We start from the raw sequence: 57,671 nt of genomic DNA, 5'->3' as shown, positions 1-57,671 counted from the left end.
AGAATCGGCGAGTTCTCGCTGGCCGCGGGTTCTCACCCCTCGGGGGTCCCTCAACGGCCTGACTTACCTGTACGCTGGAGTGCTGGCACGTCGTCCAGACTATTACATGTCCCTTCGGGTCAACCAATACATGCGGCGGGCAATTCCTGAGCAGAAAGAGCTTCCCACGCTGGGCTTCAACAGCCGGCTACAGTTTGACGAGCATGGCAACCTTGCGAAGCAGGGGCAGCGGTATTTGCTGTCAATGGTGCTGGCAGTGGCAGCAGACGAGGACACCCGTGGGAACACACTCGAAGAGATTTTCGAATATCTGCGTCGCAGTGCGGCTGCTGACGGAAGTTTTCCGCAAGGAACAATCTATTTTGTGCAAAACGACGATATTCGCTCCCGCACCCGCGACCCTGCCTATCCGGAGGTTGTGGAGGCTCTTCAGAAGCTCGACGTCCGGGCAGAAATCGTTCATGGAATCATGCCCGAAAATAAACCCGACTGCCAGGGCGTCATGATGGGGACGGCTGAGTTCGATTGGGCACGTTCAGGCAGCATCATCCTTCCCGGTGCCATCTGCGACCATCTGACGAGTCTTGGTGGGGTCATGGCAAAATCCGCGGGACAAACCCCTTTGACCGAATTTCTGCGCTACGGTGCTGCAGCCGCCAGCGGAACGGTGATCGAACCATTTGCAATCGCCGAAAAGTTCCCTCTGCCGACGATCCATCTCCATTATGCACGTGGGTGCACCACGGCAGAAGCTTTTTATCAATCAGTCTATGGGCCATATCAGTTGCTGATCGTGGGCGATCCTCTTTGCCGACCGTGGGCGAACATCCCGGTGGTGGAACTTCAAGAGTTCCCAGAAGGAAAGATGGTTCAGGGTGTGCTCACGCTTCATCCTACGGCCGAGTTTCCCAGGCCAGGTTTGCCGCAACCGATCGGCGGTGGCCAGGTCGATCATTTCGAGTGGTTCGTGGATGGACGCCTCGTCGGGCGGAGTGGCGCAAATGAAGCGTTCGTCCTCGACACAAGACCATGGGACGACGGCTACCACGAGCTGCGGGTTGTCGCCGTGGAAACAGGCCTCATTGCCAGCCGGGGTGAGCTTGTTGTGGGTCTTACCAGCGACAATTTTGGTGGCCAGATCTCAGTGAAGCTCCACACGCCTCAAGTCAGATTGGGAGAGCCTGTCCGTCTGCACGTGGAGAGTCCCGGAGCCCTTGCTGTCGTGGTGCGGCAGAATGGCCGCGTCCTGGCCAGGAAGATCGGTGCACAAGCTGACTTTGAGATTGACAGTCGAAAGCTGGGGATGGGCCCGGTTCGCCTCCAGGCGGTTGGAATTGGAGGACCGGGCCGACCAAAAAACACAATCTCCCGCCCGATAAGCGTGATCATCGAGCGGGAGTGAAGTGGTTCGGGTCAGGGACGAAAAATTCGTTCAACTGAGAAACGTGGTGAAAGCCGTTGCCTGCGTCTTGCGGTCACACCCGCACTAGTTGTTGCCGGAATCGTACACACTATCGCGAAGCTGAGGCCAGTTGGCCGCCGTTCCTGCCTTGTAGTTGTCCGGCGTCATGAGTTGGGCGAGAACGAGCCAGTCAACGTTGTCACGCTGGGTGATGACGTGGCCGTCGCAGAAAGCGACGTTAACCACTCCGGGATGCCGGCTAGACGCGCGGGCAAGCTCGGGATTGGCGATTGGATCAGTGTTCCCACCGGAATCACCATTCAGGCAGGCGTTGATCCGCCGGCAGGTTCCGGGGCTGTCGAACCAGTTGAAGCCCACGGCATATTCCCATCTAGGGTCGTACGCGCTGTTGCTGGGAAAGCTACCTGGCGGGACTGGAATGGAATATGCCCAAATGCCGCGAGCATTGATATTTTCTGAGATGGCAAGTGTGTTGGACGCACCGTCGTGCGAGCTCAGGTAATCCAGATTGATCTGCTTGAGCTGTCCCCCGTTAGCCAGCAAGACCTGACCGCGTTCAAGGAACACCGCATCGGCTGGGCCTTCCTGGGTATTGTTGTTGAGCATCGATCCCGGCCACCCTGCGTTAGCCACGTAGACCATAGCGGCTTCCAGAGGTGCCTGGCCCGGGGTACCGTTCACGATGGGCGAAGACTCCAGGGGGTTACTGGGGCAGACTGCAAAGGGCAGCGCGGTCACATTGAGAGTGCCTTGCATCCACTGCTGATAGAGCGGCCCCTGCTCGATGTAAGGGAATAGCGTGACAAACCACGCGACATCGAGTTTTGCTCCATTTGCCAAAGTGAGAGTTTCCACCCAGCCCGGAAATTGCCGCCGTGCCGATTCGTAATTGAGGAGAGCCGTGGCAAGCTGCTTCTGATTGTTCATGCACTGCGAACGTCGCCCCGCTTCTCGGGCCATTTGAACGGCCGGCATGAGCATGGCCACAAGCATCCCAATGATGGTTATGACCACCAGAAGCTCAACAAGCGTAAAACCCTTTCGCGCCCGACTGCGAACCATCAACATGACCAATCTCCTCGTGACCAACAGACAAGCCCTTGCCCAATGTCATTGTCGCATGGGACCGTGCGATTTTCAAGCGCGAAGCTTCTTTTTTTCGACACTGGGGAGATGAGGCGTCTTGAAGAGGCCGTGGGTCGGCCCGACGCCCATCCCTCGGCGGGTCGCTTAGGAACCCCGCCGCCGCTGGCGGTAAAGCTGACTGGCCCGTTCAAGGGTTCGTCGCTCCGCGCGTGTCAGGCTATCGGTACCCGATTTATTGATCTTGTCCAGAATGCGTTCCACTTCCGCTTCAAGCTTCTCCCATTCCTCTTTTTCGGCATCGGTAGGATCTCTCACGTCATCCATGTCGCGTAAGTACTCGTACTCGCCGCGATGGACCCGAAGGCGTGGTCGCCGCTGAAAGAGGTACTTGATTCTGATCCAGATTCTTTCTCCGCCCAGTCTCTCCCAGAGAAGCCCAAGGTTCCAATTTTGATAGTAATAAAGGGCAGCGAGGGCCGCGCCGGTAAGATGCACAGAATAGGCGATTTCGCTTTCTTTACTTTGGATAGCCGACATGATATCCGGGGCCAAGAGCAACACTCCTGCCACCCAGGCCGGCACCGGCAGAAAGAAGAATAGCAGAATCGTCCTTCTCGGATAATGGAGGCAAAACAACAAGAAAATTCCCACCACCGCCCCGGAAGCCCCGATCAACGAACTCCCTGCGGGAGCACCCTGAAGCTGATTCACCGCTGCCCACACCACGCCTCCGGCGATCACCAGAAAAAGATACAGTCTGAGGAATTCTTTTCGGCCGAGAAGATATTCAATATCCCGCCCGAAAAACCACAGCGTCAGCATGTTGAAAAAGATGTGCTGCGGGCTGGAGGCGTGGGCGAAACCGTAAGTCAGAAACTGCCACCACAACCAGGGACGTGTGAGAGAGCCGACTCGCGCGGCAGTCAATTCACTCAGCCGGTAGTTACTGAAAGCATCCAGCACATACACCACCACGTTGACCACAATAAGAATGGTCACCATGCTGTACTGGCTGGTGGACCAGGCGCCCCCGGAGAGCGTCCTTCTCGTGATGTAGTCGCGGTCGTATAACCCCATGTTTGGATCTCGTGCGTGGTAGTGGTATTGGTGCTGGCAACCCGTACGTATTGTACCGTCCGCGAATCGCGAGTATCCAGCCCATTCCTCCCTAAAATTCGCGGTGTCAACGGATATGCTTTAGCCGCGGATCAAGAGCGTCCCGCAGGCTATCCCCCAGAAAATTGAGTGCAAACAGCGTCAATGCCAATGCCACACCGGGGAATACCACCAGCCACCAGTAAATCTTGATCGGCGTGATGGCCTGCAATCCTTCGTTGGCCAGCAGCCCCCAGGACACATCGGGCGGTTCCACGCCGAGCCCGAGGAACGACAGGAACGCCTCAAACAACATCACCCGTGGGATCGTCAATGTCAAATAAACCACGACCACGCTGATGAGATTGGGAAGAATATGCCGAAAGAGGATTCGCCACCAACTCGCCCCCAGCGCGCGAGCCGCTTCCACATAAAGTTCGTGCCTGAGGGAAATGACCTGGCCGCGGACAACCCGGGCCATCGTCAGCCAGTAGATAGCCCCCACCACGAGGAAGAAGATCATGATCCGGCTGAGCCCCCAGCGGTTCTCCAGAACATTCCGTACGGGCTCTGCACTGACGATTGTAATGATAAAGATGACCACAAAAATGAAGGGCACTGAATAAAGGATGTCCACCAACCGCATCATCAGCCGATCAACACGACCCCCCGCAAATCCCGCAATGGCTCCATACGTGACTCCGATCACCAGGGAAACAAGTGTCGCCACGATTCCCACAGCCAGGGACACGCGGGCTCCCCAGAGGATTCTGGAAAAAAGATCACGGCCCAGCTTATCCGTCCCACAAACCGGTGCCAGACACCACTCGCCAAAGATGGACCACCGTATTCGCAGGAGGAATCCACTTAATGGACCGAGCCGTCCAAATCCTTCTTCGAGGAGTACTTCTCGGGATGGTCGTTGACTTGAGCTGGAAGACGACGTTTCCGTGCCGGTAGCGGATCGAAAGCCATATTCAAAGAGCGGCCAGAAGCGCGGGGGCTGAAATTGACGCTCCGTGCGCACCAGACGCGGCGGTGAAAGCGGTAACGCGGGGGCAGCCACAGCTAAAAATGACATCCCGCCAAGAATCCAGAGGGACACCACCGCCCAGCGATCGCTGCACAGCCGCTTCCAGGCCTCGGCAGTGAGAGAACGAGGCGACCGGGCACGAGACTGGGGAATCGTCGCCTCCCGCGGTTTTCCCGTCGCACTTGCAGACATGCCTCAGAACTCATCAATTATTGAGGGGAGGCAAATCGATGCCGGCGGCCTTTTTGGGGGCTTCCTGCTCAGATGGTGGATTCTCGGCACCGCCGGGCGAGCCCGGTTTCTCCTGGGCTCCGGTCCGTGCATGAGGCTTCTCGGTCCCGACGCCACCGGGAAGCGATCCCGGCAAACGCTCAGGAGTTCGTTCCGTTGCACGATGAGTTCCGTTACGCGGTTCGCGCTTGGGGGCCGCCAGGGTTAACGGCTCGACGAGTTCCACAGTTATTTCCGACATCCTACCCGCTGTGGGACCGATTTGAACGCCTTTACCCGATACTTTGGCGCCCTTTGGAATGAAGGCGAGTGCCTCCCGGCCGGAAAGCTCCAATGAAATATCAGGATTTTCGGCGAGCTCAAACTGGATGGGAGCACGGAAATGGTTGTTTGGGGCCGCCACGGTGATTTTGCCTGTTTTTGTGATGCCTGTGATGCGGCCGCATACCTCAAACCTCTCTACGGGCGGGCCCGCCTCGACCTGACGACGCGAATGCAATCGACCTGGCTGTTGGGGCGGGACTCCGGCTTCGGGAGCTAGGCCGGAGCCGAATCCCTGGCCCGGGAATCCCCCCACTCCTGCTGCACCCGCGTTCGGTTCGGCACCTTCCCCCATCGCTGCCATCGTTCCCTCCGGAAATACACCGGGCATATGTTGCTGATCGGGAGTGCAAATTGTCAGAGCACTCACTTTTTCCGTTGCCTGACCCGTCTTCTTATCTATCTCGGCGGTGAAAGAAATAACGGTTCCTGATCGAAGTACATCCGGCAAGGCCTTTCCGGTGAGCTGGAGTTTACACTCCCGATCGAACAAAAGTTGCCATTTTTGGCCGGTCGGCGAGACGATAACCATCCCCATGGGGGTGACTTCCTCAACGGTACCGGAGGCCTCCAACCGCGGTAGCTGAGGTTGGCTCCCGGGTCGCTGCCCGACGAGAGGATTGCCCGGCATCGGTCCGGGATGCTGAGGCACCATTCCCGGCCGCTGGAAGCCCCCGCCTTCACGAGGAGGAACGACGCCCGGCGGAAAAACTTGGCCCCAACTGGATTGAGATCCTCCCCAAAAGCCAAAAATCAACACAAGGATGAGTGTTCCCCACCGGGACAATCTCGCAGCCGAAAGGAGCCGCACGATATTCCCCCGCACTGCCCGCAACACAATCTGGCGAGCCATGATAACGTCCTCGCACCAATAGAGTTTTTATGAAAGGTCTGCTTGGCACCTCGGGCCCATTGGATTATCCACCAGACACTTTATCCCGTCAATTTCCAGCATACCGCAGCCGGGGGAACGGTGCCACTACACGACTAAATTTTGGTGGCCATGTCAGCCAGATGGGGGGCTAACCCTCTTGGAGCATTTTGAGAGCCTGCTGTCTGGCGAGGTCGAGGGCTTCGGGCAGTTTTTCAGGGGCCTTGCCACCGGCCTGGGCGAGGTCTGGCCGCCCGCCGCCACCGCCGCCCACCACCGCCGCCACACTCCGCACCCATTTGACGGCGTCCAGGCCACGGTTGGTCAATTCGCGGGAAAGTCCCGCCACCATGACCACCTTCTTTTCTTCTGGATGTTTTGCGGCCAGCAGAACTGCGGTGGGCACATCCCGCCGGCGGAGCTGGTCGATAAGCTGACGCATCAGATCGGGGTCGGCCGCGGGAATCTCTCCCACAATGACGCGGACGCCATCCACGTCGATTCCCTGACTCCAGAGCTGCTCGGCCGTTACCCCGGGAGACCGCCCGCCCAACGCTACCTGTTTGCGGAGTTGCCGAATTTCTTGGAGCATGTTCTGAATTCGGGTGGGGATTTCCTGGGGTGGCACATTGAGGGCGACTGAGGCCTCCGCGATCACCCGCGACGCATCCCGCACATACTCGTACGCCTTCCATCCCGTGAGGGCTGTGATGCGGCGGGTTCCCGCAGCCACACTTTCTTCGCTGATGATTTTGAACAGGCCGATCTGGCCCGCATGATCCAGGTGGGTTCCTCCACACAATTCCTTACTGTATTCCCCCACTGAAACCACCCGCACAACATCGGGATACTTTTCGCCGAAGAGCATCATCGCTCCGGTTTTGCGAGCCTCCGCGAGGGGCATATACGCGATCTGGACGGGTGCCCCTTCCAGGACACGGCGATTAACCTCGGCTTCGATTTCTTCCAGTTCGTCGGCCTTGACGGCAGTCGGATTGGCGAAGTCGAAGCGAAGAACATCATCGTCCACCTTGGAGCCCTGCTGCTGGGCGTGTTTCCCCAGCACTTTTTGAAGCGCGTAATGAAGCAGGTGCGTGGCCGTATGGGCACGCCGGATGCCCTGGCGACGGGCGGCGTCCACCCGAGCCGTAACCACGTGGCCGAGCGCCAGCCGGCCCTCTCGCAAGTGGCCGTAGTGCACGGGAAAGCCGCTTTCCATCTTGGTATCGATGACCTCGAACCACAGCCCTTCGGCAACGAGTTCTCCGCGGTCCCCGACCTGGCCACCCATCTCGCCGTAAAATGGCGTCTTATCGAGGATAACAGCAATGGGCTGGCCATGGTCCTTTTCTTCCACTGCATCGCAGAGTCGCCCGGCGGCAATCAGACCGATGATCTTGGCATCGGGGACCTCGGTGGTTTCGTAACCCACAAAACGGCTTTCCAGACCGGCTTTTTTGAGGGAATCGAGAGGCCCCGTGTAAAACACCTCCTTTTTTTGCCCGGCTCCGGATTCGATGCCATGACGTTCCATTTCCCGACGGTAACCTTCCCAGTCGAAGGCATAATTGTGCTCCGCAGCCAGGGCTTCCAGCAATTCCGGCGGAAAACCATAGGTCTGGTAAAGCTCGGCTGCTTCGGCGCCAGATACCACACCGCGGTTGTTCCGCCGCATTTCCTCAAAGAGTCGGTCGATGCGTTCCAGGCCGGTTTCCAGGACCGCGAGAAAATTCTCCTCTTCCCCTTTGATCACAGCCTGCACCCGGGGGATTGTTTCCTGGAGTTCCGGGTAGGGATTTTTCATCATTTCCGCCACCACTGGCACGAGCTTGTAAAAGAAGGGCTCGCGAACACCCATGCGGTGGCCATCCAAGACAGCTCGCCGGATCAGCCGTCGGATGACATATCCCTGTTTGTTCGGAGAGGGGATGACGTTCTCGTGGATGGCGAAGGTGCATGCCCGGATGTGGTCTGCGATCCGCCGCAGACGCCGGCCAAAATCGGAAGAGGGATCGTACTTCACATGGCAGGCGTCGGCAGCCGCCTCCACGATGGGGCGAATAATATCAATGTGGAAGTTAGACTCCACCCCCTGAAGGACCGCTGCTGCTCGTTCCAAACCCATTCCCGTGTCGATGTTCTTGCTGGGAAGAGGCCGAAGATTGTTGGGCGGGGGGCCTACCCGATTGTACTGTGTAAACACGAGATTCCAGATTTCGACCTTACCCCAGGGGGTCTCGTAATAGATTTCGCTGCACGGCCCACAAACACCATCGGGACCCTGACTGGGAGCATTGGCAGGCCAGAAATTCTCGTCTTCCCCCATGCGGGTGACTTTATCAGGCGAAAGACCCACTTCTTTGATCCAGATTTCGGCGGCCTCGTCGTCATCCAGGTACACGGTGGCCGATATTTTTTCCGGATCGAGCCCCAGCCATTTTTTGTCGGTGAGGAACTCCCACGCCCACAGGATGGCCTCCCGTTTGAAGTAATCGCCAAACGAAAAATTCCCCAGCATTTCGAAGAAGGTGTGATGGTACGGCGTTCGGCCGACGTTCTCGATGTCGCCCGTCCGCAAGCATTTCTGGCACGTGGTGGCCCGTGTGAATTCCAGCTTGCATCGCCCAAGGAAGTGGTCCTTGAACTGATTCATCCCGGCCGGTGTGAAAAGGACGGACGGGTCCCAGCGGGGCACGAGGACGTCGCTCGGACGGCGGACACACCCCTTCGTTTCAAAGAACGTCAAGAATTTTTCGCGAAGTTCGTCGGCCTTCATGGGTAGAACGGTATCCTTCAACGGATGCGCAAAGTATGGTTGTTACGTTAACCCAGGTAGCATCGGCATTCCGCGCCAGACGGAGCCCGGTTTCCTTGAACACAATTGCATTGGAGCGGCTCGTGGTGCCTCAAACTGGTATGATACCGCCGGTTGAGAAAAGTTCGTAGGCCAACCAGGCGATCACCGCCTGTTGCCTGCCTCCTTCCCTGCTCTGCCCGCACCCGCGCTTGCCGATTTCGACCGGTAGCTGGGAAAAAACAGGAGACCTGATTCGGACGAAAAATTCGTGAAAAGTGTTCCTTCTTGGCAAACCCGTTGCCAATCGTTGCGTGCTACATTGTGATAGCGGGAGTGGCTCCGCGGAACAGGCAAAGCATAGTCCTGAGTTTATCTGGAGCTTTCCTGACATGATATTTTGGGCTGCCAATTCGAAACGGTGAATCTCTCGCCAATTCACGACTTTACCGAGTTTTGGGTTAATCTGGGAAAGGGAAACAATGCCGACGACACTCGTCACCGGAGGAGCGGGTTTTATCGGATCACACCTGGTGGAAGCGCTTGTTCAACGGGGGCACAGGGTGCGGGTCCTGGACAATCTGAGCACAGGCAATCTTGCCAATCTTGCCAATGTTAAGGACAGTATCGATTTTGTAGAGGGAGATATTTGCGACACCGCCCTGGTGGCAAGAGTCATGGAGGGAGTAGAGTACGTCTTCCATCAGGCGGCCTTGGCCAGCGTTCCACGGAGTGTGGAATATCCCCTCGACACTCATGCGGCGTGTGTCACGGGAACGGTGACGCTCCTGGATGCCGCCCGGAAATCCGGTCGCATCCGTCGCTTTGTCTACGCCGGCTCAAGCAGTGCCTACGGCGACCAGCCATTCAGTGCCAAACGGGAGACGGATCTTCCCGATCCCATCTCTCCCTACGGTGCCGCTAAGCTGGCCGGTGAGTACTACTGTCGGGCATTTTACGCCACATATGGATTACCCACCGTGGTTATTCGGTATTTCAACGTGTTTGGCCCACGGCAGGATCCGAACAGCCCCTATTCCGCGGTTATTCCGCTGTTCATCACGGCGATTCTTCGGGGACGTCGCCCGGTCATTTTTGGCGATGGGCATCAGTCGCGCGATTTTACGTACGTGGAGAACGTGGTGGATGCCAACCTTTTGGCGGCCGAAAAGCCGGGAGTGGAGGGACGTGTCTTTAATGCCGCCAACGGCAAGAGCATCACGCTTCTGGAGTTGATAGCTGCTCTCAATGAAGTCTTGGGAACCCAGGTGGAGCCGGAGTTCGCCCCGCCCAGACCGGGAGATATTCGCGAGAGCATGGCCGATATCACCCTGGCCCGCCGTCTGCTGGGATACGAGCCACGAGTAGACTTTCGGGAGGGCCTCCGCCGCTCGGTGGAATACTATCGGCAAATCTGCCAATAGTGGGATCGCAGGCGAATACCACTGCCGGGGGCAACGGCCCGGAGCGGTCCGTGGGTTCAAGAGCGTTGGTCAGAACGCCGTGCCCGCCTTGGCCCGGGGCGGTTGTCGCGGCTGGAAGATTTCGCTGACGGCTCCGGTGGACTGCCGAATGACTTCACCCTCCTTGGGCTTGGCTCGAAAATCAGCCGGATTGGCTCCCGGTCCGAATCGCACCACGTGCGTCTCCCGCTTGTAGCCGATACGTCGGAGCAATTCCCGGACCGAGATCCGTTGAACCGCCATTTCATCAGCCCGTTTGAGCATATCGGACCGGGCCTGGATCACAGCGACATTGGTTCCCTCCGGTGGCTCGGTCCCCACCACAATATAGTCGGTGTCGGCCGTGATCTGACCGTGAAGATTTCCTTCGTCGTCGAGCCAGGCATCCACCACCCCGTTGCTCTGCCGAATGATGCTGATGAGCAGCTCCTGATCGCTCCGCCCGTCATCGTCGATATCGACGAAGTTGGTGATGGCGAAGCGCCGGCGATCTCCTGGAGACCAGATGAGCGTGCTGATCACGTCTCCCGGCATGATGGGATCGCTTACTTTGTCGTCGATGATGCGGGCTTCGGCGAGGTGCGGCCCCCGAATCGCCGTCACTTCGATGCCGCCTTTGCGTTCTGCGTCAGCAATATTCAGTGTATTTCCGGGAAAGACCGCAAACGTCGTTCCTACCGACAACCCATCGGCTTCTCCCAGATTGATCCACACGGTGCCCAGTTGCTGATTCACCCATTGAATGCGCCCATCAGGTGTTTCCAAACGTGGATTCTTGGTGGCCTCCAGCTCCTTGGTACGCACTTGCAAGAGCGCAGAAACCGTGCGGATGCGGCGATCAAAATCTTTCTTGGCGGCATCCAGTTGGGCCAAAGCGTCCTGGGCTTGCTGCTGGGCCTGGGTGACCCGCTTTTGGAGGTCGTCGCGAGCCTGGAACGACGCCTGGAGGTCGGCCGTGAATTTCTGACGCTCCTGAGTGAGAGTGGCTTCCGCTTGATCGGCCCGATCTTTCTGCTGCGCAATCAACGGAGCCTTGCTCGCCTCAAGTTGAGCGATCTTAGCCTCGGCATCCCGAAGTTTCTGCTCGGTTGCCACAAGTGTAGCACTTTTGGCCTGGAGAGTTTTGAACAGGTGATCCAGCACGGTGCGATAGTTTTGCTGGGAAGGATCGAGATCCGCACCGTAGGTTTCCAGTTCCTGCTTGGCCGTCTGGGTGATTTTGTCCATCGGGTCGGTGGTGCTGAAACCAAGGATGGTCTTCAGCGTATTGAGGTCGGTTTGAGCCGAACGCGCTGCATCATTAGCTTTGGCGGCCTCCTCCAAAGCTGCCTGGGCCTTCCGGTATTGTTCGTCATACTGGCGGAAAAACAGATAGGTGAAAACGGCCAGCAAGAGCGTCAAAATGACGAACGTGATCAAGGCGATTTGCAGCCCTTGGTTCTCACGTGCCATGACAAGCTTACTCCTCGACGTCCTGGATGTTAGGGAGTGCCTCGCTCAGGATTTCGCGCCCGGCCGATGCCCACCGGCGTTCCAACCGCGACCCCGAAAAAGTGGGCCTGGAAACCTTGGCAATTTGGGTAATGCAAGCCTACGTCGATTCTAAACAGCCCGGTATAATGTGTCAATCAAAAGCCGCGCCGGAAGAGTTCGGCTTGTGCGACGAGTCGCTTTTTCATCTCTTTTGACGAGGCTTTCCCTGTTATTGATTATCGCTCCTCTCTCAATTATAACCCCTGGTGGCGTGGCTGTCAGCTATGGCGCCGCTGGGGACCGGGCTTCGGTCGGCCTGGGAAGGACTACCATAGCTCGCATTGGCCGCGGGGCTTCGGTTTCCATCGGACCTGGCGGCGGGAGAAAAACGAACACTGACATTTCGCGTGACGTGCTCCGGCGGACAGGCTGCCGTTCCTGAATTGACCCCCTGGACACCGCAAAGCCTGCTGCGTGCTGCCCGGGAAGTCCGGCCAGGTTGGGCGCAGCGGTAGGTGTCCCTGTAGTACCGAATCAAGCCTCATGATGACCTGCCTGGTGCCGAGGAACGGAGGCTGGCTGCCCTGTGCCCGATTGTCGTACAGGAACAAGAAACTGTCATGGTTCTCTGGAGGTGTCGCATGGCTCACCGTTATCGTCGCTACATGCAACGCGCTTGGTTGTGTATGATGTGGGGCCTGCTCTTAGCAGTCGCCTGGGGCCGCGCACTGTCCGCAGTCGGAGTCGAAAACGGAGAAACTGGTCGGCAGGGGCCAGCTACCCACGTGGGTCAGGACGGAAACGCCTGGGTGCTGGAAAACGCGTTTCTGAAGGTGGTTCTCGAACCGCAATCGGGCGCGTGGGAAGTTCTCGACAAACGGGTCGGCCACAAATGGAGCTCAGTGGTCGAAGAGCCCAAGCGGCGCGAGGTGCTGAGAAATGTTCAAAAGGTGGAAAACGATGCGATTTCCTGCGAAACGACCCTCTTCTGGAGAGACAACAAGCCCTATTCGGGAACGGTAACCCTTCGGCTGCCAGCGGATTCCGCCGATCTTTTCATGACGGTGGATATGCCCGACCGCGAAGTTGCATTTTCCAACCAGCGATTCTGGACACCTCTTTTCTACAGAAGTGAGCATGGGGTCATCGCCATCGCGGATTACTGCAATGGACACCTTTATCCCGTGACGGAAGAGCAACTGCCCCGGCGGTGGTTCAACACGTCGCGGTTGGATATGCCCTGGGTGGGCGTTTGTGATCTTCCAACGGGCGTCGGTTACATGATCCTGGTGGAAACCAGTGATGATGGATACGTCGAACTTCGCAAAGTTCAAAAAGGCGATCAGTTTGCGTGGGTGCCGAGCATCGGCTGGTCGCCCAGTATGGGCAAGTTCAGTTATCCCCGGAAGCTGATCTGGCATTTCGTGGACAAAGGTGGGTACGTGGCCCTGGCCAAGCGCTATCGCGCGTACGCGCAGGAATTGGGTTTGATCGTCCCATTCTCTGAAAAAGTGAAAGCAAACCCGGAACTAAAGCGGCTGTTCGGCGCTCCCGACGTGTGGGGCAACGCCAATTTGCAGTTTGCCCAAGAGGCCAGGCAAGCGGGAATCAGGCGGCTTCTCGTGCAGGGTCGCATGCCGCCCGACCAAATGCGGCAGGTGAATGAACTGGGTTACATCACCAGCGAATACGACAATTACACGGACGTCCTTCCCGTGGACAGCGAAGACAAGATCGACCGTTCCCACGATTTCGTCCCTCAAAATGTGGTTCTTCAGGCCAATGGCGAGAGAATGAAGGCCTGGCTGACATTCGATAAGAAAACCCAGTTCATGAAGCGATGCCCCGCCCTTTGGGTGCGCACAGCGCAGCGGGATATCCCCAAGATCCTTGCGGAGTATCCTTTTCTGGGGCGATTCATTGATGTGACCACCGCTGAGGACCTCTATGAGTGCTACGACCCCGCTCACCTTCTCACACGAGCACAGAAGCGGCAATGCGGTGTGGATCTGCTCCATTATGTCCGCTCGCTCAAACTCGTGGTGGGTGGCGAACACGGCATCTGGTGGGCGGTACCCTATGTGGACTACTTCGAGGGGATGATGAGCTGCAATGCTTACTTCTCCTGGCCGGCCGGGCATTTGATTCCCCCGAAGAGCAAGGACGAAGCGTTTACCAGCCCCTGGGGCGATAAGCTTCCACCGTGGAGTGAATACGAACGCTGGGGCATCGGACACCGCGAACGCGCACCACTTTGGGAACTCGTGTTTCACGATTGCGTCGTGACGACATGGTATTGGGGCGATTCGAGCGATTTTCTCCTCCAGGCGGCTCCAGAAATTACGCCCAAAAAAGATGCCTTTAACGTTTTGTATGGGACCATTCCGCTTCTGTGGGCGGATCGGCGTCGCGGTTCATGGCTGAATCACCGGGATGTCTTCCTGCGGACCTACCGCAATACGTGTATTCTCCATGAGGTCATCGCGGGCACCGAAATGCTTAATCACGAATTCGTTACCGAAAACCGCGATGTTCAGCGAACAACCTTCTCCGATGGCACGGTTGTGATAGTCAATTTCGGCAGCGAGCCTTATGAGCTTGCGGTGGATGGCGGCAACAAGTACCTTCTTCCGCAGAACGGGTTCTATGTGAAAGGCCCCCGAATCGAACAGATCCGGGGGCTGGAGAATGGTCGGATCGTCACCACTATTCGCACCGCGGATTACGAACACCGCGAGGAAGAATGATTTCCCCTTGTTAACCCGAGATGCCAATTTCCCCGACTTCCCCTTGGGCTGGCAAAACCGGTAGCGACGGGTTTTGTCGCGAGGATGATTCCGAAGGACTCGGTGCCGGCGGCAGATTGGCGGGAGCCTGAGGCAACTCCTGGGCAGGCGGCGCCATCGGCGATTCGGGCATGGGGGCCGGAGGTGTCTGTTGCTCCTGCCCATCCAGCGCCGGTTGGGGCGGTGCGGCTGGCGGGAGTGACTGCGATTTTTCCGGCTCTCGTTTGAATGGAGAAGCCGGCGGAGCAGGCTGCGGGGCCTCAGCCGGGGTCGGCGCCGGGGATTGCGCCTGGCCACCTTGAGATTTCTGAACCGTTTGCAGCTGCGTCAGAATAACCCCGGCCGTCGGGTTCCGACGCATCTCCCAACCGCCGCCCAGCGCTTTGTACACAGCAATGAGGTTGAGAGCCACTTTTCCTCGGGACTCCGCCAGGGCGTCCTGCTGCTGCACCAGTGCTCGCTGCGAGTCGATTACCCGCTGAAAGTCGATGAGCCCCTGTTGATACTGCGCGACGGCCAGTTGGGAGGCCTGGGCGGTGGCCTCGGTGGCCTGCTCCAATGCCCGCAGCCGGCGCTGCTCCATGAGGAATGCTGTGATCATATCTTCCGCTTCCTCGGCCGCACGCAGCACCGTTTCCTGGTAACCCAGAATTGCCTGCCGGAATCGGGCGTCTTCCATGAGCACGTTGTTACGAATGCGGCCATAGTTGAGAATGTTCCACCGAAAGCCCGGACCAATCATGCCCGTGAAGGCACTTGAACCGAACAGATCACTGAAGTTCTCTGCCTGCCAGGCCAGTTGGCCGGTGATGGCAATGTGGGGATAGAATTCGGCCTCAGCCACGCCAATTTTTGCGCACTGGGCGGCCGCGAGCCGTTCAGCGCGTCGCACATCCGGACGGCGGCGGAGCAGATCAGCAGGAATGCCGACGACCACATCAGGCGGAACTGTGGGAATTTTTCCTTGGGCGCCCAGAATTGGGTCCAGGTCCTGCGGGGGCTGTCCGAGCAGAGTGCACAGTCGGTTCTCTGCCACCCGCCGCATCGACTCCAACATGGGAATCATGGACTCAGTGTTTGAGAGGATTGCCTGGGCCTGATGCACGTCAAGCTGGCTCACGATTCCCTGCTCGAATCGCGCCCTGGCGATGGCCAACGTGTCCCGCTGAAGGGCTACGTTCTTTCGCGCAAGATCGAGACGCTCATCCAGTTCCCGGAGCTGAATATACGTGGAAGCTACCTCGGCCTGCAATAGAACGAGCGCTGCGTTGTAGTCTTCCTCCTGCGCCTGCACATTGGCCTCCGCAGCCTCGATCATCCGCCGATAGCGTCCCCAAAAGTCCAGTTCCCATGAAGCCGTCAAACCGCCCAGCCAATCGTCATAAGCCATCTTAAAACCAGGGATCTGGGAAAACTTTGACACAGGGAACGCTTCATGGCTCATCTGGGTCCGCATAAAGGAGCCGATCGCCTGCTGTTCTTGCGGCAGGAGATAGCCTCGTGCTACGCCCAGTTGGTATCGGGCCTCCATGATCCGCCACGCGGCAATTTTTAATGGCAAGTTTTCCTGATATGCGGTGTAAACGAGCTCGTTAAGAACGGGATCGTTAAATACCGTCCACCAATGGGCATAGTCGACGTCACCCGTTGCTTTCACCGACGGGTCGTTGCTGTCGATCCACGCTTCGCCAACCTCCGCCGAGGGAGGGCAATAGTCGGGCCCGACCTTGAAGCCTTTATGCCACCAATCCCTCAAACTGGTGGAACAGCCACCTCCCGCAATCAATAGCAAGGTAGCAATAGCGATGAAGACCGGAATCCCAGATCGTAGTCCTTTGCTCCTGGCTGAGTTGGCGGGTCTCCAGCTTCGGTATCCTGCTGATTTTAGTTTTCTGGGTTGCGTGTTCCCCATAGAAATCCCCCTGGCAAGCTAGCTAAAAAAGCCGCGTACTTAACATTTCCTGTGGAGTTTCCTCGGCACAGCCCGAATCGTTATCAAGGCCAAAAACTTCGTCAGCGGTGTTGCTTTAGTTAACTTCGGAAAAATCACGAAGCGCGGTTAGGAATAAACTGACAAGTTATGATGTTGACTGATCGGTCAATGGAATCTACGATTGGTTTAGATACATGAACTCTAGTTAAACTTCTGTCGTATCAGTCTAAGAACGATCATTTGCGGTGAACCACCGAAGAGACCTGTAGACGGATTGCGGGCTCGGCCGGTGATCCCGGCGCGCTAAAGACCGGCGACGCTAGTATCCGCGGGAATTTGGAGTGCCTTGGGAAATTTTCCTCGCGTCTTTGCGCTGTAGAAAAGATTCGCCACTGGAGAGGGATTCATGCCACCAAGCCTGTCTGAAAAGTGTCGTGAACTCGCCATCTCCGTCATGAAAGACGGGATCAGCCAGGCCGCGCTGGAGGTGCTCAAGCAGCACGGCTATGAAGGACTCACCATGGACCGCGTGGCCGAAGTCGCAGGTGTGGCCAAGGGGAGCATCTATCACTATTTCCGCAACAAACAAGAGCTTGTGACTCACGTTTTCGAGCAATTCATCGAGCCGGCCATTCAGGCGGGAGAAGAGATCGTTCAGAAAGCCTCTCCCGCTCTGGAAAAACTCGAGGCCATGGTCCGCATGTGGCTGGAGTATTTCTCGCAACATCGATCTTTGTTCGACTTTCTGTTCCGTGATCCAGCCGTCCGAGAACTTTGCTTTACGTCGCAAAGGGCCAAGCGAGGCCTGGCCATCGAGCGCTTTCGGACGATCGTTCAACAGGGCATGGAAGAGGGCGTTTTTCGATCGATCGACCCGGTGATTGTGGCGGAGATGATCATCGGGGCCCTGCAATTCGTGATTGAACGCCAGCTCGAAACAGGGGAAATTCGCCCCATTGATGAGAGCGTCCAGCGGCTCTTGGACGTTTTCGTGCACGGTATTGGCTCGAGGGGTGGTCAAATTGTTCCACCGGGCTGATGGAGTCTCGGCTGGGCGGGTGTCCACCGGGGAGAAGGTCAGTTGATCGCCGCGAGGTATCTGGGGGGCAATGATTTGACGCACGACGAGACGATTATGCGGAGGCGGAAGTGGCGGTATTTCTCGTGAAAGTTCATCCGGGAGGATGAGATATGACTCGCCAGAAAATGTGGCAAAACGTGATCAGCCTGGGAATAGCGGCCCTGGTTGTCGCCGCGGGGGTGGTGATCGCTGCCCTTTCCGGTTGGATGTTCGGCGAAGAAAAGGGGCCCCAAGGGCCGGGGGCCTTTGCAGGAAGTGAGAGTGCTGCGGAAGCTCGGAATGCTGTACCAGTGATTGTGCAGCCTGCTCGGACGATGGTCTTTGAACAGCGAGTCGAGGTGGCCGGGAACATTCTTTCGAAGCGTTATGCCCTCGTTTCCGCCCGGATACCCGGCACGCTGGACGCTATCTTTGTGGACGAGGGGGATTTCGTGGAGGCAGGGAAGACCAAACTCTTCCAGACCGACTCCGTGAAACTGACGCAGGCAGTGGCCATCGCCCAGGAACAGGTGACGGTGGCGGAATGCTCCGTGCGGGAAAAAGAGGCTCTTTTGGAAAAGACGCTGGTGGCGAAGGAAGTGGCCGAGGCCGATTTGGCCCGCTACAGAGACCTGTCGCAGCAAAGTGCGGTTTCCCGCCAGATGGTGGAGCACCAGGCAGCGCAGGTGCGACAGTTGGAGGCCGACATACGTCATGTGCGAACCCTCATTGAGTTGTCCAAAGCACAGCTTGAACAGGCCCGACTCAATCTCAAAATCGCCGAGAAAGATCTTGCCGATTCACTCGTGATTGCCCCAGTTTCAGGCCGCGTGTCCAGGCGAATGAAAGAGCCGGGTGAGATGGCAGGGGCCGGGGAGCCCGTCCTCCGCATTGACGATCTGTCGCTCGTGGAGGTGAGTATCTTTGTGCCGTACGAGTATTATGACGAGGTGGTGGTCGGACAAACGAAAATGCGCGTTCGGGCGGCAGGTCGTGATCTGGGCGAATTGCCCGTCAGTTTCAAAAGCCCTGTCATTGAACCGCGCCTGCGGACCTTCCAAATTAAGGCGCTCCTCCAATCGCCACCACCGGAAGTTGTACCCGGCTGCCTGGCAGAGGTCACGCTCGTGCTAGCTTCCCGGCAAGGTTTGGGTGTTCCCGCCTCGGCTGTTCAGCACCGCGGAGGCCGTAACGTCGTGTTCGTAGTGGCGGACGGAAAAGCCAAAGCAGTGCCCGTCGAATTGGGGTGGGAAACGGAAGGCTGGCGCGAGATCCGTGCGGGGCTGTCGGCGGTTGTCCCCGTGATCACCACCGGCCAGTCGCTCGTGGATGATGGGACACCGGTCCGGATTCTCAAGGAGGCAGGCCCATGAGGATTGCCGATTTTGCTGTTCGCCGACCCGTCGCCACAAGCTGTTTGATCATTGGGCTGACGCTCCTCGGGCTCAACGCCTTCCGCAAAATGGGCCTGGAGCTGATGCCCAAAATCGACATCCCGTACATCACAGTCGTCACAGTCTATCCTGGCGCGTCCCCTGAAGAGCTGGAAATCGACGTGGCCAAAAGGATCGAGGACGCTGTGTCCTCGATCGAGGGGCTGAAGCACGTTTCTTCCGTGTGCATGGAGAACGTGTGCCAAACGCTGCTGGAATTTGAGATGGGTGTGGATGTGGACATCGCGGCCACGGACGTCCGCGAAAAAATTGACCTCATCCGCTCCGAACTGCCCGAAGACGTCGAAGACCCGATCATCCAGAAGTTCGACATCAACGCCAAGCCCGTGGCCACAATGGCGCTTATCGGTGATGTGCCCATCGACGAACTTTACGACTACGCGGACAACGAACTTCGCGACCGGCTCACAGTGATTCAGGGTGTCGCCGATGTGCAACTGATCGGCGGTGCCAAGCGGGAAGTCCATCTCGAACTCGACCGTGACAAGCTCGCCGCCCGGGGGCTGACGACGATGGACGTCGTCAAAGCTGTGCAGGCAGGCGTGAAGACGATTCCGGCAGGTCGGATCCGCGAGGGGGACACCGAATACTCCGTGAAATTCGATGCAGATTATGAGACCATTGCCGGCCTCAATGATCTGGAAATCGCCAATCAGGAGGGCCGCCGCTGCTATTTGCGGGACGTCGGTCGGGCGATTCTGGCGACGGAAGAAGTGCGTCAACGGGCAACCTTGGACGATAAGCCCTGTATTGCCATCAAGGTTGTAAAAAAGGCCGATGCCAATGCGGTGGCTGTCGCCAACGCCGTGAAGAAGGCGATCGACCGGCTCAATCAGGAACTTCCTGCCGGGATGAAACTCGTCTGGGTGTCAGACGATGCAACATTCATCGAGGCCATGAACGCGGATGCCTGGAAAAACGTGGGCATCGGCATTGTCCTCACTGCCGCGATTCTCTTCTTCTTCCTTTATGAAGTTCGCTCGCTTCTGATCGTTTCCATCACGATGCCGCTGACCATCGTTATCGGCCTGTTTTTCATGCAGGCGGTTGGTTACACGCTGAACACTTCTACCCTGATCGCGATCGGACTTTCGGTGGGGATTCTCGTCACCAACTCGATTGTGGTTCTGGAAGCGATCATCAAAAGGCTGGATGAGTTGGGCGATCCCAAAGAGGCGGCACGTTTGGGCGCCAACGAGGTTTTCATCGCGGTCCTGGCCAGTGCCGTGACCAACGTGGTGGTGCTTTTCCCCTTGGCCGTGATGAAGACCCGCGTGGGACTTTTCATCGCTCCTTTGGCGATGACGATGTTCATACTTACTCTGGTGTCACTGTTCATTTCGTTCACGTTGACACCAATGCTGTGCTCGCTCATCCTCAAGCCGCGTACCGGCCAGCGGCGATCTGTACTGCGGCGCCTGGGGGAGGGCTTTGACCGCGTTCTGGCGGCCAATGTGGCCGTCTATCGTCGGTTTCTCAAGTTTACCGAGCATTATCCGGTCGTCGGTGCTCTCGTGCTTCTCGCCGTTGTAGGTATGCTGGTTCACTCTTTCTGGGTGGCGGGAAAGTTGGGAACGGGTTTCTTCACCGAAACCGACCGCGGGGAGGTCTATGTCCGCCTGGAGTTCCCCACTTATTACGATCTAGCAGCCACAACCGCGAAAATCCAACAAGCTGAAGCCCGCTTGAAAGATGTTCCCGAACTGAGACATATTCTCACCACGATTGGCAAGGCGGAAGCGGTGCTGGGGCAATCCAGCGAGGGTGTGTATCTCGGGCAGATGTTGCTAGTTTTCTCCCAGCGGACGGAGCGGAAACAAACGATTTATGATTTGATGGATATCGTCAACCGCCGACTGCAGAATTTCCCAGACGCTCGTGTCGTGGTCAGTCAAGCATCGCTGATCGGTGGTCAAAGCACCCCGGTGGAAATGGAGATATCCGGCCAGGATCTGCGGGAGCTGGACCAACTGGCGCTGGCCAGTCTTCGGGTGGCAAGGGAGATTTCCGGCGTGCTTTCACCCGATACGTCTGTGCGGGACCCCAAGCCGGAAATCCGCATCCGGCCGCGACGTCCCATCTTGGCTGACATTCAGTCGCCCGCGGTGGGATTGGGATTAACTCTCCGCGGCAATCTGGAAGGCATTAAAGCGGGAACCTTCAAGTCACGGCAAACGGCCCGCAATTACGACATCGTCGTCAAATTCAAAGAGGAACAGGGTAAGGAGCAGGTGGCCGGCTTTATGTTCCCCGGTGCAGAAGGCCATGCGGTCATTCTGGCCACCCTGGGAACCGTGGAAGAACGTCGGGTTCCCATTCAGATCGTCCGCAAAGATAAGCAGCGAATCGCAAAGGTGACGGCTCAACTGGCTCCCGATCTCCCGCTGGGCAAGGCTGCCCAGCTTATCAGTCAAGCCGTGGACCGGAACGTGCAAATGCCGCCGGGTTATCGGTATAGCTTTGGTGGAATCTACGAAACCATGCAGGAGGGATTAGGCGGGCTGTTTGAAGCCTTCATCATTTCGGTCGTGCTGGTGTTCCTCGCACTGGCGGCGATCATCGAATCATATGAACGCACCTTCCTCGTGTTGGTCACCGTGCCCCTGGCGCTGATTGGAACGTTCTGGGCGTTGGGATTGACAGGGCAAAGCCTCGATATTTTCGCAGTGATGGGCATCGTCATGATGACCGGAATTGTGGTCAACAATGCCATCCTGATCATCGACCAATTCAACGTCCTCCTGGCCCAGGGGGTTCCCCGTCATGAGGCCATGATTCAGGCAGCCTGCGATCGTTTTCGGCCGATCGTGATGATCACGCTGGCCGCTGTCCTGGGCATGCTGCCGCTGGCGCTGGGACGAGGTATTGGAGCGGAACCGCGCGTCGGTGTGGGGGTGGCCACCGTGGGGGGAATTCTTGTCTCCGGGGTCCTCACACAAATTGTCATCCCGATCCTGTACGACGTGGCGACGCGAAGAGGAAGCGATTCGCGTCCGGCTAATGCGTGAGGTGCCTGACCTGGTAACACACTTGGGTTGATCGAATTACTCGAAAAGAAACCGGTAAGAGTCGTGTACGTGGGCCCGCCGGGACGGCCGCCGGAGATTGTGGGAGGGTCTCCCGCCTGACAAGGGCTCCGACGAACCTTCCAGGGCATCGCCTTCCTGAATCCTCGCCAGCCGTTCCCGAATCTTTTCGGTGTACTGGGGAGACAACTCGAATCCCAAAAACCGCCGCCCCAGCTTTTTCGCGACGGCCAGCGTGGTCCCGCTTCCCGCAAAGGGATCCACCACCAGTTCGCCTGGTCGGCTGCACGCCCGGATGATCCGACCCAGGAGTTGCTCCGGCATTTGGCAGCCGTGAAAGCCCTGCCGTTCCCGAAACGTCCCGCACACGCGGGGAAAGTACCAGGTGTCTTCGTCCGCCTGAAAGCCCTCTGGTAGATCCTGCGGTCGAAGAATCCACGTGTCGTCAGGGATCCGTCCCTTGGGATGAGCCCGCTTATCCGCGTACACCAATTGTCGGGCGGACGGCACCCGAATCTCCTCGGCATTGAACGTAAATCGCTTGGGGTCTTTCACCCAGTACAGAAGATGCGTGTGGGAGCGGGTGAATTTGTTCTGACAATGGACCCCGAACGTGTAATACCACACCACCCAGTTCCGCAACACGAGGCGGTGCGCCCGCTGGATCATCACTTTGAGCTCGGCCACATATTCATCGCCAATCGCCAGCCAGAATGTGCCATCGGGCTTGAGGATGCGGGCGACCTCGTGAGTCCAGCGCTCGCACCAGTTCAGGTATTCTTCGTCGTCCAGCTCGTCTCGGTAAATGTCGTACTGGTAACCGATGTTAAAAGGGGGATCTGCGAAGACGAGGTCCACCGTGCCGGAGGGAATGCGCTGCATGCCTTCGATGCAGTCCATGCAGTAGACCTCGTTTTCTACCAGATCTGTCATGGGAGCTCGTTGCGAATTGGCTTTCAGGGAGTCGCGGAGAGGATTCGATTCTGCTTGTCCACATGGACAATCCGCGGTGTGATCCCCTTTGAACTACCATCATCCACCACCCAATAAGAAAGGATGATGACCGGATCACCCTTGGCCCCCAATCGGGCAGCCGCTCCATTGAGCGCGACCACACCGGAATCCGGTGGACCTTCGATCACATAGGTGATGAGGCGCTCCCCGTTATTTATATTGAGCACGTGGACCTGCTCTCCGGGGAGGAGATCGGCGGCCTCCATGAGACGGCGGTCGATGGTGATACTCCCCTCATAGTCGAGGTTCACCTCGGTCAGCGTTGCCCGATGGATTTTCGATTTGAGCATCAACCTTTGCACGGGAGTCGTTCGCGGTCGTTACGAAAGTCAAAGGACGTACAAAGCACTTCCCTGCAACGTGGCAGAGCGAATGCCGGTCCCGTCCCGCCAAATAAGAGACATCCTCATGTATTGTAAACCACCCCTTGGGATCGGGGCAGCCCCAGGCGCGCAGTCAGGATGATGGCGCGCAAATGCTGATCAATCGGTGATCGTACGAAACTGTCCTGGTTTATCGGTTTGTCCATTTGTTTCAGAGGGCAGATGAGGCGAAGTTGTACTCTCAAAAGCCAGCTCCCTTCGGTGGTATTGGCAAGCCGGGAATGCAGAATAGAGTTCTGCAGCCTAAGAAACACTGTGGGTGGGAGGATAAAGTGGGTTCTCAACCGATTGGGGCACTTATGACTGACCTGCCTGTTTGGACGCCGAATGCATTTCTGGAAATGGAGCGCAGTCGTGGGCTGGGGACAGACTTTAGGAGCAGGGCTGTTGCCTGGGAGGAAGAGAAAAAGCCTGCATGGTGGCCGTATGTTCGGGGTAGGTAGAAGGGCGGCCGAACTGTTCGTACTCACTCGCCTTCGCGAAGTTCCCGAAGCTGCCGCTTGTATTCGTCACGCTCCCGTCGGGTCGCTTCCAGGTCGAAAAGGAGATATTTCATGTCCAGACGCAGTTCCGCGAGGGCATCCTGAACAAGGGAGAGAATCTGCCGACGGCGGCGGGTAGCATCCACCACTTTTTCAAACGCCGGTCGAACGACCTCGCGATACGGGGCCGGAAGTCGCTCGATGGCGGCGGCCAGTTCCTGAAGTTCCGCCGGAATCGTTGTGCTGGCATCGGTGGTTCGGGCTGGTTGCGGCTGCGTCATTGTTGCGTCTCCCATCAGGTGTTCGGTCAGCTCTGCCATGATCTCAACGCAGCCCCGACGCCAATCCCCATTTCAGACCCCGATGCGGAGCGCAACATACTGTTCTGTAATGACTTTCTGCAAGTTGACCATCCTTCGTGATAAGCTCGCCCGTTGCCAAAACGCCACAAGTGGACTGGCAGAAAACATCGGGTGTTGCTAAAAACAACACACCGCGGGAATCGCCGCAAAGCGATTTGCACGCTTGGCAGTGTTTCGAGGTGCTGTCTTTTTGACTGCGCACAAACGCGGGGTCGGGTGACGGGTGGTCGCCAGTTCGGTATGCCCTGTGTAGTCACGGATGACCTGGGCAGTTTTCAGGATAGTTTCGCACCGATTTCAATTTCCCCGGCCAGAGACGCAGGGGAATACTTTTTCTGCGCCCGTAAGAGCGGTTACCAGGAACAGCATCATCGGGGAGCGACCGACTGACCCGAGATACTCAGGCTGCCAACGGTGGATTTGGGCGGCAACGGGGCTGCTTTGGCTGATTGGTTGGGGATTGATCTCGCCAGCCCTGGCGCAGCAAATCGGGCCGATTTGGACCTTCGCGGGCGGCGACGTCCGGATCCGCGAAGTGGTCCATCGGGTTGAAGCCGGAACCGGATCGGCACCATACGAGCAACTCGTCATCGAGGCAGGCACCGGGACGGCGGCGTATTATTTCTGCTCGGTGAAGCCCGCACCGGTCATTGCTGAGCTGCGAGTCCGCTTGCCCGTGTGGGCTAATCGGCCTGGGATTCAGCTGTTTTTGTCCGTTGTTCTGCCCCGGGTTTCGCATCCCCAGACGGGTTTGCCCCTTTCGCTTCTGGTGCCGGGAACACAAACGCGAGTCGCCGGCCAGTGGGAATGGCTGACGGTCTCGGACGTCCCCGCGGGACTGGAACGTGAAGCTCGCACTATCCGACTCCAAATTCGCCAGGAGGTGGATCTCCGTGAGGCGTACGTGAACGGGGTGGTCTTGAATGTTTACGGTGGTCCGGGAAGGACGCAGCTTCTCATCGGCCCAATTGAATGGACGGGATATCTTCCGGGACAAGTTGTGGGAGAGAAGCCGGCGGCTTCCCGCCCGGTTTCGGCGAGCGGTGAGTTCGGTTTTGGCCAAAGCCTCCCACAATGGATGAATACGGTGAGTGGGGGCGTGACCACCGCGACCTGGTCGGAGCCTGCGGGAGATGCTGTGCCCCAACGACCGCTCGTAGAAATGGCGGGAAACGTGCTCCGAGTCCAGGGGCGGCCGTTTTTTCCCCGAGCACTCGAATACCAGGGTGAACCCTTGGACCTGGTCAAGACATTGGGCTTCAATACCCTGTGGATACGCGGCGCCGTCAGCCGGGATCTGCTTCTGGAAGCACGCCGACAGGGCTTGTGGGTGATCCTGCGTCCTGATGAAACGCTCTTACCTTCTGCCGGGGCTGGCGGGCGCACCATCGGGGCTGACTTCGATGGAGTACTGGCCTGGGACTTGGGAACACAAACCAGTCTCTGGGAAGTTCAAACCCTTCAACAACGCGCAGAAACCCTGCGAGGTCTGGATCCATCACCAACCCGCCCGTTGATTGCGGAACCCCTCACGGACTTGCTCCGCGCGAGTCGCGCGGTGGACGCGCTTCTGGTCGGTCGCGGACCCTGCTTCAGCGAAATGGAGTTTTCCGACTACATCGTCTGGTTGCGGAGCAGAAGTCTTTTGGCTCGTCCGGGCACACCTATCTGGGTTACAGTCCAGACCCAACCCGATCCCGCGGTGTGGCAGCAGTGGCAGCACGCAGGTGCTCCGGCGCAGCGTCTTGACTGCATTCCTGCCGATCAGGTGCGGCTTTTGACCTACCTTTCCCTAATAGCCGGGGCAAGGGCAATTCTGTACCGCTCGCACTCATCCCTTGCGCAAGCCGACGATGCAACCCGGGAGCGGCGTCTGACGCTGGAGCTCATGAATCGGGAGCTGCAATGGATTGAACCTTTTCTGGCAGGGGGACAGTTTCTCGCCTTGGTGCCCAGCAATGTGCCGGAAATCGTGGGGGCCCTGTTTCGGGCGGAGCGGGCGCGGCTTCTCGTGCCACTTTGGTTGGGGAAACACGCCCAGTATGTGCCCGGCCAAGCCGCCGTCGATGAAGTCACGTTTGTGGTGCCCGGTGTGCCCGAGTCGAGCACTGCCTACCTATTACTACCGGGATCGCTGGAGCCGGTGAACTCTGATCGTGTGGCGGGTGGAACGCGGATCACCCTGCGAGAATTTGGGCCTACTTCGCTCGTCGTGCTCACCCAGGATCCTGTCGTACTGAATTACGTTATGGACCGCGCGAGAAGCGAGGGCCCCCGCGTCGTCCAACTGGAGCGCGAGCTGGCCGATTTCACTTTCCGCAATGTCAAGAGTGTCCACGACCAACTCATTCGAGAAGGCCCTTTTGTCCCTCAGGCGGAAGCGTGGTTTCGGTTGGCCTCCGAGGAACTCGCGTCTGCGGACCGAGCGGCTTCGGCGGGCGATAATGCCGCGGCTTTCCGCCATATTCATCGTGCTTTGCGGCCGTTACTTCTTATTCGGCGGATCGATTGGGAAAGCGTGATCCCGGCTCGCGACCCGATCGTGACCTGGCCGCTGGCCACCCGATTTGACACACTTCCCTGGCTTCGTCGTTGCCAGGAACAACTCAATTCCACGGTGTGGAGTGACAATCGGCTCCCCGGCGGCGATTTTGAGTCCGCCGAGCAATTGGCGGCGATGGGCTGGGAACCGTTTCAACACGGGATGGAAGGCATTGCCGCCTCCGCAGAGGTCACCACTTCTGCCGCACATTCAGGACGAATGGGTCTCCTTCTCAGTGTTCGGGCGACGCAACCGCACGCGGGGCAGGCCCACGTGGAATCCCCGCCCCTTTGGCTCCATTCCCCACCGGTGGCGGTACAGCCTGGGGACTGGGTGCAAATCGAGGGGTGGGTTTTCATTCCACGGCCGATCACGGGAAGTGTGGATGGCCTGATGATCGTGGATTCACTGGGGGGCGATACGCTGGCCCACCGCATCAGTCAGACAACCGGATGGCGTTCTTTCCGAATGTACCGGAGGGCGGGCGAAGGGGGCACCGTTCGCGTCAGCTTTGTCCTTACAGGGGTAGGCGAGGTGTGTATCGACGACGTAGGAGTGCGGACGATTTCGGCACCATCTCCTCAGTCTCCTGCGTCTCCGTCCGAAGCACCACTCGTTCCCGTGGTTCCTCCGTCGCGTCAGGATCATTCCAGTTCCGGCCCTCTGGCGCGCTTGCCATTCCTCAACGGTCTGATGGGAAATTCGCCAGCTCCCTGACCAACCACGGATCTGCGTCAGGTGCCCGCGACCAACCCCGACCGGTGTGCGGTCCAAATGGAACAGTTGGGCCTCCTCAGGCCCATTCGAGCAATTTTCCACCGGCGTTATTCGATTATTGAGTAAATACTGGCTGTGTTTCATCTTTTGAAATCTCATGACAACGGTTAAGATGAAGCATGGGGCCGCTGGAACGGGGCTGACACAAAACTGACCATTGTCCGCAATCTTCTGAGATTGCGTAGCCATCCTCTGAAGTTAAAGGGGCGCCACGGGATATAAAGCAGTTCACCAATGATTTGAGAACACACCTCCGCAGATATTGCGGGGTGAACCTTTTTCGGCTGCCGGGTCGTTTCGTGTCACAACGACGTGATGAGACACCTGATCGATCATGCCCCTTTACGTCTTTCGCGCGTCAATGGAGGCGTTGGGGTATTTACGCCTTGCAGATTGCACTCACAGGGGTCATCGTTTGGGCCCTGTGGCGTGCTGGGAAAGAGGCCCTGGGAGAACTGCGGCAACTTGGTGAGCGGGGGATCTCTTTACGGGTGTCTTGGGGATGGTGTGTGGCTGCGGGAGTGTGCTACGCCGCGAGTCTCCTGCCCGCGGCCTGGTTCTGGGAGAGGGTCTTGCGGTCCGCTCAGCAGAAGGCGTCGTTCGGAAAAGTGCTCCGTGCGTACCTCGTGGGACAAATCGGTAAATACGTGCCGGGCAAGGCCTGCGTGGTCATTGTGAGAACTGCGCTTGTGGCGGGGAATTGTGTCCAGCCGGTCATGGCGGCCGCCAGCGTTTTTGTGGAGACACTCACAATGATGTCGGTGGGGGCGGCGCTGGCCACGCTGTATTTGATCATCAGAGTTCCATCCAATTCAAGTTTACTGTGGACATCGATTGCTTTGGCTATCGTGGTCACAGTTCCCACCCTTCCTCCTTTTTTCAAGCCCATTCTGCGGCTGCTGGCCGTACGGGGCAATCGGCCGGAGGTGCTGGCCGCTGTGGATCGCATCAACTTCGTACAACTGTGGGAAGGCTGGGCGGCCATGCTTTTACTCTGGATCGGGTTCGGAGCAAGCCTGGGGTTGGTCTTACGGGCCATTGAACTTCCCGGATTTGTGTTTGCCCCGTCAGGAAGCGCGATCCTGGGGGCGATCCCACCGCTGGTGGCCTCGGTGGCACTCGCCACGGTGGGCGGATTCCTGATTCTTTTTTTGCCGGGCGGATTGGGAGCCCGCGAACTCATTCTTGCCGCAGTCCTCGCGCCTTACCTTGCATCTCGGTGTCTGGTGGGGGGGAACGTCTCGGGCGAGGTGGTCGCGCTTGTGGCAGCGGTGATGCTGAGATTGGTATGGCTTGCTACCGAGATCATTCTTGCCCTGGTCATGTGGTTACTGCCGTATGTGGCGGGGATGTTTCGAGGAATCCGACCGGCAATTGAGAAATCATCTTCACCCCTCGCGAAGTAAGAACAAGCAACAACAGACATGGGTGGCGAGCTTTCCATTGTGATTCCTCTGTTGAATGAGGCGCAAAGTCTCCGGCAACTTTATGCCGAGATCACAGCCGTCTGCGGGGCAGAAGGGCTCGACGCTGAAATTATCTTCGTCGATGACGGTTCTACTGATGGAAGCTGGGAGGTGATCCGCGAACTGGCGGCCGCCGATCCCCGAGTGCGTGGCCTGCGGTTCCGGCGGAATTTTGGAAAAGCCGCGGCGCTTACGGCGGGGTTTTCTCGGGCGACCAAGCCTCGCGTGATGACGCTGGACGCCGACCTTCAGGACGATCCTCGCGAGATCCCGCGTTTTTTGGCAGAACTGGAAAAAGGCTGGGATCTCGTAAGCGGTTGGAAAAAAGTGCGTCACGACCCCTGGCACAAGGTCTGGCCCTCCCGCGTGTTTAATTGGTTGCTCGGGAAAATGTCGGGCGTGTATCTTCATGATCACAACTGTGGCATGAAATGTTACCGCCGGGAAGTGCTCGACGAAATTCACATCTATGGTGAGCTCCATCGGTTTATCCCGGTTCTGGCAGCAGCGCGGGGCTTTCGCGTGACGGAGATACCTATTCATCACCGCCCGAGACAATTCGGAAAGTCCAAGTACGGGGCGGCACGCTTCGTGAAAGGGTTTCTCGATCTACTGACCGTCAAATTTCTGACCGGTTTTGGACTTCGCCCCCAGCACTTTCTCGGAACTTTTGGACTGATCTCCGGTGCGCTGGGAGGATTTATTCTGGTCATCCTGGCCGCCGAATGGTTTTTCTCTCGCGTCATCCCGGGGGCAGAGGTCGTCAACTTGCGGGACCGGCCCCTCGTCATCTATTCTGTAGCCCTATTGCTCCTTGGTGCCCAGCTCATCAGTGTGGGATTTCTCGCCGAATTGCTCACCGCCTACCACGTGAAGCAGGAAAGAACGTACTCGCTGGCTGAAGAGATCGGCGGCACGACTGGATCTGGAAACTGAACCCGCTTACACACGAGACCTGCCGCCCTGTTTGGATCGCAGAGTCGACGCATTTCATCACGTGGCGTGAAACGACGTAACCAATCGCCGTTTCCCACATTGCCTGGGCTTTCGAATGGGTCCTGGGCACTTCTTACAAAAGGCGAGTCAAACCCGGGAAAGATGTCGTTCCAGTGCCCGCATCTTTTTAACGGTGGCTTATGCGGATTATCCTATACAGTGGAAGGGAGCAGGTGTTTTTGCACAGCCAACGTGCTGGCTCCCCCGTGGAAGGCTGCGTAGAAACTGAGCGGGGTATTGCCGTGATCCTGCCGGTCATCGCCTGGCACATTCGGACGCGAGCGCTTGCCAATTGTGGTGGCGACGCCTTCCTTGGTGAGTGAAACGAATAGCCAAAGATTATCGCACTGTTTCGCGGAGATTCAATGAACGTTGAGCATAGGGTCAATACCGCGGGTAACTTCGATGTCCGGATCGGCTGCACCATTCAGATGGTCCTGGCCGCCGGGGTGATGCTGGGGCGCATTGTCGCGGTGGACTCCGTAGATGTCTATCAGTTGGAGCGCCAGCGACTCAACGAGATTCCCCACCGACTCGAAGAAAGACGTGCCGAATTGCAGCAGCGGGGGATCAGTCCGGAAAAGATCGAGAGAGAACTCGAACGCATCGAACGTGCCCTCAAAGAGGCCGCCGCTTTGAGACGGCCGTTTCTGAGTGCGAACGATCGTAGCCGATGGTGTACAGTTCGCGCTTTGGTGGAACCCGACATGCGGGTGCCGGGGGCTCCCTATGCCATCGACCGCGTCATTCAGGAACGATTGTGGGACACCATCGATATGGTGAAGCACGACGGGCATCTCTATTCCAGTAAGCCCCCTCTGTTTGCGACACTCGTGGCCGCGGAATACTGGGTCCTCTACCACGGATTTGGCCTGACCCTTGCGGACTATCCTTATCAGGTGGCCTGGGTTGTGCTTATCACGTTCAACTGGCTTCCCATGCTCATTTACTTCTGGAGTATTCAGCGCCTTGTGGAGCGGATGACCGCCAACCCATGGATTCAGCTCTTTGTGATAGGAAGTGCGTGTTTTGCTACGTTTCTTACGACGTTTGTCAACACACTCAATAACCACCTGCCCGGTGCTGTGTGCGCTGCCGTGGCTATGGAGCTGACCGCGAGAATTGTGTCGGATGGTCATCGTCGGTGGTGGCTTTTTGCGCTGCTGGGAGTTGTCATGGCCCTGGGTGTGACGTTCGAGCTGCCGTCGCTTGTTCTGTGGTTGTTACTTTTGCTTATCCTCGTGCGATTCGTGTGCAAACCAGTGCTGATATGGTATCTGATTGGCAGTGCCGCCGTGTTTGCCGCTTTCTTCTACACGAATTGGCTGGCGCACGGGACGATCTCACCCCCGTATGCACATCGATCGGGCGGACCAGGCGAGAACTGGTATGACTATGAATATGAAGTCCGCGGACGAAAAATCGACAGCTACTGGCGCAATCCGGTGGGCATTGATAAGGGAGAAGAATCCCCGTGGGTGTATGCGTTCCATGTGCTCGTCGGGCATCACGGGATTTTCTCGCTCACGCCGCTGTGGCTGTTGACGCTCGCAGGGTGCTGGTGGGGATTGCGATCGTGGCACCGACCGGAGGAAAGGCTTGTTCTGCTGGCTATCGTGGTGGTTTCCGTGATATGCATCGCCTTTTATATTCTTCGTCCTCAGGCGGATCGAAGTTACGGTGGGATGACGTGCTGTTTCCGCTGGGCCCTGTGGCTGATCCCGCTTTGGTTTTATGGTATGGTTCCTGCCCTGGAGCGGCTTGCCTCCACAAAATGGGGACGTGGGTTGGCGCTGTTTCTGGCTGCTGCATCAGCAATGTCGGCAGCCTATCCCACCTGGAATCCCTGGACGCATCCCTGGCTTTACCAGTGGTTGGAATCCGCCGGGTGGATCAGCTACTGAGCCCCTAGAATGAGAGCTGGATGGACAATCAGCCACATCGCAGGAATGGGCAACCCCACCTGGGCGTGAGCTTCCCTAACAGGAATAACCTTCCGCTTTCCTTCCATCGGGAAGGCAAAAACCGGTGATGTGCATGACGGCTCGTAATCAACGAGATGATGCCCAGCGATCGCACGTGGATCTAATGAGCGATTTTGCAGTCGGGCTTTTAACCAACGCTCCACGCAGATCGCCGTTTCTATTTTGGAACCGTTTTCCAGAGCTGGAGCCGATGCAGCTCAAAGGTGGATTAACCGGCCGGAAAGAATGGATCAACCGAAACGTCTGCCACGCCGGTTTTATTGTCCTGGTGTTATGTATTTTGGCGAATGGACTGCCAACGCATTTCACATGGGCCAAAGAGCGGAGCCTCGGCAGTCCCGCCGGCGGGGATGTCCTCCACTCCGAAGGCGAAAACGGTCACACATGGCCCCCGTATGACCCGCGGTGGTTCAAAGAGGCCTGGCAAAACGATGAGGTGGTCACAGAAAGCAGTCTCCGCTCAATCCTGGAGCAAGTCCCCGGGCAATCCTACCGCATAGACCAGACCAGGGAGGGACCATGGCCTGTGCGGTTCGTCGAGGGTGTTTTTCGAATCACGCCGCATTTTGATCAGGGCCAGTGTCTCAAGGTTGGTCTCGTTCGCCCGGAAAATCTCTCGTTTTTCGTGGTGTCTGGCAACCGTGTGATCGAGCTTCGCTATCATCCGAATTTCTATCAGGCGTGGGCGGCGTATGCAGTGGCAGAAGATTTTCCACGAAACCCCGCGCGACCGCAGCGGCTGGCACTGCTGGGGACGGATCAGGGACGTTATCGGCGAAGTGGAGTGGGGAGTGTGATGCTCTTCTGGAATGGGAAGGAATTGATCCTAACCCGCGGGGGTCTCCGGTTGCTGACTGTACCTCTTCCCGCCCCACCGAAGGAGCTCTGGATGGTCGGAAGAACCCGGCTGCGCGAGCTGTGCTGGCTCTCCGGCTTACCCATCCCGTCTGATGATACCCCAGCATTGTTCCAGGTGCGTGGGCCTCAGCAACCTTTCCCCCCAGTTTCTTCTCCGGCAGTGCTCCCTGCGGCAAGTTTTGGCTGGTCCACCTGGAAAAGTTTTCCAGGGTTGGAACTCAATATGGACGAGCAAGGTCGTGTTGAATTCGCCGGGGAAGACGTGAAAGAGCGTGCGTACGCGGGGTTTTCGGTGCCGCCATCTGGGGCTTTAGAGATTGTGCTCAGATTCCATCACGTGACGCCCGGCACCGGGTTTTTCGTGGCGGATCAAGAGCGCCGACCCATCGCCGGGTTAGGATTTTTCAAAAGGTCGGGCCGCTCGGAACTGATTTTCGGGTTCCACTCCGCCCAGGATGACAGTTGGGAGCGAGGGGCTGACGATAATCAGGTTGTTCCCTTGGTAGGTGAGTCGCAATGGTTCAGGTTGACCATCGCGGCAGGTGGTGTCAAATGGTGGGTCAGTCCCGATGGCACGCATTGGTCGCTTGCGGCACCAACCGCGGAAAACTGCGACCGTCAAGTAGCCTGGTGTGGGTTGTTTTTGACGCGGGGTCAAAGTCGCCGGATCCAATTGGAATCGGTTTCTTTGCGGCCGCTGCTTGATCCTAATGTGTGGTGCGATGCAGAGCTTTTCGCGCAGGTTCCGGAAGAAGTGTATCAGGAAACGGACTGGACACGGTGGTGCGAAACCGTGTTCCGAAGCTGTCCCGATGCGGACTTGTCACGGTGGGTGACGGCCTGCTGTGTGAGGACACTTCAGCAAAATCCGCCCAGTTATTTTGCTCAGCGTGTTCTGGAGATGCTCTGGGACGTTACCGCAGAATCTAACTTGCCAGTCGGCGAGAAGCTTGCCGTGAGTACGTACCTGGCACAACTCGTCTCGCCACGCGATTGGGGGATTTACGAACGGCTTCCCAACCGAATGGCCCGGATGATGTGGAACGAGCTCAGGCGGAATGAGTATCCCGCGTTTTCGCTGCTGTGTGATTGGTTCTTGCGGTGCCCCTATTGGGCAGAATGGCGCTTGCCTGCTTTTTCCGAGCCTGTGTTCCGACAGGAGTTGTTCGCAGCGCTGGCTATCCATGATGCGAAGCATCTGGCACGTCTGGGCCACATCGTGCAGTGGGCAGCCGCCCCTGGCAGCGACGCGGTCTCCGAGTCGCTTCGGTATCTGGGGGTTGTTGCGCTGCAAAGAGGCCAGACCGGGGGCGCGGCGGTTGCGGCAATTCTTCAGGACAATTTCGCCCGTGCAATGGAACCGCTTCAGGTAGATATCAGCAAGCCAGCTTACAACCTGGTGCAGGAGTTAAGCGCGATGCTGGATCACGGGGACGCGACAGGGGTGGCCCAGCGAATCCTTCAGGCAAGCCGTGGTGAAATGGAGGGTTTCTTCCGAGCTTTGGATGACAGCGACCTCTGGTGTAGTTTCCCGCTCTATCTGGAAAGGCTCGCGGCACGTGTCTCGGGGTTTTCTCGGTCGCTTGCAGGATTGGCGGCTACCGTCGGACAGATTCAACTCGAGCAGGCAAAAAACAGCGGCCGGGAGGATCTTGCGGAAAACCTGTCCATGCGAGTACCGGGGACCACTGTGGCGGCCAGGGCAGCGATCTGGCTGGGCGACCGGCACCTGGTATTGGGACGGATGGCCGAGGCCTTCGCGTACTACCAGCGTGCCCGATCGGTGCCCGACGCGGCAATTCAACAGGAAGTGCACCATCGGCTGAAGCTGATCACATCACTTGTCCCTGTCTTCGGCGAAGTGGACTCGCTGGCCCAATCAGAACCCCGCAGCGAACAATGGATTTTCACCACCTCGGTGGCCAGTTTGGAAATGGGTGACCTGGAGGTTCGCCCGGGAGTGTTGGTAGAAGCACCGGGCTTGCGACGGCCCTCGTCTTTTCCAGATCGAGAAATAGACTTGCTGGGCGCCCAGGTGAGTTTTACGCCGCTGGAAGACCTCCTTCTCGTGCATGCGCAGTCGGATATCCGCGCCTATTCTAAAGATGGGACACTCTTGTGGGGGCAGCAATCGACGATTCAGGGCGATCAGCGGGCACTGGCAATGGTGCGTATGAAACCGGTCATCTATGAAGGCCGGATGATTGCCCGCCGATTGGAACAGCGCGGGACGGAGCTTGTGTGCCTCGATCTGATCGACGGGCATGTGGTTTGGAACTGCCGTCCCGGAGGTGACGTTGTCTCCGATCCCTGGTTGGTGGGAACCGATTTATTCGCCGTTGTGGCCTCCGAGACGGAAAGCGAGCGGATCGAGCTTGGTCTGGCGTGCGTGGATCCAGAACGAGGACGCCTCCGCGAATTGACGAAATTGTTTAGCCTGCGAAATACGATCGACCAGCCGATTGATTGTCAGGTGACAACGCTTGGTCCCCAATTTGTGGGGCAAGTCCGAGGGGTCGTCTTTGCAGGAGATGTGACTGGTCAGGTGGCGTGGTTGCGGACGCTGCCGTGGGTGGCTCCGCCTTCCGACAACTGGTGGCCTTCGCAACCGTGGTACGCCCAGGATAATCTTCCCCCGCTCGTTTGTGGTGACACGGTAATTGTGACAAGCCGGGGAAGCTGGTGCCTGTGCGCTGTTGCGCTCTCTGACGGAACGCTCAAATGGTGTCGCCCGATGGGCCGCCTGATCGGAGTTTTGGGGGAGCGCAGCGGAAGGCTCTACGTCCGGACGGAAATTGGCCTCGTCATTCTCGAGGCAGCCTCGGGACGATGGGTAGTAGACATCGAACATCCCAGCGTGGAAGTGTGGCTTCGAGTGCACAATCCCGATACCCTGGTGGCCCTTCAGGTGCAAAAGGATCCCCAGGAAAGGCAGGCTGTGCTGCAGATGACTTTTTACAACGTCGCAGATGGTCGGTGTGTGAGGTACGCGGAGTGTCCATTGCCCGAGAAGAAAACTTCTTGGATCGGCCCACTCGTGCTATGGGATACCGATCTTCTCCTGTTCACAGGTCATCCTGGGAGTCTAACGAAAAGAATGGGGTATCAAATTGGGGCTGTCTCCGGTGGAGGATAGGAGGATGCCGCGAAATTTTTGCAACCCAGAGTCGATCGGTTCCAAAAAAAGTTTTTGCCCTGCCGCAGGATGGAGAAAAGCTGCGAAATGGATGTACCTCCTTCTTGCGGTAATGTGGTTGGGCAGTGCTCGGAAAGCGCTTGCTCAGGGAGATTGGGAAATCACGCCCCAAAGCGAAGAAGCCCTGGAACGGGGATTGGCCTGGTTAGCGCGTAATCAAGGCCCGGAAGGGAATTGGGATTCCAACGATCTGGGGCTGGTGAGCACGGGGGCACTTGCTTTTCTGGCCGCTGGTCATTTGCCCGGGCGAGGGCCGTATGGAGATACCGTCAAGCGGGCACTGGAATACGTGATTCGCAACGCCCAATCTTCGGGACTGCTCAACATAGCGGAGCCGCGGCGGGGTATGTACAACCACGGCTTGTCGACGTTCGTTTTGGGACAGGCCTACGGGATGGTCCAGGATCCGCGACTTGGCGAGCTCCTGGAAAAGGCGCTGGTGGTGATCCAAGAAACCCAGTGTGGAGACGGAGGTTGGGACTACATTGCCAAGCGGCAGCCGCAGGGTCACGATTTGAGTCTGGTGGTCATGCAGGCCCTTGCTCTGCGCAGTGCGGTGGACAGCGGGTTTGAAGTGTCGCCCCAAGTTGTGCAGGCAGCCATTCGCTGCGTCCGCGAGCATTACACGCCGCGGAACTGCCCTCGCGACGCCGATGAAGAAGAACAAAAACGGCATCCCGGTCAATTCACCTACAGCAAAGGAGGTGGGAATGCTACGGTGGCGATGGCTGCCGCTGGAATTGTCTGCCTTCAGGAATTTGGACAGTACGACGACTGGCGGATTGAAAAAAATCTGGAGGTTATCCGCAACGCGATCCTGGATGCCACGCGGAACGATAGGCCGCGCCGGGAGCGCCGCGCTCCGTTCGACCCGTACACCCTCTACTATGTGTCGCAGGCACTTTACCAGGTGGGTGGGGAACCGTGGCGCGAGTGCTACCCGTTGCTGCGAGATGGGGTGGTTGCCAGTCAGGTTCGGGATCCCGGCAATCCGGCCCGGGATGGCATGTGGACAGCTCAGGGCCATGTCGGCGGCAAGCCTGGCGATCTGTATATGACGGCGGTGTGTTGTTTCGTGTTGGCCATTCCCAACCGTTATTTGCCCATTCTCCAGGAGGGAAGAATCGAAAGTTTACAGCGCCAGTTCGGATCAACTGCCTCGTTCAACCGGTCTGGCAGTCCATGACTGAATCTTCCCACTTATGGGAGCCACCGGGCAAGTTGTATCCTTCCGAGTGTTCGATTACAGTACACAAAAGCAAGGGGTGTGTGTTAAACGGAACAGAGAGAACTGCTTCTTTCCTATTCGCGAAAAAAACTGCCTTGCCTGCGGGATTTTGCGAATGGGAAGCCAGCCCTGAGAAAACTTCCGCATTTCTCCCATGTTTGTCGCGCCATGGTTCATTTTGGGTGGCGTGGTCGCCGCCGCAGGTGTGGTTCTCATTCACCTGTTGCATCGACGGCGGTTCCGGGTGGTGCACTGGGCGGCCATGGAATTCCTCTTGCAAGCTGCCCGACGCAGTCGCCGGATGATTGAGCTTCGCGATTGGTTACTGCTTCTTTTGCGGGTAGCCTGTTTACTTCTTTTTGCAATTGGAATGGCGCGGCCTCACTGGGGCCAGGCGGGTGTCTCCGGGGCGCGCGTCGCAACGCATTTGCTCCTTGTTTTGGACAACTCCCTCAGCATGAACTATCAAGTGCTGGGACGTTCCCTGTGGGAGGAAGCCCGAGACCGGGCCCTGGCCATCCTGAAGGAATTGCCGCCGGAAAGCCGTGTCTCCGTGGTTCCGCTTGTTCGGGCGCCCAGCGAGGTCGTGCGTTGCGATTTTGGGCCGCCGGACGAGGCAGCGGAAGTGGTCAGGGCCCTGTTTCCTCTGGATCGCAGCGGCGATCTCCGTGCGGGCCTGGCGGATGTGGCCGATCTCTGTCGTCGCTTTCCCGACCCTCGCCAAAAAAGGATCGTCATACTGAGCGATTTTCAACGGTCACATTCGGACATGGCCGCACTGGCTCGTTTGGCTCAAGATCTCCCGGTAACACCGGAGGTTGTTCTCATTCAACCCGACGTCCCCGAAAACACCTGGATCAGCCGCGTGTCGATTCCTGAACGCTATCTCCAGCCGGGCGGCTCGGTTCGGGTTCGCGCATGGGTGCGTCATGAGGGAAACAAGCCGCGCGAGAGCCTCCTTGTGCGGCTGCTTGTTCGGGGAAATGTCGTGGCGACGCAGCCGGTCGATCTTCAGCCGGGGCAGGAGCGGGAGGTCGAATTCCCGCCGTATTCTTTGTCTGTCCTGCCTCAGCAGACGGAGCTGAGCTGGCTTGACGTCCAGGTCAGTTTGCCCCCTGATCCTCTGGAGGACGATAACTCAGCTACCATCCTTTTGCCTGTTTTCAAGACCTCTCCGATCCTTTTTGTCGATCAGTACGGCCGGAACGAAGACCCCGCTGGCGGCCGGTATGGAGAAACCTTCTTTCTTCGAAAGCTCCTGGCAACGTCCTTCGAAGAAGCCAAGTTTGGACTGGTCGGCCAGGCCGCCACTCTGGACGAGTTATCTCCTTCCCGACTTGGTAACACCCGGGTACTCGTTGTAGCGGGCGTGCGTGATCCAACTCCTCGGTTGGACCTTTTAGCAGAATTCGTCCGCCAGGGGGGCAATCTGGTGGTGGCGGCGGGCGGGGAATTCGATCCCGTTGCGTGGTCGCGCGCCTGTGTTCCGCCATACGAGATTTTGCCCGGGCGTTTGCTACCCGGTTTCTACGGTCGGCTCCCCCTGCCCGGTGTTACCCGATTGGTGCCGTTTCAGCTCGACGTGGGCAGCCTTCAGGATCCCTGCTTTCGGATCGAGGAATTCGATGAGACGGAATTAGCACGATTTTACCAGCCGGTGTTCTTCTTCCAAGCCGTGGAGGTGGATGTTGCCCAATCATCGGTGCAAAGGAGTTCCTCTTCCCAGAAGCCAGCCCCAAAGGTGACTGCGCAAACCAAATCCCTTGCCCAAACGTCCGCCAGCAGCGAACGAAGCTGGTTGATCTGGCAATGGGACTTGCAACGGGAAAAGATTGTGCCAGAAAAAACCGGGGAAAACCCCGGGGTGCAAGCCTCCGATTCAACTTCTGCCGGGCAAGACTCTTCTCCACAGGAAGTAAAAGTGTTGGCGCGTTACACAAACGGGCTACCTTTCATGGTGGAGCGCCAGTTAGGAGAGGGCCGAACCGTTTTCATTACCAGCGGGCTGTTTCGCGATTGGAACACCATGTGTGCCTCCTACGCGGTGGTGGTGTACGATCGCTTACTCCGCAGGCTTGTGGATAGTACCTGCCCCCGCCGGAATTTGGCCACCTCTGATGTGTTCCGGCTTGCGGTTGATGACCCGACGGGAGAATCCTGGCAGCTTGTCGGCCCCGACGGAGAAGTGAGACCCCTCTTTCCCGAGGCACTCGAAGCCCGTCGCTACGGCATCGTTATTCGAGGATTTCCTCACCGGGGATTGTACCACCTGGTTTGCTACCAGGGATCGGCCGGGGGAGCTGCTTCCGAGAATTCAGAGGGCTTCCGGGTGAGCTCTGCCATCAATGGGGGACAACGCGATCGCCAGGTCACTTCTCCTGTTCTGGGACGACCCATGGAGAATATACCCCTGGCGGTAGCAGGACCGGCGGAAGAATCTGTCCCCGATTATCTGCGAGCCGAAGAAATATCGTCACAATTGCGTGGATCGCACATTCTGGTGAACGGAGGTGGTAACGATGCCGTGGCAGGTCGCTCCCGCGAGTGGTGGCCGTGGTTCATACTGGCGGCAGCACTTGGGCTGATTTCGGAAATGGGCCTGCTGGCCCGCGGTTCCAGTCACGGGGAGGCCCACTCGTGAACGTCGCCGGGTTCTTCTGGCAATTCCTGGGAATCCCGCAAGCCGAACAAGTGGAGTCGGTCGATCTCTACTGGGGCGCAAGCTGGGTCCGCGCTCCGTGGCTTCTCCTGGGGTTGGCGATCATCGTCGTAACGGTGGGTGTCGCCGCGTATTACGGACGTTGGCAGTATGTCCCGTCTCGCAGGTTGCGGATGACTCTCGTTGTGATCAGGACGCTGGCGCTCGCCGCACTTGTGGGAATCCTCCTGCAGCCTACGTTGGTCGTCAAACTCCAGCGATTGAACCGGCCGGGCCTGTGGTTCGTCATCGACGACACGGAGAGCATGAGCCTGGTCGACCGGGGTTCGGAGCCGGGTGAAAACGCCCTCGGGGTCGCGCCGAGTTCGGGCGGAAGGCGTTTGCTACCTCCAGCCGGAAATTCTGAAGGGCAGTTGACTCGATCAGAGCGCGTGCGCCAGACTTTTGCCGCTCTTGATCCCGAACTGGTGGGGCAGGTGGAGAACGCATTCCGAGTCCGGGTGTTCAGGCTCCACCGCGGAGATGGGGTGGATCCGCTTACGGTCAATTTGGAAGATTTGGCTCGGCAGGAGCAGTGGACCTCTCAGTTTACCGCAGATGGGCCTGTTACCGCCCTGGGTGCCGCTCTGCTTGATCTGAATAGAAAACGCGGAGCGACGCCGCCCGGCGCCATTGTGCTCGTCAGCGATTTCAATCACAACGCGGGAATCGCCCCGGAAACGGTGGCCGCCCAGCTTCAAACGCCACTTTACTGCGTGGGAGTGGGCGATGTGCAGACCCACGACCTGGCCGTGGATGTGCAACTCCCTCCCATGATGAAAAAGGACGAAAAGTCTGTTGTGACTGTGGCCGTCCGACAGGAAGGGTTCACAGGGCAGGAAGTGACGCTGCGAGTTTTCGCCCGACAAGCAGAGGACAATCAATCGCCGAGTGCGGTGTCATCAGCGGCTTCCAGCTCCGTGGGTAACGAGGAATCGATTTCACCACATCTGCCGACCTCTGCCGCAGCGACTGAGCCGAAGATGAACGATCCGGTTGGCGAGGTCATCTTGCAGGAAGTTATCCGCCTTTCTGGACCGGTCGTTCACCGGGAGGTTCCCTACGTGCCGAAAGCGGCCGGCCAGCTCGTCATTACAGCGGAAGTTGATCGTCTCCCGCAGGAGACGCTCACCGAGAACAACCGCATTGTTCGCGACACTTACGTCCGGGAATATTACGTCCGCGTCCTTTTCATCGAGGATGAGCCCTCGTGGGAGTGGCGGTTTATCAAGGAGGTGTTTCATCGCGACCCGCTCGTGGGACCGGAAGGATTTCGCACTTACTTGCGGTCGGCGGATGCACGTGTTCGGGTGGAGAACCCCTTGTTTCTGCCCACCCTTGCCCTGCCACGCCGCGACTTCTTCACCTACGATGTGGTGATCATCGGCGACATTCCGGCCAGCGCCATCAGTCGCTCGATGATGGAAATGATCCGAGAATTCGTCACCGAGTTGGGCGGCGGAGTGGTTTTCAGTGTCGGTCCGCGGTTCAGCCCTGGCCAATGGGCTGACACGCCTCTCAACGATCTGCTGCCGGTGGAAATTGCTCCCCTGACCCGGTTGCGAGAAAGTTCATTTCACCCACAACGCACTCCAGAAGCCGATCTTTTCGACTTCATGGTCCTGGGTCCGAACGCCGAAGAAAACGGCCGGGCTTGGGACAATCTCGGCAAGGTGGTGTGGTATTATCCTGTCGTTCGCGTTCGCCCACTGGCCACCGTGTTGCTCGCCCATCCTCGAGATACCTGCGCGGATGGCCGGACTCCTCAGCCCCTCATTGCCGCGCAAAAAGTGGGGCGTGGTGAAGTCATTTATGTGGGATTCAATGAATTGTGGCGTTTGCGGCGGAAGTACGGGGATCTTTATTACCGTCAGTTCTGGGGTCAGCTCATCCACCGGCTGGCAATCCAGCACGCCCTGGGGGCAGACAAACGCTTTGTCGCTCGCTCCGACCGTAAGCAGTACCGCAGCGGTGATGAGGTGCGGTTCTCGGTGGAAGCATACAACGCGGACTATCGGCCACTCACAGAAGATCAAATACCTGGGGGGCAACTGGAGGCCTTTCTGCATCTGCCCGCTGGGACGGGCGGTCAAACGCGGAAGATTCCTTTGACGCTCCTTCGTCCAGGGCAATTTGAAGGCCGCACCACCGTCTTTGCTCCCGGCGAATACCGGCTGGAAGTTCATGATCCGCTCACCAATCGAATAGTCGAGACATCCTTCAAAGTGTCCAGCCAGTCGATAGAAAAACAACAGGCCCGACGGAACCGGGAGCTTCAGGATCGCCTGGCCAGTCTCACTGGCGGTCAATCGTATGATCTTCCCCAGTTGGCGGAGCTCTTACGTAACCTTCCCCAACGTCGCGAAAAGGAGACCGAGATCGTTCAAGTGGAACTCTGGAATACGTGGCTGTTCTTCGGCTTGGTGGTTGGCGCTCTATTGGTGGAATGGGCCCTCCGGAAATGGCTGTATCTCCGATGAGCGATGAATTGACTTCTTTGCACCGGCTGTTGGGGCGCGTCGCCCGTTATCGTCGCCGGACCCGCTGGTGGATTGCCCTTTTGGGAACGGGAGTCATCCTGTGCGGTGCTATTCTGGGCCTGTTCTGCTTCGATTGGTTGCTTCGGCCGACTCGCGAAGTTCGCCTGGTGGGGCTAGTGATTTCGGTGACCAGCGGGGTGCTGGCCTTCATCCGCTATGTATTGCCCTGGCTTCGGTATCGAGAGTCGGAACTGGAGATCGCTCTTTTGGTTGAAAAACATCAGGGAATTGACAGCGACCTGGTCGCCGCTCTGCAATTTGAACGGCCCGAAGCCGCCCGATGGGGCTCGGTCGAATTACAGCGGCACGTCATCCGCCAGGTAGCCGAGCTGGCGCAGCGGTTGCCACTCATTCGTGACGTGCCGCAAACACCCCTGCGTCGTCGAGTGATCGCCGCAGTTTGCGGAATGACGCTTCTGACGCTTCTGTGGATACTTTTCCCGGAACACGTCCGCACGTTTACCCGGCGGCTTTTGCTCGAAGAAACACCCTATCCCACCGCGACCCGATTGGTGGCTGTGTACATCAACGGCCAACGCATCTCCTGGACCGAATCGGAGCCAGTCATCCGTTGCGCTGCAGGCCAACCCGTCACCGTCGTGGCGGTAGCCGGTGGATATCTCCCTCCCGCGGGAAAACTGGTGCTCAGTTCTCCCACGCGGGGACGTCACGCTGTGGAACAGGCACTCCCGCGGGCAGCTTCCAATGACGAGAACTCGGGTGCTGAGAAGAATTACACAGCAGCGGTGGCGGGTGAGGTATACCGGGCGGAGCTCCCGGCTCTTCAGGAAACGGTGCGCCTGCGCATCTTGCTGGGCGATGCCGCAACAAACTGGTTGACTCTTACGTGTCTGAACCCCCCGGCTGTGATTCTGATCAGTTATGTCGAAGATCCTCGCAATGAAAGCGCTCCCACTGTAATTCAGGGGGTCACGCAGCTTACAGTCACGGAAGGGTCACGGGTCACGTTGGGTGTCGCGTCCGATCGGCCTCTCCGCAGGGTCGTAGCACGTTTGGGTCGTTTGCAGAGACCTCTGGAAAAGCAATGGCCTGCGTCGGTTCCTCAGCCGGCCGACATGTCAGTCCAACTCCTCACGTCAACAGCAGACAACGGGGCAGGAAAAGCCACCGAGCTGTGGTGGCTAAATCCGGAAGGCCTGCCCCTTTCCGAACTGGCCACACCGCAGCATATTCTCTTCGAGATCACAGATGAGAATAATTTGACCGTCGATCCGCCGCTGGAGGCCACCGTCCTGGTTCGGCCGGACTACCCGCCGCAGGTGATGGCGCGGGCACTCACCAGGTTTGTCCTTCCCACAGCAAAACCCACGTTGGTGTGTCAGGTCAGAGACGACCTCGGCATCGAGAAAGTGAGCGTTCAGGCGACGGTAATCCATCCTGATGGAAATTCGGAACCGCCGGCCACTTGGACAATTTGGGAGAAAAGCGCAGACCGGGTCAGGGTGCTGGATGAAAAATGGAAGATAGATCTGAGCCAGCTCTCCTGCCAGAAAGGGGATCGCGTAGAGCTCGTAATCCTCGCCACCGATATGCGGAGGCCGGGCCGGGAAGGAGCGGTCAGCTCCTCTGAGCCGATTACGCTGGAGGTCACCGATCTGGCGGGAATCCTGGCGATCATGAGCGAAATCGACCGGCAATCCGCGGAAGAATTGCGGGAAATGATCGACAAACAACTCGACGTAGGAGGTGGGCCATGATGCACGCAGGCTTCTCCAATCGTTGGCCAACCCGAGCTGATCTCTCAGGCCCACCCCGCAGATGCTTCGCTCTGGCATGGGTGGTCCTGACGGTTGCGTTCTGTGCTTGCTTCGCCGGGATCGGTGTAAATGGATCCAGCACCTTGGGTGAATTCCCTGCGCAGCCGCCGGGGACCGCTTCTGAATCGGGGAGCGGTGAACCCGCGAGTACGCCTTCCGCTTCGCTGCCTGATCCTGGTTACCGGCAGACAATTCAGCAGCAGGTCCGGGAGATGGCTCGGCGACTCGTCAATGAGCAGATTACCCTTCAGATGACGCAGCTCGAAGAAAATGGACTAACTGAACTGCCGCTTTATGGTGAGCTGAAAGAGATGCAACAGCATCTCGACGAGCTTGTGGACCAGCATATGAAAGAGGTCCTCAGGATCCTCGCGCAGACGATGGAGTCTCCTGCCGAATCGCGTTTGAAGCTCCTGGAGGCTGCGCGGGAGAAGAGCCGCCTGGTCCTGGCGCAGCTTATGCTGGAGCGGCAACGGGTGCTGCGACGATTGAGGCTGGCAGAAATCGAAGAGCTGGCCAGGCAGCTGATCGCGCGGGAACAGAAGGTCCGCGAGCGCACGGAATTGCTGCCGGCTCAGCCTTCCACCCAACAGGCGGTGCAGGCCCTGTCCGTTCGTGAGGATCAGCGCGACGTCAACACCCTTTACACCCAGGTTAAGCAGTTTCTGAACGATATCGTAGCATGGGGTGGTCCGGTCGGTCGTACCGCCGACCTGGCTCTCCGGGCTTTACAGGAAGATCAGGTGGATCGGCTTTTTGTCGAGTCTCTTCAGGCCCTTACGGAGGCTCGATTCTCCGAGGCAGTGGCCAAAGAAGACCAGATCATCGCGGCACTAGAGAAACTGCTGACGCGTATCGAGACGTTGCATGGTGATTTTAACCGGGATAATCCCGATGCAGTCCAAAAAGCCCTGGAGGAACTTGCCCGACGTCAGGAACAATTGCGGCAGCAAACCCTTCAGGCCGACGCTCCGGAAACTTTCGAGGAGCTTACGCGGGAGCAACTGGAACTTCGCAATGCCATTACGGAAGCGGCCAAGAAACTGACACCTCAGGCACCCCCAGCCCTCAGTGATGCCGCAGAAGCCGCTTCTCGTGCCGCGGAAGAGCTTTTCCAGAATCAGGGTGAATCCGCTGCCCAGGAGCAGCAGAACGTTCTGGAAAGTCTTGCTCGGGCCCAATCTGAATTGCAACAGCGGGCGGCCTCGCCCGATTCCGGGGCTGATCTTCTCGATGCGATGGCTGCCCGACAAAAAGAGGCCGACCTCCTGGCGGCGAGAGAAGCGCTCCGGCAACTCCGCGAAGAACAATCGCGCGCCAGTGACCAGGCCGCAAACCATCAGCTTCAATCGGCGGCCCAGGCAGAGCAGAAAATCGCAAGCGGGGTCGCAGAAGTTCCCAAAGACAAACAACTTCCAAAAGAAGTTACGTCGGCAATTCATCAGGCGGCAGAGACCGTCGAAAGGGTGGGCGAGAAACTCGCCAATCTGGCGGCGCGATCAACACAGAGTCCTGCTCAACAAAACGCCTCGCCAGAGCAGGCAGGGACAGGTTCATCGAGTCAGAACTCGTCGAAGCAACCCAGCCAATCGGAGGAGCCGACTTCCCCGGAGGCACCCAGTTCCGCTCAAGCCGCTCAATCCACACCGTCTCCATCAGAATCCCCTGCCCGTCAGCTCACCCGGCAGGCGGAGCAGGCTCTGGATGAAGCCCTTTCGGCGGTGGAAATGGCTCTGGCGGACGCGCAACGACGACGGCTTGCGGCAGAGGTTGTGGAAAACGTCCGGGCAGCATGGCATCAGCCGGCTGGGAACTCCCCAGATTGGGAAGCAGCCCAAAGGGCTGCTCAGCAGCTCCAGGAAGTCACCGCCCAGCAACTGGCACAGGCTCGCCAGGCCCGGCAGGCGGTTGAGCAGTACCTGCCGTCTCTCTCCGGGACCGAGCAACTGGGCCATCAACTGGAGAATGTCCAGCGTGCACAACAACAGGTGATTGAAGCGGCTGCCCGACAACAGGAGGCTGCAGGCCATCCCGAGGTGGCGGCGGCCCTCCGGGAAGCACCTTCGGCGGAAAAGGCGCTCGAGGTACTTCGCGAGGCTGCGCGGTTGACGGCCTCGCATGCATCTCCACCATCCGAACGCACCGAAAAGCAGCAACAGGTCACGGCGGCCATCGCGGAAGCACAAAAAGCACTTGGCGACGTGAATGTCGCGACGCCAGAGGAGGCCAACCGTGAAGCCGCCCAGGCTGCCCAGGCCCTTCAAAAGGCCAGGGAGCTGTCGAGGCAGGCAGAACAGCCCGGCGAATCGAACACCACGGAGAACCAAGCCCCAAGCGATGCATTTCCTCGTGCGGTTACTCAGGAATTGGCCTCTGCGGCAGAGCATCTTCAGTCCTTAGCCCAGCAGTTGGCTTCCCAGAGTCGCTCACCCTTTGCGGCACATACCGAATCAGCCGAACGCCTGGCAAGCGAGGCGATACCCGTCCATCCAGAAGCCACAGCGCAGTTGCATGCAGCGGAAAACGCGTCGCGCGGGGTGCTTGAGTCCACCAGTCCTCAAACTGTACCGCCCGCCCAGGAGGCAACTGGGCAGGGCTTTGCCGGTGCCCTCTCTGCGCTTGCAGAACGGGAGCACCAGCTTGCCGCTGCGCTTCTGGCCGCTCAGCAACTGCCCCAGATGATAAATTCGGCTCCCCAGCAGATAATGAATGAGTCGCCGGATCCTACGTCGCAGCAAACTGGGCCTGCCGATGCGATCGCGGCAGCCCTAGCAGCACTTCAGAATCTGGCGGCGCAGGCTGCCTCGGGTCGGGAGCAGCCACAAGGGGTCCAACCCGCAACCAGCCAAACGGCCCAAACGGCCAGCAATTCTTCTCCGCAGGGTCAGGGGGGAGCGGCCCGCCAGGGCGAGCAAGTCCAGAATCAAAATCCCGCCCAGACTCCCTTGAAGGAAGGGAAGGTGCCGCAGACGGACAGCCGCACCGGGGTTGCTGCCCAACTTCCCGTGACTACCGAAGGCAGTGCCAATTCTGCTCAAACGTGGCTTTTGCAACTGCCACCGGAAATCCGTGAGGCGCTGCGAGCGGGGATGAACGCGCCAATCCCTAAAGGATACGAAGACCGCTTACGGAGGTACTTCCAAAATGCGGAGTGATGCTATGCACCAAGAGATCTCTACCACTGATGCGGCAGCCGTCGAACGCTGCCACCAAGCTTATTTGCGCATCCGGGAAGAGCTGGCTAAGGTGATCGTGGGTCAGCAACGAGTCATCGAAGAGGTTCTCATTGCAATCCTGGCCCGTGGACACGCGCTTTTGGAGGGCGTGCCTGGCCTGGCCAAAACTCTGCTGGTCAGTTCCCTGGCTCAGGCCACCCATCTCACCTTTAAGCGGATCCAGTTCACGCCCGACCTCATGCCCAGCGACGTGACGGGGACAGATGTCATTCAGGAGGACCCCAAAACCGGGGAGCGGGGCTACAAATTCCTGCCGGGCCCTATTTTTGCCAATATGATCCTGGCCGATGAAATCAATCGAACCCCACCCAAAACTCAGGCCGCGATGCTCGAGGCCATGCAGGAACGCCAGGTGACCGCCGGGGGACGCGTGTATCCGCTCCCCGATCCGTTCTTTGTCCTGGCCACCCAGAACCCCCTGGAACAGGAGGGAACCTATCCGCTGCCGGAGGCGCAACTCGACCGCTTCCTCCTGTATATCAAGGTGGATTATCCTTCGGCAGAGGAAGAATGGGAAATTGCACGCCGCGTGACGAGCGGACAACAGGGAACCATTGAACCTCTCATGACTGGCGAGGAACTCATTGAATTCCAGAAACTGGTTACCCGCATTCCCATTTCCGATCAGGTCCTGGGATATGCCTGGGCGCTCGTCCGAGCCTCGCGACCCGGCTCCGACGAAAGCCCAGACTTCGTAACGCGTTGGGTGGCCTGGGGAGCAGGACCACGAGGCCTCCTCACGTTGGTGACTTGTGCCAAGGCCCGGGCCGTTTTGCACGGACGGTATCACGCCACCATTGGCGACGTCCAGGCCGTTCTCAAGCCCGCCCTGCGGCACCGCATCGCGGGAAACTATGCGGCCCAGGCCAATAATCTTACCAGCGACCGACTCATTGAGATGCTTATGGAGGCCGTGCCCCCTGATGCCAAATATGAGAAACCATCTCCGCGGGTGGTACGGGATCGTGTGCAGACGTGATCAGCTAACAACTCCACGTTCCATGCGGAAACGCGCGAATAGAGGCAAAGTATGCCGAAATCAGTCCTTTCCCGTTACCTCGATGCGGATGTGTTGGCACGAATTGCCCGGCAACGGTTCGAACCCTACGGCGTTGTCCAGGGAAATCTGGCGGGATCGCACCGCTCTGCCCTGGCCGGGTTTGCCGTGGAGTTCGTCGGTCATCGGGAGTACGTCTGGGGGGATGACCCCAAATACATCGACTGGCGGGTCTATTTTAACCGTGGCCGATATGTCGTGAAGCAGTACGCAATGGAGACCAACCTGGTCTGCCATTTCGTGCTCGACTCAAGTGCTTCCATGCGCTACGGGGAAGGCGAGCAGCAAAAACTGCGCTATGCTTCTCGATTGGTCGTGACGCTCGGGTACGCCGTTCTGGAGCAGGGTGACAAAGTTTCCCTATCCACGTTTGACGATCAACCTCGCGGATTCGTGCCTCCCAGTAATGCTCTCGCGCAAATCGTGCGCATGACGGATCACCTCGACAACTCCGAACCCCGCGGCAAAACATCAATGGGGGAATGTCTGGCCCAGCTTGCCGGCCGGTTTCAGCGACGAGAGATTGTCATCATTGTGAGCGACTTTTTCGCGAACCTTGACGATTTGGAATCGGCTATCCAGCGCCTCCGCTTTGCCCGCCATGAACTGGTTCTCGTGCAAGTGCTCCATCATGATGAAATCGCTTTTGAATTCCGAGGCCCGACCAAATTTATTGGGCTGGAAGTCGCTGAGGAGCTAATCACCCGACCGGAAGACCTCCGGCCGCACTATCTTGCGGCATTTCAGGCCTTTCAAAACCGGTTGTCGGAATTGTGCCAGCGCAACAAAGTAGAGCACGTCGTGGTAGACACGAGCCGTCCCCTGGCGGATGTATTGGCGGATTATCTGTACTTCCGTAATCGGGCCCGACGCTTTCGCTGAGAAGCTTCCTTCACGGGTCTCTCAATCACGTAGCCGGGTTCCAGGCAAATCGAAAACTCACATCATCGGCGCCCTGGAACGTTTGTCCACCTTCGTCTTTTTGATTGGGACCCACGGAATAGATGACGCACTGGTCATTTGCGGTCAGCACATGGAACGGGGTTCCGCTATACGGGTCCAGGACCACGTCCTTCGGCAGATTGAGTTTGCCGGGATCGAGCAATTGTTCCGTGGATTCCGGTATTTTCTGAACATGCATGTTAAGGATAGCCAAGGCAACAAGGCACTCCCGGCGGCGAGCTTCCACGGCAAAGGCTTCGTTGACACAGCGACGAACGGTGGGGATGACCATCTTGACCGCATCAGCCTCGGGAGGCATGCCCCCTGCATTCAGCGCCGAAGCCACTGCCGAATAACTCCCTTGCTGAATTTCTCTCACAAGCCGCTCGAATAAATCCAGGTAATTCAGGTAAAACTGGTTCCACCGGTAGCGCGTCCACAGAGACTCGCGCCCCGGGTACCGAACCAGAAGGTTTAATCCCAGCGCCCGGTCAGCCACCACGGCCCGGGCACACCATGCGAGGGGACGCGAGTCCATCAGAGGTTGTCGGAGTATTTCCAGCTCTTTCGCCCCCTTGGGGTGCCCCGCAATCAGCTCGCAGAGATCGATCGCGTTGGCTTCCGCCTTCAAAGCGGAATTACAGGGCATTGTTCCCGGATACGTGTGGATCCATCGTGCCAATTTCTGTGACAAGTCCGCCGCCCGAAGGACCTCGCGAATGTTTCCGGATTCTGCGTTGAACAGCCCCCAGTAGCGGAGCATCCGCGCAATGACGTCGGCATTCTGTACAACACGTACGCACCACTTGAGGTGCTCTTCAGGCCGCGCCTCTCCTTCTGGCGGAACCACTGCGGGAGGGTTCTCCAAAAGCTGCTCCGTCAACTCGAGAAATTTGCCGTGTTTCTGGAAAGCCTCCCCCACTCGTTCTCGTCCCGCCTCCGTGAGATGACCGTTTTCATCCATGAGTGCCGGGGCGTAGGAGTTTTCCACGATCTTGCGAATCTCCGTGGCCTGAGCCACGACATCGTCAAACCGCGTGTCCTTGGGTTTGTCGTGGCCAGCACCTGCAGCACGCCATAACTCTTCCACCGATGTTGGTTCGCCCGCTTGCCGCAGAGCTGCCAGCTTGGATTCGATCCGCTTGTCGCCCAGCGCGATAAGCCAAACGTAACCCCCGGCGGCAATCAGCAAAAAGGCGATGATGAGTCCCACTACCAGGGCTGCACGCGTTACACGATGCATCGTTTCCTATCCTTCTGGTTGTGGAATCCAGACACCGGACCAGATCTGCGAACAGCTAACAATATACTTTTCAGTTGACAAATGCAACGAGCTCGGAGCCGCAAGAGGGAAATTGCCCATCAGGCGTCAGCGCGGAGTCTGCTTCTTCCCCAGCTCATCCAAGCCGTAGCGGCGAATCTTGCGTTCCAGGGTGGACCGCTCGATGCCGAGAATCTGGGCAGTACGGCTCTTGTTCCAGTTCGTGTGCCGCAAAGTAGCCAGTATATGGGCCCGTTCGAGCTCCTCAAGAGAACAGGGTCGATAACCGCGTTCCTGGATGAGCGCCTCGGCCGTATCCCCGGTGGTCGGTAAGGTAGAAAGCAGCAGGTCGTCCACGTCGATGTAATCCCCGCGACACAGAACCACCGCCCGTTCAATGACGTTTTTGAGCTCCCTCACATTTCCTGGCCACCGATAGGATGTGAGACGTTCCATCGCCTGCGTGGTGAAGCCCTTAATCTTGCGGCCTGTTTCCTCGCGGAATTTGTTGAGGAAATAGTACGCCAGTTCGGGAATATCTTCGATCCTTTTCCTCAGCGGTGGTACTACTATTTCCAAAACCCGCAAGCGGAAAAACAGGTCCCTGCGAAACCGGCCTGCAGCCACCTCCTGTTCAAGATCGCGGTTCGTGGCGGCAATCACGCGGACGTCCACCTTAATCGGCTTGCTTCCGCCCACCCTTTCAAACGGATGTCCCTCCAGCACCCGCAGAAACTTGGCCTGGATGCTGGGGCTCATCTCGCCGATTTCGTCGAGCATGAGCGTCCCCTGGTGGGCCAGTTCGAACTTGCCGATTTTGCGTTCATAAGCACCGGTGAAGGCGCCTTTCTCGTGTCCAAAGAGCTCGCTTGCCAGAAGTTCCTCGGACAAAGCGGCGCAGTTGATGCACACGAATGGCCCACTGCGGCGGGGGCTGGAATAGTGGACGGCCCGCGCGACGAGCTCCTTCCCCACACCGCTTTCCCCCCGGATGAGGACTGTGGCTTTGGTGGCCGCTGCCCGAGCGATTTCCTCATTGATTTTCCTGATCGCTTCGCTTCGCCCGACGAGCTCACTGTGGACGCCCAGCCGCTCACGAAGCTGGACGTTCTCGGTCTTGACTTGGGTGAGATTCTCTGCGAGTTCCTCCTGACGGTTGAGATTCGCGAGAGCAACGGCCAGGGTGTCCGCTGCAGCGAGCGTGAACTCGAGATCTTCCGGAGAAGGACCGCGGCTCGTGTCCGTGGAGTAAAGATGGATGACGCCGAGGGCCCGTTTCCCCTGGCGCACCGGTGCGCAGATGACACTTGTGGCGTGAATCTCTCCGTGACTATCGCGACTGCCAATGGCACTGTCATCCAGGACGTTGCGGGCCAGGACTGCCTCCCCCTCCCGAAGTACCGTGCTGGCCAGAAAATTGGAAACCCGGTGATAGGGCCATTGCGATGTCGTCTTGGAGGCCACCACGTGGAGGTCGCTCCCGGTGGGTGTGCCCACGAAGTCGCGGGGGACCAGCAACACGGCGCCACCGTCCACGGCCGTCATTTCAAACAGGGCTTCCAGAGTGAGTTCTGCCATCCGCACGGCCGTGGGTGCCTTGCCCAGCTCAAAGGCGAGCCGGCACAGACGCGCGGCAGCCCGGCCCGCCTCTTCGAGGCTTAGTTCTTCCCGATTCTCCGATTCAAGTAGCCGGGTTCGGTTCCGCCGATGGGTGATAGTGGTGGGCTCGTATTCGCCGAGAACTTCCTCGTCGCTTTCGGACTTTGCTTGGGCCGCCTCGAGTGGATCGGCAAGTGCCTCCCGTCCCGGAATAGTACCCGTTTCCGGAAAAGCGTCGCTGAGATGCTTGACGAAAACGAGCTGGGACCGCCCGATCCGAATCACATCTCCGGACTGCAGGGGCCAATCTGTCTTGATGAGCTGGTTGCCCACAACCGTGCCGTTCCGACTCTCCAGATCGCGAATCACCCAACGGCCCTCGGACATGAAGACTTCCGCGTGGCTGCGGCTGCAGCGTTCGTCTTTGATGACGATCTGGTTTGTCGGTGCCCGACCAATCGTGATCACCTGGCCTGGGACGAGACGAAAAACGTCCGTCCACTTCGAGCCCTCACGGATGACGAGGTAGGCAACGTCCGACAATGGTCAACCCTCGCTCTTGTTACTGCAAACTGAGAATCCCGCTAGAGAGCCATTCACTGATTCCTACTTCTATTCTAGAGGCTTTCCTCAAGAATCGGAGCGCATCGGCAACCTCGCTTCTGGGGCGGATAGGTCGCCTTAACTCCCAAGTCCTGATCCTCCCCGGTGAGTGAACAAGCTTTTCCGAACCCAGAGTGGGCCCGGATTCCTCTATGGCAGCCGCGGGTCATGTGAAAAACAGGAAGAATCCGTTGTTCCGACACGCTCAGCCGATCCCGCTGTCCAGCTCCCACGCGCCTCCTGAACCGCAAAACGGACCCGGCGGAACTTTTTGACGACAATGGGCAACCAAAATGGGGACGCGAAAGAAAGTTGAAAAGCCCACGGCAGGCAATTAGCCTAAAATTGTAGTGGCGCGGTGTGGGAAAGTTGCGATGACGGGGTTCTCGATGGAGATACCGTTTGGAAAGCAGTCGAATCGGCGCAGAATGGCGTTCCACTCAAACTACTGACTGGCTCCTCGGGGTGGATGGAGCGACAGCCGTCATTAGGAAGAAAAGGTCACTTTACCGCGTGGTTTGGGAGATTTTCGTATGATTCGCGTGCGGGGAATTGGTCGTTGGGTCGGCGTGCCAGCCCTTTTGGCATTCATGCTAGCCTGGGGCGTTTGGAGTAACCTGGCCCAGGCGCAAGGCAATAACAATAACACCGGCGGGGCTGTGCTGGCAACCCGGGCGGTGGGAGGGGTCATCATTGACCAGTCCGGTATCATTCGCTCAGCCTCCCGCCAGGATCTCCAGGAATTGTCCAAGACTTGGCAACAGTTCCATCGGGATTTGCCCGAGGACTTCCGACAGCCCTCACCCAGCCGGGCCATCTCGCTCAAATACCTGGACGCAGAACTGGCCCGGTCAATCCGCGAGGGAACAGCCCTTCGGGAGGAAGTCTGCTTCCTCGGTGGCCTGACGCGGATCGATTATGTCCTTGTTTATCCGGACAAGCAGGATATCCTCATTGTGGGACCTGCTGAACCGTGGCGGCTCCACGAGAAAGGCTACCCCGTGGGAACACAAACCGGCAAACCGATCATGTTACTGGATGACCTGTTGGTGGCTTTGCGAGCAGCCTTCCAACCGCAGCGAACGGTGATCAGTTGCTCGATCGACCCCACAAGCGAGGGCATCCAACGCCTGAACGCTTTTGTCCGTGCGCGTCGGGGAAACGTGGATCCGGTGGCGTTTGCTCGGGCTCTCGAAGAAACCATCGGCCCTCAGATTGTTACGCTCACGGGCGTCCCGGAATCTTCGCACTTCGCACGGGTGCTGGTGGCTGCCGACTTCCGCATGAAGCAAATATCCATGGGTGCGGAGCCCGCCCCGGTGCCGGGACTGCCCAGTTTTGTTTCGTTAGTCGCCAGTTCCGGTTTCCGGCCAAACAACATGATGCCCCGATGGTGGCTCGCGCCGGACTATGAACCGCTCGCGCGCGACGAAGCAGGTTTAACGTGGAAATTCCAGAAGGCAGCCGTCAAAACCATGGCCGAGGCAGACCTTTACAACACCCAGGGTGAACGTGTGAAAACCGAGGAAGCCGCCCCGATCTATCGCAAATGGGCGGAACTGATGACCGCCCGGTATGAGGAGCTCTCCAAAGCGGACCCGGTTTTCGGCCAGGTACGCAACTGCATGGATCTCGCCACTCTCGGCGCCCTGATTGCCCAGGAGAGGCTGCTCGAGAAGGCTCAGCTCTCTTTACCGGCCCTTCTGGGGGAAGACATTGTGGCCACCGCCAAACTGACCCCTGCCCGTCATGTCTCCCCGACAGCAGTCTTCACCAGGATTCGCGGTGGGACGATGTTCGTGACCGGTGGTGTCCAAATCAATCCCTGGGAAATCGCCTCCCACCAGGTGACTCGACCCGAGCTTGCTACTGTCCGAGCGAGTCTCCCTATTCCCAGTGGAACCTGGTTCGCCAATTAAGGGCGATCGGTGCGGTGGTGTTGCAAATCGCATAAAAGACACAGAGGCGTGGTCTTGCTGGAAGATCACGCCTCTTCCGTGTTTGCCGGAAAAAAAGGGGAATCCTGGAACGCTTATCGAACTACTCGAAATGTGGACGCCGGCATACGGCAATCCAGCCGTTCGCACGTATCCAGCCAAAAAACCATGGCAAAGGAAGCGGCTCACGCCTTCCCACCGCGAGGGGAATAAGCTCCTCGATCATCAACCCCACACTCCGCAAATCCCGAACGAATTCCCGCCGTGTGAAGGCATGGACGAACACGTTGGGAATGCCATGATACTCGAAGAATTTATCGCCGAACTCCGCACGACGGAGAATCCGGGCCTGAACGAAGTGGGGAATCAACCAATCCCGACCAGCCGGTGTCAGGGCATGAAACCAGACATTGTGAACGTGGACGATAAACTTTCCGCCCGGTTTTAAAATCCGTGCCACGTGTCCTAGCAACTGGCGGCGAGATTGCCGGCCTCGAACCATGCCCAGCGTGCTGAACAGACAAAGACAGTAATCGGCGATTGAGTCCTTCAGGCATCCCAGCTCCACTATATTCGCCTGAATTTCCCATATGGCACAGCCTTCCTGTTTTGCTTTCTCGCGGAGACGTAACAGCATAGGTCGGGAAAGATCCACCCCGATCCCGATAAATCCCCGCTTCACCAGGGGAATGAGTGCCCTTCCTGTGCCACAGCCGAGGTCAACCACCACGCCCGGTCGACGACAGTGTCGGGCAATGACCTGCTGATCGAAAACGGTTAGGTCGTTTCCCAAAATGGTTCCGTCGTATTCTTCGGCAATGTGTGGGGCCTGAGCGTACTCCCAAACGCCTTTGGGAACTCCGGCAGGTAATTGCCAAGTGGGAAGAGAGTTCGGAACGTCACTCTTGCCAGACACGCTGTGCTCCCATGGTTGTTAGGCTCGTGTTCGTATAATATAATCAATCGTTTTAAAGGCTCCGAGGGACAATGGGTCGAGTTTAATGCCAAGTGGCGTTTTGCGTTAGGAAAGGAGAAAAGCTGTGGCTGTCCGAGTTGGAATCAATGGGTTTGGCCGCATCGGTCGTCTGGTCGTTCGCCGCATGCTGCAGAAGCCGGGTGTCTTCCAGGTTGTCGGCGTGAACGACATTACAGACGTCAAGACCCTGGCAATGCTTTTCAAGTACGACAGTGTCCACCGAACTTATCCGGGAACCGTCGAATATGACGACAAGCACCTCATTATCGACGGCCAGAAAATCCCCGTGATGGCCGAGAAAGATCCCACAAAACTGCCGTGGAAAGATCTTGGGGCGGACATCGTCGTGGAGAGCACCGGGGTATTCACCAGCCGAGGTGGCGACGGAAAACCGGGGTACGCTTCCCACCTGGAAGCGGGTGCTAAGAAGGTCGTGCTCAGCGCACCGGCTAAGGACACTCCTGACCTCACCTGCGTGCTCGGCGTTAACGACGATCAACTTAAGCCAGAGCACACATGCATTTCAAACGCGAGTTGCACGACCAACTGCCTGGCCCCGGTCGCCAAAGTCCTTCACGAAAAGTTTGGCATTGTGCGGGGTTTGATGACGACCGTCCACGCCTACACCAATGACCAACGGGTTCTGGATCTGCCCCATAAGGATCTGTATCGAGCCCGCGCGGCTGCCCTCAATATCATCCCCACTTCCACCGGTGCGGCCAAGGCTGTCGGATTGGTCATCCCCGAACTCAAAGGTAAACTCACGGGCATTGCCATGCGAATTCCGGTTCCGACAGGGAGTGTGGTCGACTTGGTGGCGGAATTGAAACGCCCGGTCGAGGCTGCCGAGGTTAACGCCGCGATCAAAGAGGCCGCCGAAGGGAAGCTCAAGGGCATCCTTCAGTACACTGAGGATCCCATCGTCTCGAGCGACATCATCGGCAACCCGCACAGCTCCATTTTCGCCGCTCCGTGGACGCAGGTCATGGAAGGCTCCATGGTCAAGGTCGTGGCGTGGTACGACAACGAGTGGGGTTATAGCTGCCGTACTGCGGACCTCGTGGAACGCCTCGGCCAGATGCTGTGATTGTTGACCAGGTGTGAGCGGCTCCACTTAGGCGAGGAGTAGCGTGGGCGGCATCGATACCTGATTAGAACTTTCCCCCAAGCGACAGAGGACGGATCGCATGATCCGTCCTCTTTATTTACTGGTTGCTAACAAATTGAGACTTTCGGCGTTCATCAGTCACCGGAATCACGAAACTGGAAAGTGCCCAGGATCCGCAAGCGGCGAGTTTCAAGCGGGTGTGCCTCCTCCCGAGTGGCCGGCGGGAACGGCCTCACTCACTCTTTGACGGAAGAAAGGCTGGGCCAGCGCTCGGTGCTGTGAATCAACCGCAGTTGATTGGTGGCCACGAACACATTCTCGTGCTGGAGCTTGACAGTGAAACCGAGCTCGGTCCCCATCTGCTCGAGGTCCGCCTGGAGAAGCCGAATATCCCATTTGGTGGGAATCTCAATCTGACCGATAAGCACAAACTCTTCGCCAGACCGGTCCCCATAAAGGTCTACTATATTGATATCCTTACTTGCCAAATACTGACTGAACCGCCGGACGATTCCCGGCTGGTCCTTACCGAACGCCGTGATGACAAAGCGATCGCAGGGGACTTTTTCAGAATAGCTTTCCACAGGCACGGCCCGCC

The 57,671-nt window shown here is 58.1% G+C and carries 34 protein-coding genes (1 of these 34 only partly in view); 20 read left to right on the top strand and 14 right to left on the bottom strand.

The window, feature by feature from the left end; translation table 11 throughout:
* A protein-coding gene (locus ABJK56_RS14890; RefSeq protein ID WP_347245459.1) for a hypothetical protein crosses the window boundary here: on the top strand, positions 1-1,402 show its 3' portion. Its footprint begins 455 nt before the window's first position; the window shows 1,402 of its 1,857 coding nt (coding positions 456-1,857); its start codon lies off the left edge, out of view; it ends in the stop codon at positions 1,400-1,402.
* Between the two features lie 84 nt (positions 1,403-1,486).
* On the opposite strand, the gene ABJK56_RS14885 is transcribed toward ABJK56_RS14890, so the two are convergent.
* The 5 genes from ABJK56_RS14885 to alaS form a co-directional block, all read right to left on the bottom strand.
* Positions 1,487-2,491, bottom strand: coding sequence for a DUF1559 domain-containing protein (locus ABJK56_RS14885; RefSeq protein WP_347245458.1), 1,005 nt, complete (start codon positions 2,489-2,491; stop codon positions 1,487-1,489).
* A gap of 162 nt (positions 2,492-2,653) precedes the next feature.
* Entirely contained in the window at positions 2,654-3,586 is a 933-nt protein-coding gene (locus tag ABJK56_RS14880) for a rhomboid family intramembrane serine protease (protein WP_347245457.1), read from the bottom strand.
* Between the two features lie 106 nt (positions 3,587-3,692).
* Positions 3,693-4,829: an ABC transporter permease gene (locus ABJK56_RS14875; protein ID WP_347245456.1), complete on the bottom strand. Its 1,137-nt coding sequence runs from the start codon at positions 4,827-4,829 to the stop codon at positions 3,693-3,695.
* A 13-nt stretch (positions 4,830-4,842) separates the two neighbouring features.
* The gene (locus tag ABJK56_RS14870; RefSeq protein WP_347245455.1) at positions 4,843-6,042 is read right to left on the bottom strand and encodes a hypothetical protein; all 1,200 of its coding nucleotides are present in this window, start codon (positions 6,040-6,042) and stop codon (positions 4,843-4,845) included.
* 169 nt (positions 6,043-6,211) lie between these two features.
* Positions 6,212-8,836 (bottom strand): alanine--tRNA ligase, encoded by a 2,625-nt coding sequence (gene alaS, locus ABJK56_RS14865; RefSeq protein WP_347245454.1) that lies wholly within the window; start codon positions 8,834-8,836, stop codon positions 6,212-6,214.
* 500 nt (positions 8,837-9,336) lie between these two features.
* Between alaS and ABJK56_RS14860 the strand changes: the two genes are divergently transcribed.
* A complete protein-coding gene (locus ABJK56_RS14860; RefSeq protein ID WP_347245453.1) occupies positions 9,337-10,278 on the top strand; it encodes an SDR family oxidoreductase in 942 nt (313 codons plus the stop codon).
* Positions 10,279-10,347: 69 nt separating this feature from the next.
* On the opposite strand, the gene ABJK56_RS14855 is transcribed toward ABJK56_RS14860, so the two are convergent.
* Entirely contained in the window at positions 10,348-11,769 is a 1,422-nt protein-coding gene (locus ABJK56_RS14855) for a hypothetical protein (RefSeq protein ID WP_347245452.1), read from the bottom strand.
* A gap of 662 nt (positions 11,770-12,431) precedes the next feature.
* Here ABJK56_RS14855 and ABJK56_RS14850 point away from each other — a divergent pair.
* Positions 12,432-14,537 (top strand): glycoside hydrolase, encoded by a 2,106-nt coding sequence (locus ABJK56_RS14850; RefSeq protein ID WP_347245451.1) that lies wholly within the window; start codon positions 12,432-12,434, stop codon positions 14,535-14,537.
* A 10-nt stretch (positions 14,538-14,547) separates the two neighbouring features.
* Here the strand turns inward: ABJK56_RS14850 and ABJK56_RS14845 are convergent, their stop codons facing one another.
* A complete protein-coding gene (locus tag ABJK56_RS14845; protein WP_347245450.1) occupies positions 14,548-16,332 on the bottom strand; it encodes an efflux transporter outer membrane subunit in 1,785 nt (594 codons plus the stop codon).
* Positions 16,333-16,915: 583 nt separating this feature from the next.
* On the opposite strand from ABJK56_RS14845, the gene ABJK56_RS14840 reads away from it, so the two are divergent.
* The 3 genes from ABJK56_RS14840 to ABJK56_RS14830 all read left to right on the top strand — a co-directional run bounded on the left by ABJK56_RS14840 (position 16,916) and on the right by ABJK56_RS14830 (position 22,031).
* Positions 16,916-17,548: a TetR/AcrR family transcriptional regulator gene (locus tag ABJK56_RS14840; RefSeq protein ID WP_347245449.1), complete on the top strand. Its 633-nt coding sequence runs from the start codon at positions 16,916-16,918 to the stop codon at positions 17,546-17,548.
* A gap of 152 nt (positions 17,549-17,700) precedes the next feature.
* A complete protein-coding gene (locus ABJK56_RS14835) occupies positions 17,701-18,942 on the top strand; it encodes an efflux RND transporter periplasmic adaptor subunit (protein ID WP_347245448.1) in 1,242 nt (413 codons plus the stop codon).
* The gene (locus tag ABJK56_RS14830; protein ID WP_347245447.1) at positions 18,939-22,031 is read left to right on the top strand and encodes an efflux RND transporter permease subunit; all 3,093 of its coding nucleotides are present in this window, start codon (positions 18,939-18,941) and stop codon (positions 22,029-22,031) included. Before ABJK56_RS14835 ends, ABJK56_RS14830 begins: the two co-directional genes overlap by 4 nt.
* 36 nt (positions 22,032-22,067) lie before the next feature.
* Here ABJK56_RS14830 and ABJK56_RS14825 read toward each other — a convergent pair whose 3' ends face one another.
* The 3 genes from ABJK56_RS14825 to ABJK56_RS14815 all read right to left on the bottom strand — a co-directional run bounded on the left by ABJK56_RS14825 (position 22,068) and on the right by ABJK56_RS14815 (position 24,209).
* Complete coding sequence (locus ABJK56_RS14825; protein WP_347245446.1) at positions 22,068-22,982, bottom strand: site-specific DNA-methyltransferase; 915 nt, start codon at positions 22,980-22,982, stop codon at positions 22,068-22,070.
* Between the two features lie 23 nt (positions 22,983-23,005).
* Positions 23,006-23,353, bottom strand: coding sequence for an aspartate 1-decarboxylase (panD, locus tag ABJK56_RS14820; protein WP_347245445.1), 348 nt, complete (start codon positions 23,351-23,353; stop codon positions 23,006-23,008).
* Positions 23,354-23,912: 559 nt separating this feature from the next.
* Positions 23,913-24,209, bottom strand: a complete 297-nt coding sequence (locus ABJK56_RS14815) for a transcriptional regulator (RefSeq protein WP_347245444.1) — start codon at positions 24,207-24,209, stop codon at positions 23,913-23,915.
* A 541-nt stretch (positions 24,210-24,750) separates the two neighbouring features.
* Here ABJK56_RS14815 and ABJK56_RS14810 point away from each other — a divergent pair.
* The 12 genes from ABJK56_RS14810 (at position 24,751) to ABJK56_RS14755 (ending at position 49,529) form a co-directional block, all read left to right on the top strand.
* The gene (locus tag ABJK56_RS14810; protein ID WP_347245443.1) at positions 24,751-27,549 is read left to right on the top strand and encodes a hypothetical protein; all 2,799 of its coding nucleotides are present in this window, start codon (positions 24,751-24,753) and stop codon (positions 27,547-27,549) included.
* A 446-nt stretch (positions 27,550-27,995) separates the two neighbouring features.
* Positions 27,996-29,015 (top strand): lysylphosphatidylglycerol synthase domain-containing protein, encoded by a 1,020-nt coding sequence (locus ABJK56_RS14805; RefSeq protein WP_347245442.1) that lies wholly within the window; start codon positions 27,996-27,998, stop codon positions 29,013-29,015.
* Positions 29,016-29,033: 18 nt separating this feature from the next.
* Entirely contained in the window at positions 29,034-30,011 is a 978-nt protein-coding gene (locus ABJK56_RS14800; RefSeq protein ID WP_347245441.1) for a glycosyltransferase family 2 protein, read from the top strand.
* A gap of 425 nt (positions 30,012-30,436) precedes the next feature.
* Positions 30,437-31,975, top strand: a complete 1,539-nt coding sequence (locus ABJK56_RS14795; RefSeq protein WP_347245440.1) for a hypothetical protein — start codon at positions 30,437-30,439, stop codon at positions 31,973-31,975.
* A gap of 133 nt (positions 31,976-32,108) precedes the next feature.
* Positions 32,109-36,050: a PQQ-binding-like beta-propeller repeat protein gene (locus tag ABJK56_RS14790; RefSeq protein ID WP_347245439.1), complete on the top strand. Its 3,942-nt coding sequence runs from the start codon at positions 32,109-32,111 to the stop codon at positions 36,048-36,050.
* A gap of 4 nt (positions 36,051-36,054) precedes the next feature.
* Positions 36,055-37,296 carry a squalene--hopene cyclase gene (locus ABJK56_RS14785; RefSeq protein ID WP_347245438.1) on the top strand — a complete coding sequence of 414 codons (1,242 nt, stop codon included), beginning with the start codon at positions 36,055-36,057 and terminating at the stop codon, positions 37,294-37,296.
* Positions 37,297-37,492: 196 nt separating this feature from the next.
* Complete coding sequence (locus ABJK56_RS14780; protein ID WP_347245437.1) at positions 37,493-39,979, top strand: BatA domain-containing protein; 2,487 nt, start codon at positions 37,493-37,495, stop codon at positions 39,977-39,979.
* A complete protein-coding gene (locus tag ABJK56_RS14775; protein ID WP_347245436.1) occupies positions 39,976-42,516 on the top strand; it encodes a hypothetical protein in 2,541 nt (846 codons plus the stop codon). Before ABJK56_RS14780 ends, ABJK56_RS14775 begins: the two co-directional genes overlap by 4 nt.
* Entirely contained in the window at positions 42,498-44,294 is a 1,797-nt protein-coding gene (locus ABJK56_RS14770; RefSeq protein WP_347245435.1) for a hypothetical protein, read from the top strand. Before ABJK56_RS14775 ends, ABJK56_RS14770 begins: the two co-directional genes overlap by 19 nt.
* A complete protein-coding gene (locus tag ABJK56_RS14765; RefSeq protein ID WP_347245434.1) occupies positions 44,291-47,509 on the top strand; it encodes a hypothetical protein in 3,219 nt (1,072 codons plus the stop codon). The genes ABJK56_RS14770 and ABJK56_RS14765 overlap by 4 nt, the downstream gene beginning before the upstream one ends.
* Complete coding sequence (locus ABJK56_RS14760; protein ID WP_347245433.1) at positions 47,499-48,569, top strand: MoxR family ATPase; 1,071 nt, start codon at positions 47,499-47,501, stop codon at positions 48,567-48,569. Before ABJK56_RS14765 ends, ABJK56_RS14760 begins: the two co-directional genes overlap by 11 nt.
* Before the next feature lie 51 nt (positions 48,570-48,620).
* Positions 48,621-49,529 carry a DUF58 domain-containing protein gene (locus ABJK56_RS14755; RefSeq protein WP_347245432.1) on the top strand — a complete coding sequence of 303 codons (909 nt, stop codon included), beginning with the start codon at positions 48,621-48,623 and terminating at the stop codon, positions 49,527-49,529.
* A gap of 25 nt (positions 49,530-49,554) precedes the next feature.
* Here ABJK56_RS14755 and ABJK56_RS14750 read toward each other — a convergent pair whose 3' ends face one another.
* Both ABJK56_RS14750 and ABJK56_RS14745 read right to left on the bottom strand, forming a co-directional pair.
* Complete coding sequence (locus tag ABJK56_RS14750) at positions 49,555-50,832, bottom strand: hypothetical protein (RefSeq protein ID WP_347245431.1); 1,278 nt, start codon at positions 50,830-50,832, stop codon at positions 49,555-49,557.
* Between the two features lie 126 nt (positions 50,833-50,958).
* Positions 50,959-52,992 carry a sigma 54-interacting transcriptional regulator gene (locus tag ABJK56_RS14745; RefSeq protein ID WP_347245430.1) on the bottom strand — a complete coding sequence of 678 codons (2,034 nt, stop codon included), beginning with the start codon at positions 52,990-52,992 and terminating at the stop codon, positions 50,959-50,961.
* A 593-nt stretch (positions 52,993-53,585) separates the two neighbouring features.
* Here ABJK56_RS14745 and ABJK56_RS14740 point away from each other — a divergent pair.
* Entirely contained in the window at positions 53,586-54,971 is a 1,386-nt protein-coding gene (locus ABJK56_RS14740) for a DUF1598 domain-containing protein (protein WP_347245429.1), read from the top strand.
* Positions 54,972-55,092: 121 nt separating this feature from the next.
* Here the strand turns inward: ABJK56_RS14740 and ABJK56_RS14735 are convergent, their stop codons facing one another.
* Positions 55,093-55,905: a class I SAM-dependent methyltransferase gene (locus ABJK56_RS14735; RefSeq protein WP_347245428.1), complete on the bottom strand. Its 813-nt coding sequence runs from the start codon at positions 55,903-55,905 to the stop codon at positions 55,093-55,095.
* A gap of 124 nt (positions 55,906-56,029) precedes the next feature.
* Between ABJK56_RS14735 and gap the strand changes: the two genes are divergently transcribed.
* A complete protein-coding gene (gene gap / locus ABJK56_RS14730) occupies positions 56,030-57,052 on the top strand; it encodes a type I glyceraldehyde-3-phosphate dehydrogenase (RefSeq protein ID WP_347245427.1) in 1,023 nt (340 codons plus the stop codon).
* Positions 57,053-57,309: 257 nt separating this feature from the next.
* On the opposite strand, the gene ABJK56_RS14725 is transcribed toward gap, so the two are convergent.
* The coding region (locus tag ABJK56_RS14725) for an ACT domain-containing protein (protein WP_347245426.1) at positions 57,310-57,671 on the bottom strand (362 nt) is incomplete at its 5' end.

It is taken from the genome of Thermogutta sp. (assembly GCF_039793925.1).
Classification (GTDB): Bacteria; Planctomycetota; Planctomycetia; order Pirellulales; family Thermoguttaceae; genus Thermogutta.
The sequence above is the reverse complement of the archived record's forward strand: the minus strand, read 5'-3'. Positions and strand labels throughout refer to the sequence as shown.

Bases quoted from the DNA above. Each gene is read 5' to 3' on its own strand.
- ABJK56_RS14880 (WP_347245457.1), bottom strand. From the start codon at position 3,586: ATGGGGTTATACGACCGCGACTACATCACGAGAAGGACGCTCTCCGGG.
- ABJK56_RS14765 (WP_347245434.1), top strand. From the start codon at position 44,291: ATGATGCACGCAGGCTTCTCCAATCGTTGGCCAACCCGAGCTGATCTC.
- ABJK56_RS14830 (WP_347245447.1), top strand. From the start codon at position 18,939: ATGAGGATTGCCGATTTTGCTGTTCGCCGACCCGTCGCCACAAGCTGT.
- ABJK56_RS14840 (WP_347245449.1), top strand. From the start codon at position 16,916: ATGCCACCAAGCCTGTCTGAAAAGTGTCGTGAACTCGCCATCTCCGTC.
- ABJK56_RS14760 (WP_347245433.1), top strand. From the start codon at position 47,499: ATGCGGAGTGATGCTATGCACCAAGAGATCTCTACCACTGATGCGGCA.
- ABJK56_RS14755 (WP_347245432.1), top strand. From the start codon at position 48,621: ATGCCGAAATCAGTCCTTTCCCGTTACCTCGATGCGGATGTGTTGGCA.
- ABJK56_RS14785 (WP_347245438.1), top strand. From the start codon at position 36,055: ATGCCGCGAAATTTTTGCAACCCAGAGTCGATCGGTTCCAAAAAAAGT.
- ABJK56_RS14750 (WP_347245431.1), bottom strand. From the start codon at position 50,832: ATGCATCGTGTAACGCGTGCAGCCCTGGTAGTGGGACTCATCATCGCC.
- ABJK56_RS14835 (WP_347245448.1), top strand. From the start codon at position 17,701: ATGACTCGCCAGAAAATGTGGCAAAACGTGATCAGCCTGGGAATAGCG.
- ABJK56_RS14800 (WP_347245441.1), top strand. From the start codon at position 29,034: ATGGGTGGCGAGCTTTCCATTGTGATTCCTCTGTTGAATGAGGCGCAA.
- ABJK56_RS14815 (WP_347245444.1), bottom strand. From the start codon at position 24,209: ATGACGCAGCCGCAACCAGCCCGAACCACCGATGCCAGCACAACGATT.
- ABJK56_RS14740 (WP_347245429.1), top strand. From the start codon at position 53,586: ATGATTCGCGTGCGGGGAATTGGTCGTTGGGTCGGCGTGCCAGCCCTT.
- alaS (WP_347245454.1), bottom strand. From the start codon at position 8,836: ATGAAGGCCGACGAACTTCGCGAAAAATTCTTGACGTTCTTTGAAACG.
- ABJK56_RS14825 (WP_347245446.1), bottom strand. From the start codon at position 22,982: ATGACAGATCTGGTAGAAAACGAGGTCTACTGCATGGACTGCATCGAA.
- ABJK56_RS14780 (WP_347245437.1), top strand. From the start codon at position 37,493: ATGTTTGTCGCGCCATGGTTCATTTTGGGTGGCGTGGTCGCCGCCGCA.
- ABJK56_RS14860 (WP_347245453.1), top strand. From the start codon at position 9,337: ATGCCGACGACACTCGTCACCGGAGGAGCGGGTTTTATCGGATCACAC.
- ABJK56_RS14855 (WP_347245452.1), bottom strand. From the start codon at position 11,769: ATGGCACGTGAGAACCAAGGGCTGCAAATCGCCTTGATCACGTTCGTC.
- ABJK56_RS14850 (WP_347245451.1), top strand. From the start codon at position 12,432: ATGGCTCACCGTTATCGTCGCTACATGCAACGCGCTTGGTTGTGTATG.
- ABJK56_RS14885 (WP_347245458.1), bottom strand. From the start codon at position 2,491: ATGTTGATGGTTCGCAGTCGGGCGCGAAAGGGTTTTACGCTTGTTGAG.
- ABJK56_RS14875 (WP_347245456.1), bottom strand. From the start codon at position 4,829: ATGTCTGCAAGTGCGACGGGAAAACCGCGGGAGGCGACGATTCCCCAG.
- panD (WP_347245445.1), bottom strand. From the start codon at position 23,353: ATGCTCAAATCGAAAATCCATCGGGCAACGCTGACCGAGGTGAACCTC.
- ABJK56_RS14870 (WP_347245455.1), bottom strand. From the start codon at position 6,042: ATGGCTCGCCAGATTGTGTTGCGGGCAGTGCGGGGGAATATCGTGCGG.
- ABJK56_RS14795 (WP_347245440.1), top strand. From the start codon at position 30,437: ATGAACGTTGAGCATAGGGTCAATACCGCGGGTAACTTCGATGTCCGG.
- ABJK56_RS14770 (WP_347245435.1), top strand. From the start codon at position 42,498: ATGGCTGTATCTCCGATGAGCGATGAATTGACTTCTTTGCACCGGCTG.
- ABJK56_RS14790 (WP_347245439.1), top strand. From the start codon at position 32,109: ATGACGGCTCGTAATCAACGAGATGATGCCCAGCGATCGCACGTGGAT.